This is a genomic window from Stenotrophomonas sp. PS02300 (assembly GCF_029959395.1).
GTDB lineage: Bacteria > Pseudomonadota > Gammaproteobacteria > Xanthomonadales > Xanthomonadaceae > Stenotrophomonas > Stenotrophomonas maltophilia_AD.
Window position 1 is genome coordinate 1 of record NZ_JASCOP010000012.1, and the last position, 55,751, is coordinate 55,751.

At 68.1% G+C, this 55,751-nt stretch carries 45 protein-coding genes and 2 pseudogenes; 29 read left to right on the forward strand and 18 right to left on the reverse strand.

Translation table 11 applies throughout. From position 1 onward, the window contains the following. A partial coding sequence (locus QMX79_RS04160; protein ID WP_282244689.1) for an SIS domain-containing protein occupies nucleotides 1-301 on the forward strand: 301 nt, incomplete at its 5' end. A 33-nt stretch (nucleotides 302-334) separates the two neighbouring features. On the opposite strand, the gene QMX79_RS04165 is transcribed toward QMX79_RS04160, so the two are convergent. Together QMX79_RS04165 and QMX79_RS04170 are read right to left on the reverse strand one after the other, a co-directional pair. Next, complete coding sequence (locus tag QMX79_RS04165; RefSeq protein WP_282244691.1) at nucleotides 335-1,738, reverse strand: mannose-1-phosphate guanylyltransferase/mannose-6-phosphate isomerase; 1,404 nt, start codon at nucleotides 1,736-1,738, stop codon at nucleotides 335-337. A gap of 11 nt (nucleotides 1,739-1,749) precedes the next feature. Further along, nucleotides 1,750-3,099, reverse strand: a complete 1,350-nt coding sequence (locus QMX79_RS04170; RefSeq protein ID WP_282244693.1) for a phosphomannomutase — start codon at nucleotides 3,097-3,099, stop codon at nucleotides 1,750-1,752. A 142-nt stretch (nucleotides 3,100-3,241) separates the two neighbouring features. Here QMX79_RS04170 and QMX79_RS04175 point away from each other — a divergent pair, with 142 nt between their 5' ends. From QMX79_RS04175 to QMX79_RS04185, 3 genes are all read left to right on the forward strand, one after another. Next, entirely contained in the window at nucleotides 3,242-3,976 is a 735-nt protein-coding gene (locus QMX79_RS04175; RefSeq protein ID WP_282244695.1) for a CoA transferase subunit A, read from the forward strand. Between the two features lies 1 nt (nucleotide 3,977). After that, nucleotides 3,978-4,604 (forward strand): CoA transferase subunit B, encoded by a 627-nt coding sequence (locus QMX79_RS04180; RefSeq protein WP_282244697.1) that lies wholly within the window; start codon nucleotides 3,978-3,980, stop codon nucleotides 4,602-4,604. Between the two features lie 101 nt (nucleotides 4,605-4,705). After that, the gene (locus QMX79_RS04185) at nucleotides 4,706-5,266 is read left to right on the forward strand and encodes a hypothetical protein (protein ID WP_282244699.1); all 561 of its coding nucleotides are present in this window, start codon (nucleotides 4,706-4,708) and stop codon (nucleotides 5,264-5,266) included. Here the strand turns inward: QMX79_RS04185 and QMX79_RS04190 are convergent. Continuing rightward, nucleotides 5,251-5,595, reverse strand: a complete 345-nt coding sequence (locus QMX79_RS04190; protein WP_282244701.1) for a hypothetical protein — start codon at nucleotides 5,593-5,595, stop codon at nucleotides 5,251-5,253. The two genes, QMX79_RS04185 and QMX79_RS04190, sit on opposite strands and share 16 nt — an antisense overlap. Before the next feature lie 557 nt (nucleotides 5,596-6,152). Here QMX79_RS04190 and QMX79_RS04195 point away from each other — a divergent pair. From QMX79_RS04195 to QMX79_RS04215, 5 genes are read left to right on the forward strand one after another with little or no spacing between them, the layout of a single operon-like run. Then, nucleotides 6,153-6,536, forward strand: coding sequence for a hypothetical protein (locus QMX79_RS04195; protein WP_282244703.1), 384 nt, complete (start codon nucleotides 6,153-6,155; stop codon nucleotides 6,534-6,536). After that, on the forward strand, nucleotides 6,514-7,728 hold the full coding sequence (locus tag QMX79_RS04200; protein ID WP_282244704.1) for a hypothetical protein: 1,215 nt from the start codon (nucleotides 6,514-6,516) through the stop codon (nucleotides 7,726-7,728). The genes QMX79_RS04195 and QMX79_RS04200 overlap by 23 nt, the downstream gene beginning before the upstream one ends. Continuing rightward, nucleotides 7,721-8,683 carry a glycosyltransferase gene (locus QMX79_RS04205; RefSeq protein WP_282244705.1) on the forward strand — a complete coding sequence of 321 codons (963 nt, stop codon included), beginning with the start codon at nucleotides 7,721-7,723 and terminating at the stop codon, nucleotides 8,681-8,683. Before QMX79_RS04200 ends, QMX79_RS04205 begins: the two co-directional genes overlap by 8 nt. Then, the gene (locus tag QMX79_RS04210) at nucleotides 8,667-9,059 is read left to right on the forward strand and encodes a GtrA family protein (protein WP_282244707.1); all 393 of its coding nucleotides are present in this window, start codon (nucleotides 8,667-8,669) and stop codon (nucleotides 9,057-9,059) included. Before QMX79_RS04205 ends, QMX79_RS04210 begins: the two co-directional genes overlap by 17 nt. Continuing rightward, nucleotides 9,056-9,652, forward strand: a complete 597-nt coding sequence (locus QMX79_RS04215) for a hypothetical protein (protein ID WP_282244709.1) — start codon at nucleotides 9,056-9,058, stop codon at nucleotides 9,650-9,652. Before QMX79_RS04210 ends, QMX79_RS04215 begins: the two co-directional genes overlap by 4 nt. Nucleotides 9,653-9,669: 17 nt before the next feature. Here QMX79_RS04215 and QMX79_RS04220 read toward each other — a convergent pair whose 3' ends face one another. Then, nucleotides 9,670-10,629, reverse strand: a complete 960-nt coding sequence (locus tag QMX79_RS04220) for a UDP-glucuronic acid decarboxylase family protein (protein WP_282244711.1) — start codon at nucleotides 10,627-10,629, stop codon at nucleotides 9,670-9,672. Between the two features lie 104 nt (nucleotides 10,630-10,733). On the opposite strand from QMX79_RS04220, the gene QMX79_RS04225 reads away from it, so the two are divergent. Further along, complete coding sequence (locus QMX79_RS04225) at nucleotides 10,734-11,312, forward strand: alpha-ketoglutarate-dependent dioxygenase AlkB (RefSeq protein ID WP_282244713.1); 579 nt, start codon at nucleotides 10,734-10,736, stop codon at nucleotides 11,310-11,312. 71 nt (nucleotides 11,313-11,383) lie between these two features. Here the strand turns inward: QMX79_RS04225 and QMX79_RS04230 are convergent, their stop codons facing one another. Genes QMX79_RS04230 through QMX79_RS04245 form a run of 4 tightly spaced genes read right to left on the reverse strand, consistent with a single transcriptional unit; the run spans nucleotide 11,384 to nucleotide 14,927 of the window. Then, a complete protein-coding gene (locus QMX79_RS04230; protein ID WP_282244715.1) occupies nucleotides 11,384-12,058 on the reverse strand; it encodes an ABC-type transport auxiliary lipoprotein family protein in 675 nt (224 codons plus the stop codon). Beyond that, entirely contained in the window at nucleotides 12,055-12,981 is a 927-nt protein-coding gene (locus tag QMX79_RS04235) for an MlaD family protein (protein WP_282244718.1), read from the reverse strand. Before QMX79_RS04235 ends, QMX79_RS04230 begins: the two co-directional genes overlap by 4 nt. 3 nt (nucleotides 12,982-12,984) lie before the next feature. After that, complete coding sequence (locus QMX79_RS04240) at nucleotides 12,985-13,815, reverse strand: ABC transporter ATP-binding protein (protein WP_282244719.1); 831 nt, start codon at nucleotides 13,813-13,815, stop codon at nucleotides 12,985-12,987. Then, nucleotides 13,815-14,927, reverse strand: a complete 1,113-nt coding sequence (locus QMX79_RS04245; protein ID WP_282244720.1) for an ABC transporter permease — start codon at nucleotides 14,925-14,927, stop codon at nucleotides 13,815-13,817. Before QMX79_RS04245 ends, QMX79_RS04240 begins: the two co-directional genes overlap by 1 nt. Before the next feature lie 81 nt (nucleotides 14,928-15,008). On the opposite strand from QMX79_RS04245, the gene QMX79_RS04250 reads away from it, so the two are divergent. Further along, nucleotides 15,009-16,268, forward strand: a complete 1,260-nt coding sequence (locus QMX79_RS04250) for a threonine/serine exporter family protein (protein WP_282244722.1) — start codon at nucleotides 15,009-15,011, stop codon at nucleotides 16,266-16,268. 219 nt (nucleotides 16,269-16,487) lie between these two features. On the opposite strand, the pseudogene QMX79_RS04255 reads toward QMX79_RS04250, so the two are convergent. From QMX79_RS04255 to QMX79_RS04265, 3 genes and pseudogenes are all read right to left on the reverse strand, one after another. Then, a pseudogene (locus QMX79_RS04255) lies at nucleotides 16,488-16,859 on the reverse strand (H-NS histone family protein); the annotation flags it as partial. A 154-nt stretch (nucleotides 16,860-17,013) separates the two neighbouring features. Beyond that, entirely contained in the window at nucleotides 17,014-18,705 is a 1,692-nt protein-coding gene (locus QMX79_RS04260; protein ID WP_282244724.1) for a proline--tRNA ligase, read from the reverse strand. Nucleotides 18,706-18,789: 84 nt separating this feature from the next. Then, nucleotides 18,790-19,170 (reverse strand): DUF4124 domain-containing protein, encoded by a 381-nt coding sequence (locus QMX79_RS04265; RefSeq protein ID WP_282244726.1) that lies wholly within the window; start codon nucleotides 19,168-19,170, stop codon nucleotides 18,790-18,792. Between the two features lie 101 nt (nucleotides 19,171-19,271). Here QMX79_RS04265 and pssA point away from each other — a divergent pair, with 101 nt between their 5' ends. Genes pssA through rimI form a run of 3 tightly spaced genes read left to right on the forward strand, consistent with a single transcriptional unit; the run spans nucleotide 19,272 to nucleotide 20,976 of the window. Next, nucleotides 19,272-20,051 carry a CDP-diacylglycerol--serine O-phosphatidyltransferase gene (gene pssA / locus QMX79_RS04270; RefSeq protein WP_282244728.1) on the forward strand — a complete coding sequence of 260 codons (780 nt, stop codon included), beginning with the start codon at nucleotides 19,272-19,274 and terminating at the stop codon, nucleotides 20,049-20,051. Nucleotides 20,052-20,107: 56 nt separating this feature from the next. Beyond that, nucleotides 20,108-20,482, forward strand: coding sequence for a hypothetical protein (locus tag QMX79_RS04275; protein WP_282244773.1), 375 nt, complete (start codon nucleotides 20,108-20,110; stop codon nucleotides 20,480-20,482). After that, entirely contained in the window at nucleotides 20,479-20,976 is a 498-nt protein-coding gene (gene rimI, locus QMX79_RS04280) for a ribosomal protein S18-alanine N-acetyltransferase (protein WP_282244730.1), read from the forward strand. Before QMX79_RS04275 ends, rimI begins: the two co-directional genes overlap by 4 nt. A 79-nt stretch (nucleotides 20,977-21,055) precedes the next feature. Here the strand turns inward: rimI and QMX79_RS04285 are convergent, their stop codons facing one another. The 3 genes from QMX79_RS04285 to QMX79_RS04295 form a co-directional block, all read right to left on the reverse strand. Then, nucleotides 21,056-23,824: a valine--tRNA ligase gene (locus QMX79_RS04285; RefSeq protein WP_282244732.1), complete on the reverse strand. Its 2,769-nt coding sequence runs from the start codon at nucleotides 23,822-23,824 to the stop codon at nucleotides 21,056-21,058. A 73-nt stretch (nucleotides 23,825-23,897) separates the two neighbouring features. Further along, the gene (locus QMX79_RS04290; RefSeq protein WP_282244734.1) at nucleotides 23,898-24,323 is read right to left on the reverse strand and encodes a DNA polymerase III subunit chi; all 426 of its coding nucleotides are present in this window, start codon (nucleotides 24,321-24,323) and stop codon (nucleotides 23,898-23,900) included. Next, entirely contained in the window at nucleotides 24,310-25,800 is a 1,491-nt protein-coding gene (locus tag QMX79_RS04295; RefSeq protein ID WP_282244736.1) for a leucyl aminopeptidase, read from the reverse strand. Before QMX79_RS04295 ends, QMX79_RS04290 begins: the two co-directional genes overlap by 14 nt. A gap of 104 nt (nucleotides 25,801-25,904) precedes the next feature. Between QMX79_RS04295 and lptF the strand changes: the two genes are divergently transcribed. Continuing rightward, nucleotides 25,905-26,984 carry an LPS export ABC transporter permease LptF gene (gene lptF, locus QMX79_RS04300; protein WP_282244738.1) on the forward strand — a complete coding sequence of 360 codons (1,080 nt, stop codon included), beginning with the start codon at nucleotides 25,905-25,907 and terminating at the stop codon, nucleotides 26,982-26,984. Continuing rightward, entirely contained in the window at nucleotides 26,981-28,087 is a 1,107-nt protein-coding gene (lptG, locus tag QMX79_RS04305) for an LPS export ABC transporter permease LptG (protein ID WP_282244739.1), read from the forward strand. Before lptF ends, lptG begins: the two co-directional genes overlap by 4 nt. An 80-nt stretch (nucleotides 28,088-28,167) precedes the next feature. Here lptG and QMX79_RS04310 read toward each other — a convergent pair whose 3' ends face one another. Then, entirely contained in the window at nucleotides 28,168-28,641 is a 474-nt protein-coding gene (locus tag QMX79_RS04310; RefSeq protein ID WP_282244741.1) for an RDD family protein, read from the reverse strand. A 47-nt stretch (nucleotides 28,642-28,688) separates the two neighbouring features. On the opposite strand from QMX79_RS04310, the gene xerD reads away from it, so the two are divergent. Further along, on the forward strand, nucleotides 28,689-29,666 hold the full coding sequence (gene xerD / locus QMX79_RS04315; RefSeq protein ID WP_282244748.1) for a site-specific tyrosine recombinase XerD: 978 nt from the start codon (nucleotides 28,689-28,691) through the stop codon (nucleotides 29,664-29,666). Between the two features lie 9 nt (nucleotides 29,667-29,675). Here the strand turns inward: xerD and QMX79_RS04320 are convergent, their stop codons facing one another. After that, nucleotides 29,676-30,503, reverse strand: coding sequence for a hypothetical protein (locus QMX79_RS04320; RefSeq protein WP_282244750.1), 828 nt, complete (start codon nucleotides 30,501-30,503; stop codon nucleotides 29,676-29,678). Nucleotides 30,504-30,638: 135 nt separating this feature from the next. Here QMX79_RS04320 and QMX79_RS04325 point away from each other — a divergent pair, with 135 nt between their 5' ends. After that, nucleotides 30,639-31,430, forward strand: a complete 792-nt coding sequence (locus QMX79_RS04325) for a thioredoxin fold domain-containing protein (protein WP_282244752.1) — start codon at nucleotides 30,639-30,641, stop codon at nucleotides 31,428-31,430. A gap of 45 nt (nucleotides 31,431-31,475) precedes the next feature. Here QMX79_RS04325 and QMX79_RS04330 read toward each other — a convergent pair whose 3' ends face one another. Next, nucleotides 31,476-31,808, reverse strand: coding sequence for a hypothetical protein (locus QMX79_RS04330; RefSeq protein WP_282244753.1), 333 nt, complete (start codon nucleotides 31,806-31,808; stop codon nucleotides 31,476-31,478). Between the two features lie 134 nt (nucleotides 31,809-31,942). After that, nucleotides 31,943-34,042: a glycosyl hydrolase family 18 protein gene (locus QMX79_RS20940; protein ID WP_336618851.1), complete on the reverse strand. Its 2,100-nt coding sequence runs from the start codon at nucleotides 34,040-34,042 to the stop codon at nucleotides 31,943-31,945. Between the two features lie 312 nt (nucleotides 34,043-34,354). Between QMX79_RS20940 and purL the strand changes: the two genes are divergently transcribed. The 11 genes and pseudogenes from purL to QMX79_RS04395 form a co-directional block, all read left to right on the forward strand. Further along, nucleotides 34,355-38,239 carry a phosphoribosylformylglycinamidine synthase gene (gene purL, locus QMX79_RS04345; RefSeq protein ID WP_282244755.1) on the forward strand — a complete coding sequence of 1,295 codons (3,885 nt, stop codon included), beginning with the start codon at nucleotides 34,355-34,357 and terminating at the stop codon, nucleotides 38,237-38,239. A 576-nt stretch (nucleotides 38,240-38,815) separates the two neighbouring features. Next, complete coding sequence (locus QMX79_RS04350; RefSeq protein ID WP_282244757.1) at nucleotides 38,816-47,446, forward strand: ESPR-type extended signal peptide-containing protein; 8,631 nt, start codon at nucleotides 38,816-38,818, stop codon at nucleotides 47,444-47,446. Between the two features lie 123 nt (nucleotides 47,447-47,569). Beyond that, nucleotides 47,570-49,423: a S8 family peptidase gene (locus QMX79_RS04355; protein ID WP_282244759.1), complete on the forward strand. Its 1,854-nt coding sequence runs from the start codon at nucleotides 47,570-47,572 to the stop codon at nucleotides 49,421-49,423. Between the two features lie 118 nt (nucleotides 49,424-49,541). Continuing rightward, nucleotides 49,542-51,275: a type II secretion system ATPase GspE gene (gene gspE / locus QMX79_RS04360; RefSeq protein WP_282244762.1), complete on the forward strand. Its 1,734-nt coding sequence runs from the start codon at nucleotides 49,542-49,544 to the stop codon at nucleotides 51,273-51,275. 2 nt (nucleotides 51,276-51,277) lie between these two features. Further along, nucleotides 51,278-52,498, forward strand: coding sequence for a type II secretion system F family protein (locus QMX79_RS04365; protein WP_282244764.1), 1,221 nt, complete (start codon nucleotides 51,278-51,280; stop codon nucleotides 52,496-52,498). A gap of 43 nt (nucleotides 52,499-52,541) precedes the next feature. Beyond that, nucleotides 52,542-52,976, forward strand: a complete 435-nt coding sequence (gene gspG, locus QMX79_RS04370; protein ID WP_282244766.1) for a type II secretion system major pseudopilin GspG — start codon at nucleotides 52,542-52,544, stop codon at nucleotides 52,974-52,976. A 93-nt stretch (nucleotides 52,977-53,069) separates the two neighbouring features. Beyond that, nucleotides 53,070-53,492 carry a GspH/FimT family pseudopilin gene (locus QMX79_RS04375; RefSeq protein WP_282244775.1) on the forward strand — a complete coding sequence of 141 codons (423 nt, stop codon included), beginning with the start codon at nucleotides 53,070-53,072 and terminating at the stop codon, nucleotides 53,490-53,492. Then, nucleotides 53,489-53,911 (forward strand): prepilin-type N-terminal cleavage/methylation domain-containing protein, encoded by a 423-nt coding sequence (locus QMX79_RS04380; RefSeq protein WP_282244768.1) that lies wholly within the window; start codon nucleotides 53,489-53,491, stop codon nucleotides 53,909-53,911. Before QMX79_RS04375 ends, QMX79_RS04380 begins: the two co-directional genes overlap by 4 nt. After that, complete coding sequence (locus QMX79_RS04385; protein ID WP_282244770.1) at nucleotides 53,908-54,540, forward strand: type II secretion system protein J; 633 nt, start codon at nucleotides 53,908-53,910, stop codon at nucleotides 54,538-54,540. The genes QMX79_RS04380 and QMX79_RS04385 overlap by 4 nt, the downstream gene beginning before the upstream one ends. Next, the gene (locus QMX79_RS04390; protein WP_282244772.1) at nucleotides 54,537-55,397 is read left to right on the forward strand and encodes a type II secretion system protein GspK; all 861 of its coding nucleotides are present in this window, start codon (nucleotides 54,537-54,539) and stop codon (nucleotides 55,395-55,397) included. Before QMX79_RS04385 ends, QMX79_RS04390 begins: the two co-directional genes overlap by 4 nt. Continuing rightward, a pseudogene (locus QMX79_RS04395) lies at nucleotides 55,394-55,751 on the forward strand (hypothetical protein); the annotation flags it as partial. The gene QMX79_RS04390 and the pseudogene QMX79_RS04395, both read left to right, overlap by 4 nt.

Consider the following 55,751-nt stretch of genomic DNA (forward strand, 5'->3'; position numbering starts at 1 on the left):
GGTGGATGAAGACATGCCGGTGGTGGTGATCGCGCCCAACGACAGCCTGCTGGAGAAGGTCAAATCCAACATGCAGGAAGTGCGCGCCCGCGGCGGCGAGCTGTTCGTGTTCGCCGACCAGGACAGCCATTTTGTCGAGACCGACGGCGTACATGTCATCCGCACGCCCAGGCATGTGGGTGCACTGAGCGCAGTGGTGCACACCATTCCTGTGCAGCTGCTGGCGTACCACACAGCATTGGCGCGCGGCACCGACGTGGACAAGCCACGAAACCTGGCAAAGAGCGTTACGGTGGAATGAAAGAAGGGCCGGTCAATGACCGGCCCTTTCTCTTCAGCTTCGCCCGTACGTATCCTCGAAGCGCACGATGTCATCCTCACCGAGGTAGCTGCCGGACTGCACTTCGATCAGTTCCAGCGGCAGCTTGCCCGGGTTGCGCAGCCGGTGGGTCACGCCCAGCGGAATGTAGGTGCTCTGGTTTTCGCCCAGCAGGATCACCTCGTCACCACGGGTAACCTCGGCGGTGCCGCTGACCACCACCCAGTGTTCGGCGCGGTGGTGGTGCATCTGCAGGCTCAGCGTGCCGCCGGGCTTTACGGTGATCCGCTTGACCTGGAAACGCTCGCCGTTGTCGATCGAATCGTAGGCGCCCCACGGGCGGTACACCTTGCGGTGCCAGGTGGCCTCGGGCCGTTGGTTGGCCTTGAGCCGGGCCACCACCTGCTTGATCTCCTGCATGCGGTCGCTGCGGCCCACCATCACCGCATCATCGGTCTCCACCACGATCACGTCATCCAGCCCGACCAGCGCGATCAGGCGCTCGCCATAGGCGTAGGTGTTGCGGCAGTCGATGGCGATGACATCGCCGTGATGGGCGTTGCCATCGGCATCCTGCGCCGATACGTCGCGCAGCGCGGTCCACGAGCCGACATCGTTCCAGCCCGCGTCCAATGGCACCACCACCGCGTCGGCGGTCTTTTCCATCACCGCGTAGTCGATGGAATCGGCCGGCACGGCCGCGAAGGCCTCCTTGTCCAGGCGGGTGAAATCGGTATCGCGCCGCGCCAGCTGCCAGGCGTTGCGGCTGGCCGCCAGCATGGCCGGCTGCAGGCGTTCCAGTTCGGCCAGGTAGCGCGAGGCCTTGAACAGGAACATGCCGCTGTTCCAGAAATACTCGCCCGACTGCACGTACTGCAGGGCGGTTTCGGCATCGGGTTTTTCGACGAACCGGTCCACCGCGCGCACCGCATCGCCGGATGCGGCCTTGATGTAGCCGTAGCCGGTTTCCGGCCCGGTCGGCACGATGCCGAAGGTGACCAGCTTGCCATCACGTGCGGCCGGCAGCGCACGCAGCACGGCGGCGCGGAAGGCTTCCTCATCGGCAATCACATGATCCGACGGCAGCACCAGCAGCACCGGGTCGCCCTCTTCCAGGGTGGCTTCCAGCGCGGCTACCGCGATGGCCGGGGCGGTATTGCGCCCCACCGGCTCCAGCAGGATGGCCTGCGGCTGCACGTCCAGCTGCTGCAGCTGTTCGGCGGCGACGAACCGATGCTCCTCGTTGGCCACCACCAGCGGCGCGCGCCCGGCGATGGGCGCCACGCGCTGCCAGGTGGCCTGCAGCATGGTCTGTTCGCCGGCCAGCGCCAGGAACTGCTTGGGGTAGGCCTCGCGCGAGAGCGGCCACAGCCGCGTGCCGGAGCCGCCGGACAGGATCACCGGAAGGATGTCGTTCATCGGGCTGGGCCTCAGGATGCCTTGAGCAACTGGGAGATTTCATCGGTGCGCTGCTGCAGCAGGGCCGCATCGCCACGCGCTTCCACGTTCAGCCGCAGCAGCGGCTCGGTGTTGGAGCTGCGCAGGTTGAAGCGCCACTGGCCGAAGTCGGCGCTGATGCCGTCGGTGTGGTCCAGCACCGGCGCCTGCGCCGCGTAATGCTCCATCACCCGGGCCACGGCGGCCTTGGCATCGGCGACCTTGAAGTTGATTTCGCCGCTGCACGGGAACTTCTGCATGCGCGCTTCCACCAGGTCGGCCAGCGAGCGGCCCGATTCGGACACCAGCGCGGCAATCAGCAGCCACGGGATCATGCCCGAGTCGGCGTAGGCGAACTCGCGGAAGTAATGGTGCGCGCTCATCTCGCCACCGTAAACGGCGTCTTCGTTGCGCATCTTTTCCTTGATGAAGGCGTGCCCGCTCTTGCACAGCACGGCCTGGCCGCCGGCTTCTTCCACCATCTCAACGGTGTTCCACAGCAGCCGCGGGTCGTGCACGACCTTGCCGCCCGGCTGGCGCGCGAGGATGGCCTGGGCCAGCAGGCCCACCAGGTAATAGCCTTCGATGAAGCGGCCGGTGTGGTCGAAGAAGAAGCAGCGGTCGAAATCGCCATCCCATGCGATACCGAAGTCCGCGCCGTGCTCGCGCACGGCCTGCGCGGTCATCTCGCGGTTCTCGATCAGCAGCGGGTTCGGAATGCCGTTGGGGAAGCTGCCATCGGGCTCGTGCGCGATGCGGACGAATTCGAACGGCAGGTGCGGGGCCAGCAGGTCCACGATGGTGCCCGCGCCGCCATTGCCGGCGTTGACCACCAGCTTCAGCGGCTTGAGCGCGGGGCGGTCCACGTAGCTGAGCAGGTGCTCGATGTAGGCGCTCTTGTCGGTGTGCGACTGGATGCCCGCCGTGGGTGCCGCGTCGGGCGCGGTGTCTGCCTCGACCGCATCGGAAATCGCGAACAGGCCGGTGTCCGAGCTGATCGGCCGGGCCTGCTGCTTGACCAGCTTCATCCCGTTGTAATCCATCGGGTTGTGGCTGGCGGTGACCATGACCCCGCCGGCGGCGTTGAGGTGGTCGACCTGGAAATAGACCTCTTCGGTGCCGCACAGGCCGATGTCCAGTACCTCGCGGCCGGCACCGCGCAGGCCGGCGGCCAGCGCGTCCTGCAGGCCGGGGCTGGTCAGCCGCACGTCATGACCCACCACCACCGTGCCCGGCTCCAGCTGGGCCGCCAGCGCCACGCCGATCCGGCGCGCCAGCGTCTCGTTCAGCTCGTCCGGCACGCGGCCGCGGATGTCGTATGCCTTGAATGCGGGGAGGGTCATCGAAAGTCCTATCCATAAGTCAGTAGGCGAGTTTAGCCGCTGTCATGTATGGGAATCGTTTTCAGCCGGAATGTCGGTTTAGCCGGGGCTGTGCCCGGCAATGGCTACAATGGCCGCTTACATCAACGAGGTGAGGGCGTAGATGAGCAAGTCCCCAGACAACGGCGGCCGGCGCGGCAAGCGCTACGCCAGCGCCGCCGACGCGCTGCAGGGCGTGGTGGCCGATGGCCAGACCCTGGCGGTCGGTGGCTTCGGCCTGTGCGGCATTCCCGAAGCGCTGATCGCGGCGCTGCGCGACACCGGGGTGAAGGGCCTGACGGTGATTTCCAACAACGCCGGCGTGGACGGCTTCGGCCTGGGCCAGCTGCTGGAAACCCGGCAGATCAGCAAGATGATCTCGTCCTACGTGGGCGAGAACAAGGAATTCGAACGCCAGTACCTGGCCGGCGAGCTGGAACTGGAATTCAACCCGCAGGGCACCCTGGCCGAGCGCCTGCGCGCCGGCGGTGCGGGCATTCCCGCCTTCTTCACCGCCACCGGCTACGGCACCGTGGTGGCCGAGGGCAAGGAAACCCGCGAGTTCGACGGCAAGCACTACGTGATGGAAACCGCGCTGCGCGCCGACGTGGCGCTGGTCAAGGCGTGGAAGGCCGACGAGGCCGGCAACCTGGTGTTCCGCAAGACCGCGCGCAACTTCAACCCGGCCTGTGCGATGGCCGGCCGGCTGTGCGTGGTGGAAGTGGAAGAGGTGGTGCCGGTGGGCAGCATCGACCCGGACCAGGTGCACCTGCCGGGCATCTACGTGCACCGCATCGTGCACAACCCCACCCCTGAAAAACGCATCGAACAGCGCACCGTGCGTGCGGAGGGCAACTGACATGGCATGGACCCGCGATGAAATGGCGCAGCGCGCCGCCCGCGAGCTGACCGACGGTGCGTACGTGAACCTGGGCATCGGCCTGCCGACGCTGGTGGCCAACCACATTCCCGACGGCGTGGACGTGTGGCTGCAATCGGAGAACGGCCTGCTCGGCATCGGCCCGTTCCCGACCGAAGCGGAAGTGGATGCGGACCTGATCAATGCCGGCAAGCAGACGGTCACCGCGCGTGCGGGTGCCAGCTACTTCGGCAGCCACGACAGCTTCGCGATGATCCGCGGCGGCCACGTCAACCTGGCCATCCTGGGCGCCATGCAGGTCACCGACAAGGGTGACCTGGCCAACTGGATGGTGCCGGGCAAGATGGTCAAGGGCATGGGCGGCGCCATGGACCTGGTGGCCGGCGTGCAGCGCGTGGTAGTGCTGATGGAGCACACCGCCAAGAATGGCGAGCACAAGATCCTGCCCGAGTGCACCCTGCCGCTGACCGGCGTGGGCGTGGTCGACCGGATCATCACCGACCTGGCCGTGTTCGATGTCACCGAAGCAGGCTTGACCCTGGTCGAAGCCGCGCCGGGCGTAAGCAGGGAAGAGCTCCAGGAAAGGACAGGGGTCAGAATTATCTGAACCTCTCGGGAAGCCGACGTGGGTCACGGCGATCCGAGGCAGACCTCCTTAGGCTCGACCTGCGCAATAAGCGCTTGGTTGACCAACAGGAGTGATACTGCATGAAGGCAATTTCTATTCTCGGATCGCTGGCCGTTGCAATGTCGTTCGCAGGAAGCGCTCTGGCGCAGGATTCAGATTACCTGGGCCAGAGCGCGGCCGGCGTTGCCGAGGCAAGAGCCCAGCCCGCGTCCCTCCCCGCAGATGTCCAGCTGGTAGAACTTGAGCGCTGGCATTTCCGCGGGGATACCTTCTCGGCGCGGCCTTTTGCGCCGTCGTCTCCCTGGCAGCACCCGGGTACGCGTCAGGGCGTGCTGGGATTCATTTCGTATTTCCCCTTTGAAGGCAGCATGACGTTGTACAACTGCCTTACGAACGACTATCGCAATCGCTTTACCTCGCACGACGCAAATTGCGAAGGTCACATGCTGATGACCAACGCGTCTCCGATCACTGGCTATATCGCATCCACCCAGCTTCCGGGTACGGTACCGCTGTACCGCTGCCAGCGCGGTGGACTGAGCCCGGGCAACTGGGCTGATCACTTCGATTCGGTGGACGTCAACTGTGAGGGCGTAAAGCACCCAGCCAACGACGGCATCATCGGCTACATTTGGCAGTAGCCGTGCCCGAACGTCAGCCGGGTTGGTTTCAGCCCGGTTGGCCAGAAGGAACTCGACGCGCCGAGCGTGGTGGCGAAGGAACGATGACTTATTACGTGAAGCGCCACTTTGATTTGCGCGTTGTCGGGAGACATCCTGGTTCGTACCAAAGTGAGTACTGCCTTCTCATTAACACGCAATGCAATCGCCCCCGGCCGCACCTCTACTTGAAGCTGCGTTCCGGCTTCGATCCCTGCCGCACACATGCACATGCCGTGCAGTTTCAGATAGGGAATCTTCCGGTCGCCGGGCTGCCGGTCAAGGACCTTGTGGTACAGGGTGCAGACCATCACGCTGTTGGTTGGTGCCAGCTGACGTTCATCTTTCGGGCTTCGCGTGGGCGATGTCGAGCCGATGGGTATTCATGCGAGACCGGCGTTGGAAGTCGCCCTCGCGGGGATGGCGAGGTACTCGGGAAGTTGAAAGCCGCTTGCACATACGCGGTGCGACGTAATCCCGAGAAGGTGTTGTACTCCGCCACCTTGGCGGTACCGCGTTGTCCTCTGACCAGATTCCTCACGGCGCTCATGGCATCGGTTGCGCTGTTTCGCGCGTAACCGGTGAGTTGACGACTGGAGGTCATGCGTTATCCGACGTGGCCCAGGTGCTGGCGGTCGTTTGGTAGTCGACCCTGCCGCTGAGCGATGCAATCTCCTCAGTAGGATCGCATCTCTATCCACCGACGTTGAACTGTCCGCGTCCGGTAATGGCATGGACATCGGCGGGGAAGGCCTTTCCCGGATGCGCATCCATGTAACGATCAACCGCAGAGGCCGAATGCTAGACTTTCCGGCTTGGCTGAACCTGGAATGCTGCCGTGATCAAACCCGGGAAGGGGAACCCCTCCATGCTGCAACGCTGGCTGGTCGGTCTGCTGATCGGGGCGGCGCTGCTGGTGGGCCTGCGCGGCATTGCCAAGGATGTCGATTTCAACGGTTCCATGCTGCGCCAGGCCTTCGTGGCCGACGCCGGCTGGACCGAGTCGGTTCCCCCCGAGGTTGTCGAAGCCCGCGAGCTGCTCCGCCACGAACAGAGCGGCGCGCCAATTGCCCTGGCACCGGGCCTCTGGGAAGACCCGCTGGTGCGCGAGCGCCTGTGGGACGGGCTGTACCCCCGCCGTATCCACTGGGCCGACAAGGGCCTGATGCTCTGGCGCACCCCCGGCCCGCAGCAGCCGAACTGCACTGAAATCTCAAGGAGTGAGCGCATTGTTCTCGTTGACTGCCACTGACGGTGGCGCGCGCGCCGCGCTGGGCATGCTGGCCGGCGTGCTGCTCTGCTATGCCTTCGCTGCGTTTGGCTGGGTAGGGCTGTCGGCCCAGGTCGCCTTCATTGCCGTGCTGGCCTGTGCCGCGTGGTCGCTGCTCGCCCTGCGCGACGGGCGTTCGGCGTGGATGGTGGGCATTGTCGCGGTGCTGCTGGTGCTCGCGCTGGGCAGCCCCACCGACGAATGGGACCCGCGCTCGATCTGGATGCTGCATGCCAAGCGGATCTACCTGGAGAATTCGCTGTACGCCCAGCTGGACGGCTATGCGAACTTCAGCCACAACGACTACCCGTCACTGATGCCGCTGTGGTCGGCCACGGCCGCCAGGGGGGTGGGGCACTGGAACGAGATCTTCCCCAAGGCCGCCGCGACGCTCCTGCTGCTGCCGCCGCTGCTGTTGATCGCGCGCAGCTTGCGCACGTGGTGGGCCGCCGGGCTGTTGGCGGTAGCGGTGCTGGAGGTGGGTGGGCGCTATCTGGTCGACGGCTACATGGATGCGTTCCTGGCGGTCTACGCGGTCGCGGCGCTTGCCGTGGCGATCCAGCCGCGCAGGGACGCGGCCGAGGCGGCCTGGGTCAACCTCGCCGCCTATGCAGCGCTGTCGGCGGTGCTGACCCTGATCAAGAACGAAGGTGCGGTGCTGGCCATCCTGGTCGGCGTGGTCGCGGTGGGTACCGTCCTGCTGCGCGACCGCCGCATGCCCTGGGGCCTGCTGGCCGCGTTCGCCGTATCAATGGTGCCGCTGGTGGCGTGGAAACTGGCCGTGGCCGGCGCCGACCTGGGCAATGACCTGGCCCAGAGCGACCTGAAGGGGCAGCTGCTGGCGCGCCTGCCCGAGCTGGCACCCAGCGTGCTGATCCTGAAGGCCCTGCTGCGCAGTGCCGTGTGGGTGCCGCTGGTGCTGCTGCTGGTACTGTGGGCGCGCACCTGGCGCGTATCTGCGGCCCGGGCCGGGCTGGCCGTCGCCGCGGCCTATTTTGGCGTGCTGTTCGCGGTGTATCTGAGCACCCCGCACGATCTGGCCTGGCACCTGGCCACCAGTGCCAAACGCGTCGCGCTGCCGGTACAGTTGCTGTTGATGTACGCGGTGCTGGTGCTGCTGGACCAGTGGAGACAGACTGGCCCGCGCCAGAATGCAGGAGAACCCAATGCTTGAGCCCAACGCGTCGTTCGTGGTGGTCACCCCGGTCTACGAGGACCACGTGGCCTCCACCCGGTTGTTCACCGAACTGGCGCGCCTGTACGGCGACCGCGTGTTCGTGGTGGCGGTGGATGACGGCTCGATCCGCGAACCGGTGCAGCCGTTCCAGCTGTCCAGCGCCGGGGTCAGCGGGGTGGTGCTGAGGCTGCGCCGCAACGTCGGCCACCAGAAGGCGATCGCGATCGGGCTGGGCTATGTCGAAGAGAACCTGCCGGACGCCCAGCGGGTGGTCGTGATGGATTCCGATGGCGAAGACCTGCCCGAGACCATCGCTACCCTGCTCGAGGCGGTGCGCGACGAAAACGTGGACGTAGCCGTGGCGCGGCGCAGGAGCCGGGTGGAAACGCTGCGCTTCCGCGCGTTCTACGTGGTCTACAAGTTCATCTTCCAGCTGCTGACCGGGCGCACCATCAGCTTCGGCAACTTCATGGCGATCAAGGTCAGTGCGCTGCACCGGCTCAACGCGATGCACGAGGTCTGGACCCATGTGGCCGCAGGGTTGATCGCCAGCAAGCTGCGCCTGGCGGTGTGCCCGATCGACCGTGGGCCGCGCTACGCCGGGCAGAGCAAGATGAACTTCGTGGGCCTGACCCTGCATGGGTTCCGCGCGCTGATGGTGTTCGCCGAAGACGTGCTGGTCCGCGTGGGCCTGATGTGCGTGCTGGTCTCTTCGGCGTCGATCGTGCTGGCCGTGGTGGCCACCCTGCTCAAGCTGGCCGGCTACGCTACGCCGGGCTGGTTCTCGATGGCGCTGGGCGTGCTGTTCCTGGTGTTCCTGCAGACCGGCACGCTCACCCTGATGACGCTGATGCTCAGTGGCATCGTGCGCGGCACCATCCAGAAACCGGGGGCGTACCGCGAGTACCTGGCCGGTGTCGCCGAAGTGTCGGCCGATGTCGCGCCGCGCTGAGTTCCGCCAGCTGCTGCGTTACGTCATCAATGGACTGGTGGCGACCGGCGTGCACTTCGCGGTGCTGACCTTGCTGGTGGAGGTGGTGCATGTGCCTTCCAAAGGCGTGGCCAACCTGCTGGCGGCGGCGGTGGCCATCGTGTCGTCGTTCCTGGGCAACCGCTACTTCGTGTTCGCTGCTACCCAGGCCCGCGCCGGTGGCCAGCTGTGGCGGTTCGTACTGCTGTATGCCGCCATTGCATTGCTCAACGGCGGGCTGATGGCGCTGTGGTCGGACCTGTTGAAGTTCGATTACCGCGTGGGCTTCGTGCTGATCAGCATCCTCCAGTTCATCCTTTCGTTCCTGGGCAACCGCCTGCTGGTGTTCAAGCCATGAAAACCCTGCGCAACGCACTGCTGCTGACCGTCGTCTACGTGGTGCTGCTGCTGGGCATCCATTTCCTGCACGTACGCTTCTTCAGCGTGGACGTGGTGTTCTATGCGGCGATCGGCGATGCGCTGCTGGCGGCAGTGCTGACCGGCCTGTTGCTGCTGCTGCCCGCGCTGCGGCGCTTCACCGTGACCGAGAAAGTACTGCTGGTGGCGGTGTGGCTGCTGGGCGGCTATTCGTTCGCGATTTCCGTGCCGACCGTGATCGACCGTTCGCTGTCGTTCTACATCCTGGAGAAGCTGGACCAGCGCGGCGGCGGCATCCGCCAGGATGCCTTCCAGGACGTGTTCACCAAGGAATACATGGTGGAACACCGGCTGGTGGACGTACGGCTGACCGAACAGGAAAGCTCGGGCACGATCCACATCGCCAACGGCTGCGTGCTGCTCACCGACAAGGGCCGCCGGGTCGCGGCCATGAGCCGCTTCTACCGCCAGCACTTCCTGCCCAAACAGCGTCTGTTGCTGGGCAGGTACTCCGACGACCTGACCGATCCGTTCCGCCACAGCCGCCAGGACGTCTCCTACCAGTGTCAGTGAGGGATGGAGCGGCCGTTTCAGCCGCTCAGCAACCCATCAAAATACGCAATCGTCCGCCGAAGCCCGTCTTCCAGCTTCACCTGCGGTTCCCAGCCGCCCAACCGGCTCTTGGCCAGCGTGATATCCGGCTGGCGCTGCATCGGGTCGTCCTGCGGCAGCGGCTTGAACACCAGCTTCGACCCTGAATTGGTCAGCGCGATCACCGCCTCGGCCAGCTCGCGGATGGTCATCTCTGCCGGGTTGCCCAGGTTGCACGGCCCGGTGAAATCCTTGTCCGTGGCCATCAGCCGGATGAACCCTTCGATCAGGTCATCCACATAGCAGAACGAGCGCGTCTGCTGGCCCTCGCCGTAAATGGTGATGTTCTCGCCGCGCAGCGCCTGCACGATGAAGTTGGACACCACGCGCCCATCATTGGGGTGCATGCGCGGGCCATAGGTGTTGAAGATGCGCGCCACCTTGATATCCAGCCCGTGCTGGCGGTGGTAATCGAAGAACAGCGTTTCCGCGCAGCGCTTGCCCTCGTCGTAACACGAGCGCGGCCCGATCGGGTTCACGTTGCCCCAGTACTCTTCGCGCTGCGGGTGCACGCTCGGATCGCCGTAGACTTCGCTGGTGGAGGCCTGGAAGATCCGGCAGTCCAGCCGCTTGGCCAGCCCCAGCAGATTGATCGCGCCATGAACCGAGGTCTTGGTGGTCTGCACCGGGTCGTGGCTGTAATGGATCGGCGAGGCCGGACAGGCCAGGTTCCAGATCTCATCCACCTCGATGTACAGCGGGAAGGTCACGTCGTGGCGGAGGAACTCGAACTGTGGGTTGCCGAGCAGGTGCGCGATGTTGCGCTTGGTTCCGGTGAACAGGTTGTCGGCGCACACTACTTCGTGGCCCTGGCCGAGCAGGCGCTCGATCAGGTGTGAGCCGAGGAATCCCGCACCGCCGGTGACCAGGATGCGCTTGGTGCTGTCATGACTTCTCATTCGGGATCTCTGGCTGTGGGCGGCGCGGTGCATGCCGCTGGTCACGCTGGGGGAACGCCGATTGTAGGCGGCTGGATGGGGCGCCGCCATGCTAGCGTTCCAGCATGGATCTCCACCTTCCCGATGCCCAGGTGCACTGGCACCGCCACTGGCTGGCCGCTGACGCCGCCGATGCGCTGCAGCGCCAGCTGCGCGGCGAGGTGCCGTGGGAGGTGCACAAGATCCGGATGTTCGGCCGGCAGGTGGATTCACCGCGGCTGAGCTGCTGGATGGGCGATCCGGCCGCGCGCTACCGCTATTCGGGTACCGACTTCGTGCCGCATGCCTGGCATCCGGCATTGCTGCCGGTGCGGGATGCGCTGGCGGAATTCTGCGGGCAGGAATTCAACAGCGTGCTGCTCAACTGCTATCGCGACAACGATGACGGGATGGGCTGGCACAGCGACAACGAGGCAGAGCTTGGGCCCACGCCGCTGATCGCATCACTCAGCCTGGGCGCGGCAAGGCGATTCCTGCTGCGCCGTCGCGATGACCATGCGCGCAAGGCGGAAGTCACGCTGGGCCATGGCGATCTATTGCTGATGGGCGGGCGTACCCAATCTTTCTACCAACATGCGCTGCCCAAGAGCGCGCGACCGTTGGCCGAGCGAATCAACCTGACGTTCCGCTGGATCGAGGCGTAGAGCCACGCCCTGCGTGGCTTCGCGGTACCCGGCCGTTCCAGCCACGCAGGGCGTGGCTCTACCGCTTTTCGTCAGCGCAATCGCGTCGGAATAGCCGCAGCCGTCTGGCTGTCGGCCTGGCCGGTGGTCAATGTCCACCCCACCAGCTCGGTGGTCACCGCCTGCAGGCTCTTTTCGAATGCCTGGGCCACATCGGCGGTGTTGGTGCTGGGTACCGGCTGCTCCTGGCGGAACGTGCGGTCGGCGACCACGCGCTGGTCGATCACGTGGATCAGCTTGGCGTTGATCTCGATGAGGGCGGTCGGCGTGGGCTGGCCGCGGTAATCGGATTCAAAGCGGCGTACATCCAGCGCCAGCTTGTAGTCGGCGCGGATGCCGGTGGTGGCGCGTGCCACGCCGGCAATGTGGCCGGAATCCTCGAAGGCGCGCACCAGCGCATCGTCCACCATGTCGGTGGCCGGCTGCGCCCAGCTCACGCCCTTGTAGACCTCCAGCTCACCCGGGTTGGGGCGCACGTTGATACGCGGGCTGTCGACCACGCGCGCGGCGGTGGGCTTGACCAGCACCAGCTGCCAGTCGACCTTCGGCCACGACGGATCCGGCTGGATGCGCACCACCGGCGAATAGATGGTGACCTGGCTGCGCTCGTTGCTGCCCAGCAGCGAGCAGGCACCGAGCGCGATCATCAGCCCGGCCGGCAGCAGCAGGCGGGGCAGGGAGGCGGGCAGGAGAGGGAAGCGGCTCATTTGGGTTCGAACTCCTTCGGCGCGTCGCGGCCCAGCAGGTAGCGGGCCGGGTTGTTGTCCAGTTTGTCGCTGACCCGGCGCAGGTCGCGGATCAACCCGCGCAGCTCGGTCAGGGTCGGTCCGAGCTGGGCCAGGCCATCGTTGGCGAAGCTGTTGATGGCCGCGCGGTTCTCGCCCAGGATCGAATCGGCACTACCAGCGGCCGAATCGAGCTTGGTCAGGGTGGTTTCCAGCTTGTCCAGGATCGGCGGCAGCTGCTGCACCAGGTTCTTGTCCAGGCGCTCGATGGTGCCGTTGGTGGTCTTGAGCGTCACATCCAGGCTGCGTGCGGCATCGCGCGCGCTGAGCAGCAGCGCCTGGGTGCCCTGGTCGCGGTCGGCCAGGCCGCCGCTGATGGTTTCCAGGTTGGCCAGGGTGGCGTTGATGCTGGCCACGTTGCGGTCGCTCAGCACCTGGTCCATGCGCTCGACGATGCGGTTGGCCACGTCGGTGATGTTCTGCAGCGCCGAGGGGGTGGTCGGGATGATCGGGGCCGGGTCGCGGTTCACTGCGGTCAGCGCCTGCGCCTGCGGCGTGCCGCCGCTGAGCTGGATGATCGACGGCCCGGTCAGGCTGGTGATGGCCAGCTTGGCGCGGGTGTCGGTCTTCACCGGCGTGTTGGAATTCAGGCGGATCCGCGCGACCACCTGGCGCGGGTCATCCGGCACCAGGTTCAGTTCGGTGATCGAGCCGACCGCGATGCCGTTGTACTGCACGGGGCTGCCCACCGACAAACCGGTGACCGCTTCGCGGAACACCACCCGGTATTCGGTCCAGGTGCGGTCGGAGGAGTACTTGGCCGCCCACAACCCGAAGGCCAGCAATGCCAGCCCCACGATCAGGGTGAACGCGCCGATCAGTACGTAATTGGCTTTGGTTTCCATGGCTTACTCGCTCTTCTGCTTGGCGGCGCGTGCAGCACGCGCACGCGGTCCGTGGAAATATTCCTGGATCCACGGATGCTCCAGTTGTTCGATTTCATGCAACGGCGCATTGGCGATCACCTTGTGGTCGGCCAGCACCGCCACCCGGTCGCAGATCGCATACAGCGTATCCAGGTCGTGGGTGATCAGCAGCACAGTCAGGCCCAGCGCTTCCTGCAGGGTCTTGATCAGGCGGTCGAAGGCGGCCGCGCCGATCGGGTCCAGCCCGGCGGTGGGCTCGTCCAGGAACAGCAGTGGCGGGTCCAGCGCCAGCGCACGGGCCAGGCCGGCGCGCTTGCGCATGCCGCCGGACAGCTGCGAGGGCAGCTTGTTGATCGCATCGGCGGGCAGGCCGGCCAGCTTCACCTTCAGCAGCGCCAGTTCGTAATGCCAGCGTTCGGGCAGCTCGCCGTGGTGTTCCTTCAGCGGCACCTGCACGTTCTCGCCCACGGTCATGGACGAGAACAGCGCGCCATCCTGGAACAGCACGCCGGTGTTGCGTTCGATGTGCAGGCGGTCGGCGCGGTTGCCCGAGCGCGCATCCACGCCCAACACTTCGATCTGGCCTTCGTCGGGCGTGCGCAGGCCCAGGATGCTGCGCATCAGCACCGATTTGCCGGTACCCGAACCACCGACCACGCCGAGGATCTCGCCGCGGCGCACGTCCAGGTCCAAGCCCTCGTGCACGGTCTGGCTACCGAAGCGGTTGGTCAGCCCGCGCACGCGGATGGCCAGCCCGGCGGCGTCGGCCAGCGCGGTGCGGGTGTCTTCTTCAGGGGCGGCTGTGGTCGTCATCACCAATCCATGTGCATGAACCACAACGCGGCGAACGCGTCGATGATGATCACCAGCGAGATGGTCTGCACCACGCTGGAGGTGGTGCGCTCACCCACCGACTGCGCGGTGCCTTCCACCTTCAGCCCTTCCAGGCAGCCGATCAGGCCGATCACGGCGGCAAACACCGGCGCCTTGGACAGGCCCACCAGCATGTGCCGCACCTCGATGGTGTCGTGCAGCCGCGCCAGGTACATCTGCGGCGGAATATCCAGGTCGAACGCGCCCACGGTGACGCCACCGGCCAGGCCGGCGATCATCGCCACGAAGGTCAGCAGCGGCAGGGTGACCAGCAGCGCGATCAGGCGCGGCAGCACCAGCAGGTCGACCGGGTCCAGGCCCAGGGTCTGGATCGCGTCGATTTCCTCGCGCGCCTTCATCGAGCCGATCTGCGCGGTGAACGCGCTGGCGGTGCGGCCGGCCAGCACGATCGCGGTGAGCAGCACGGCGAATTCGCGCAGGAAGGCGATGCTGACCAGTTCCACCACGTAGATCTCGGCGCCGAAGTCGCGCAGGATCGTCGAGCCCAGGAACGCGATCACCGCGCCCACCAGGTAGGACAGCAGCGCCACCAGCGGCACCGCATCCAGCCCGACCTGTTCCATGTGGTGCACGGTCGCGGTCAGTCGGAAACGGCGCGGCTCGCGCAGCAGGCGGCCGCCCTTGACCAGGTTCTCGCCCAGGAAGCTGGCCAGCGCCACGATGTTGTGGCCGGTGGCGTGCACGCTGCGGCCCAGGCGCTCCAGCGCGGCCAGCACGCCGAAGTCGCGCTTGGCCTTGGGGCGGTCGTCGGCCACTTCCTCGATGGTGCACACCAGCGCGCGGTGGTCCTCGCGGAAGGTCAGTGCATCCTCGGCCAGGTCGGCGCGGTGGGCCACGCGCAGCACCTGCAGCACGCCGGCCGAATCCAGCTGGGTGATGCCGCTGGCATCGATGCCGGTCACTTTCTCCGGCGCCGCGCGCAGCACTTCGGCCGCGTCCAGCGCGGTGCGCAAGGTCCACTGGCCGGACAACCGGATGAGACCGGGGTCCTGTGGATCCTGTTCGAGTTTGGGGGTCTGTTCTGGCGTCATGGGGCGTCCTCCACGCAGCATAACCTGTATGCGTGGAGGCCAAGTGTGTATGCGGCCCGACATCGGGTAATACTACGCCGCATGTCTGCCGACGCACCCGCCATTGCCACCCCTCCCGCCACCTACGCACAGCGGGTGGCCTTCGTGTCCGAGATCGCCGGACGGCTGCACAGCTACGGCACCACCGCCCAGCGGCTGGAGGCGGCGGTGGTTGCGCTGTCGCAGCGGCTGGACCTGGACTGCGAGCCGTGGTCGAACCCGACCGGGCTGATCCTGAGCTTCAGCGACCCGACCAAGGCGATCGGTTCGTCGGACATCACGCGCGTGATCCGGCTGGCACCGGGCGAAAACGACCTGCACAAGCTCAGCATCGCCGACCAGATCACCGAAGCGGTGGCCAACGGCACGATGAGCATCGCGCAGGGCCATACCGCACTGCGGCAACTGGACAAGGACCCGGGCCGGCGCGGCAAGATCCGCATGATCCTGTCCTACAGCCTGGGTGCGGCCGGCGTGGCCGGGCTGTGGAAACTGCCGTGGCTGGATATCGCCACCGCCGGGGTGATCGGGTTGCTGATCGGGCTGATGACGCTGGTGACCGACCGCCGCCCGGCCAGCCGCGAAGCCAGCGAGGCGTTGGCCGCACTGCTGGCCGGCACGGTGGCGGCGCTGGTGGCCTCGTTCGTGGGCGCGCTCAACCTCAATACGGTGATCATCGCCTCGCTGGTGGTGATGCTGCCCGGCATGTCGCTGACCAATGCGGTCAACGAGCTGGCCAGCCAGCACTGGGTATCGGGCACCGCGCGCTTCGCCGGCGCGATCACCACCATCCTCAAGCTCACCGTGGGCGCGGTGATCGCGGTGACGCTGTCGGGCATCCTCGGGCTGGACCCGGTGGTGCGCGCATCGCGGCCGCAGGCCGACTGGGTGGAATGGAGCGCGCTGCTGATCGCGGCGTTCGCGTTCGCGATGCTGTTCAAGGCCAACCGCCGCGATTACCCGTGGGTGATTGCCGCATCGGTGGCCGGCTATGCGATTTCCAAGTTCGCCGGCCAGGCGTGGGGCCTGCCGGCCGGCATCTTCATGTCGGCGATGATCATGACCGCCGCAGGCAACCTGTTCGGCCGACTGGTGCAGCGCCCGGGCGCCATCATCCGGCTGCCCGGCATCATCATGCTGGTGCCCGGCAGCACCAGCCTGCGCGGCGTGCTTACCTTGGTGCAGCAGCAGGACATGAGTGCCGGCCAGACGGTGCTGATGACCGTGCTCAACGTGGTAATGGCACTCGTGGCGGGACTATTGTTCGGCAACCTGCTGGTACCGGCGCGAAAGAATCTGTGAATCAGTGAGAGTTTCTGAGAGTTTCAGTGGGACACGCATGGCGTGTCTCTACGCGGCGGCTTCATAAACCATCAACGCCCGACCCCAAAACCCAAGCGACCAAGGGTCGTAGTGACACGCCATGCGTGTCAAAGCCATGATCCTGCGCACGTAGCTGAAAACAAAAAAACGCCGGCATTGCAGCCGGCGTTTTTGTTCGCATCGGTAACGCGATGCTTACTTCTTGATCAGGAAATCTTCCAGCTTCTTGCCCTTGGTGGTGTGGGCGGCCAGCCAGCGCGGCTGCTTGCCACGGCCGGTCCAGGTTTCCTTCGGGTTGGCCGGATTGCGGTACTTCGGGGCCACTTTGCCGAGCTTGCGCACGGCCTTGGCCGGTGCTGCCGTGGCGGCCTTGCCGGCGCGGCCGCGGGTGGGGGCTGCAACGCCTGCCACTTCTTCCAGGGTGTATCCGTTTGCCTTGGCCAACTTGGTCAGCTGTGCGCGGACCTTGGTGATGGCCGGGCGCTTGGCAACAATCGTCTGCTGCTTCTTGGCGTTCTTGATCAGGGCGCCCAGCTCTTTGGCGGACAAACCACTCAGGTCAATACTCATCAACTGCTCCGGAATCTAACAATAGAAGGACGGGGTTGAGCCAGTCCTTGGCACGCCATCAGCATACATTCTCATTTCGAGAATGCACAGCGAGAAAAAATAATCAATGGAAACGGGACAATAAAAAGCCGGGATGTTTCACCCGGCTCTGTCATTACTTTGTCAGTTTTTTCATCAGTGCATCGTGGTCCAGACTCTCCGCTTCGCTGGCAGTGCGCGCGCGGTACTCGAACGTACCGGCGGCCAGGCCGCGTTCGGATACCACCACCCGGTGCGGTACGCCGATCAGTTCCATGTCGGCGAACATCGACCCCGGGCGCAGCCCGCGGTCATCCAGTGCGGCATCCAGGCCGGCGGCCTGCAGCTCGGCCAGCAGGTCGGCAGCGGCGCTGGCCACGGCGTCGTCCTGCTTCGGGTTGATCACGCACACCACCACCTGCCACGGCGCCATTGCGTCGGGCCAGATAATGCCGGCGTCGTCGTGGTTCTGTTCGATGGCCGCAGCGACGATGCGCGAGATACCGATGCCGTAGCAGCCCATCGCCATCACCGCGGCCTTGCCGTTCTCGTCCAGCACGGTGGCATTCAAGGCCTGCGCATACTGGCGGCCCAGCTGGAACACGTGGCCCACTTCGATGCCGCGCGCCACGCGCAGTTCGCCACCATCGGCGGCACGGTCGCCTTCCTTCGCATTGCGGATGTCGGCCACTTCCGGTTCGGGCAGGTCACGGCCCCAGTTGACGCCGGCAATATGGAAACCGGCTTCGTTGGCGCCGATGACGAAATCGGCCATCGCGGCAACGTCGCGATCGGCCACGATGCGGATCGGCTTGGCCGGGTTGAGCGGGCCCAGGAAGCCCGGTTCGCTGCCCAAGTGGGTGGCGATTTCCGCCTCACCGGCCATGCGGTAGCCCTGCAGGCCCGCGACCTTGCCCAGCTTGATCTCGTTGACGTCGTGGTCGCCGCGCACCAGCGCCAGCACGAAGCCGGCTTCGGTCATGACCGCAATCGACTTGACGGTGCGCTCCAGGCCCAGGCCGAGCAGGGCGGCTACCGCCTCGCAGGTTTTCTGGGTGGGCGTTTCCACCTTGCGCAGCGCTTCGCTGGCGGCCGGGCGCGGGCCCGGTGCAGCGGCGACGGCCGCTTCCATGTTGGCCGCGTAATCGGACCCGGTGGAGAACACCAGCGCGTCTTCGCCGGATTCGGCGATGACGTGGAATTCCTGCGAGGCGTCGCCGCCGATCGCGCCGGAATCGGCCTGCACCATGCGGAAGTCCAGGCCCAGGCGGGTGAACACGCGGGCGTAGGCGGCCTTCATGTTCTCGTACTCACGCACCAGGCAGGCGTCATCCAGGTGGAAGGAATAGGCATCCTTCATCAGGAACTCGCGCGCGCGCATCACGCCGAAGCGCGGGCGGATCTCGTCGCGGAACTTGGTCTGGATCTGGAAGAAGTTCACCGGCAGCTGCTTGTAGCTGTTCAGTTCCTGGCGCGCGAAATCGGCCGCGGCCTCTTCAGCGGTGGGGCTGTAGCAGAACACCTGCTCCTTGCGGTCCTTGATCTTCAGCAGCTGCGGGCCGAACTTTTCCCAGCGCCCGGTGGCCTCCCACAGGTCCTTGGGTTGGATGGTGGGCACCTGGAACTCAATGGCGCCGGCACGCTCCATCTCCTCGCGCACGATGCGCTCGACCTTGCGCAGCACGCGCAGGCCCAGCGGCGACCAGATATACAGCCCCGAGGCCAGCTTGCGGATCATGCCCGCGCGCAGCATCAGCCGGTGGCTGGTGAGCTCGGCGTCGCCGGGGGTTTCCTTGGTGGTGTGCAGATGGAACTGGGAGAGGCGCATCGTCGGCTTCGCTGAACGGCTGGAAGGCAATATTCTGCCAGCCCGGCCGCCAACGTGCCCAATTCGGGCCGAACGGTCGTGTGGTCAGGCCGCCGGCTGGCAATACGCCTTGATGCCCGCTTCGGCCAGGGCCTTCTGGCTCTGGCGCTGGGTGTCGTCCAGCGGCGAATCGGGCTTGCCGTCGCCATCGGTGTCCTGCAGCACCGCGCCCTTGCCGTTGAGCAGGGCCAGGTTGTCGCGGGCGGTGGTGCAGTTGGCCGATTCGGCCGGGGCGGCCTTGGCCACCGGGCTGCCGCCGACCGGGTCCCGGTTCTGGATCTGGCGCTGCTCGGCGTTCTGGCCGGTGGGCGGCTTCTCCGAATACTGGGTCACGCCGTTGGCGTCCTTCCACTTGTAGACGGTTCCGGCGCTGGCCGAAGCGCTGGCAAGCAGCAGCAGGCAGCACATGAGGGGCAGGGCACGCATGGCAACTCCGGGCAACGGGGGACAGAGGCGCGATTGCAGCATTCCCGCCCCGTGCTGGCAAGCCTCCCCCCAAATGGGGCCGCAGCCACTAAACTGGCGGCATGGATCAGATGAAACCCCCGCCGCGCTCGCGCAGCATCTATTTGCTGCCCAACCTGTTCACCACCGCCGGCCTGTTCGCCGGGTTCTACGCGATCATCGCGGCGGCCAACGGCGATTTCGTCAATGCCGCCATCGCCGTGTTCGTGGCCGCGGTCATGGACGGCCTGGATGGCCGGGTGGCGCGCCTGACCGGCACCAGCAGCGAGTTCGGCGTGCAGTACGACTCGCTGGCCGACCTGGTCAGCTTCGGCATGGCCCCGGCGCTGGTGATGTACCACTGGTCGCTGTCGTGGCTGAAGTTCGACGACCCCATCCTCGGCCGGGTCGGCTGGGCGGTGGCGTTCCTGTATGCGGCCTGCGCCGCGCTGCGCCTGGCCCGCTTCAACACGCAGGTCAGCGTGGTCGACAAGCGCTGGTTCATCGGCCTGGCCAGTCCGGCCGCGGCCGGACTGATGATGTCGTTCGTGTGGGCCTTCGCCGATGGCACGCTGGGCTGGGACGGCAACGAACTGCGCTACGTGGCGCTGGGCGTGACCCTGGTGGCGGCGCTGCTGATGGTCAGCCGGATCCGCTTCTGGAGCTTCAAGGGCAGCGGCGAGAAAGGCCCGCGTGCCGATCGCGTGCCGTTCCTGGCGTTGGCGCTGGTGCCGATCGCCATTGCCATCATGGTCATCGACCTGCCGCGCGTGCTGTTCGCGGTGGGCGTGATCTATGCCCTGTCCGGCCCGGTCAGCTGGCTGTGGCAGCGCACCCGCAAGACGGCCGAGCCCGGCGCGTGAGCAGCCCGGCCGACCCGTCACTGTGGACCCCGGCGCAGCAGTCCTGGCTGCAGGCGATGGGCTACACGGTGTTCGTGGACGGCAACGTGGAAGCAGCGCCGGAACCGGTGGTCGAGTTGGTCGCAATCCCGGTAGAGCCGGGCCCTGCCCTACGACCGTCCGGTACCGCCCCGCCGCCGCGTCGCAACGCTCCGGTGGCGGAAGATCCCGCCGCACCTGCACCCGCCCGCGCCGGCACCCGCCGCGCGGCGGTGCGCATGCCCGACCGCCTGCAGATCGCGCTGCTGCGCGCGTCCGGCTGCAACCCGGCCGAACCCGACACCCAGGCGTTGATGGCCGGCTGGAACCTGGACGAACTGCGCGGCAATGCCGCCGCCAAGCGCGCGCTGTGGCCGCAGTTGAGGGCACTGCGCAAGCGGGGCCGCGGGTGAGCGCGGTCAGTTCGCCGCGTCCGATGTCGCTGCGCGCGCTGCGCGAACGCGACCTGGACGCGGTGATGGAAATCGAGCTGCGCGGCTACCCGTTCCCTTGGACACGCGGCATCTTCGTCGATTGCCTGCGGGCCGGTTACCCGGCGCTGGCGCTGGAAGATGATGGCGTGCTGGTCGGCTATGGCGTGCTCAGCATCGCCGCCGATGAGGCGCACGTGCTCAATGTCTGTGTCGATCCGTCCTGCCAGACCCGTGGCCTGGGCCGGCTGCTGTTCCGCGCGCTGGTCAAGCTGGCGCGCGAGCATGGCGCGCAGCGGGTGTTCCTGGAAGTGCGCCCGTCCAACACCCCGGCGGTGGCGCTGTACCACAGCGAAGGCTTCAACGAGATCGGCCGCCGCCCGCGCTATTACCCGGCCCGTGATGGCCGCGAAGACGCGCTGGTGATGGCGATCGAGCTGGTCGACGACGACATCCAGACGATGCCGCCGTTGTAAGGGCAGCGTAGAGCCACGCCCTGCGTGGCTGCGTGCACCGCGGTAGCAGGCGACCGTTGGTCGCCTGCCTTTCACCCGTTTAAAGCTTCGCGCGCTGCGCGACCAGGCCTTCCAGCTGCGTGGTCCAGTCGACCAGGCGCACGCGCTCCTGCTCGATCACCGCTGCCGGCACCTTGTCGGTGAACTTGGACAGCTTGGTGGCGCTCTTTTCCTTCTCCGCCTCCACCCGCGCGATTTCCTTGTCCAACCGGGCGCGCTCGGCACCCAGGTCGACCAGGCCTTCCAGCGGCACCAGCAGGGTCAGCTCGCCCACGATCGCGGTGGCCGCCGGCGGCGTTTCCGCGTCGGCGGCCAGCCACTCGATGCGCTCCAGCTTGAGCAGGAACGACAGCGACGAGGTGAAGCGCGCAACGCGGTTGCGGTCGTCCTCGCTGCCACCCTGCAGCAGCAGGCCGACCTGCTTGGCCGGCGGCACGTTCAGTTCGCTGCGCACGCGGCGCAGCGCGCTGACCATCGACTTCAGCCATTCCACGTCGGCCTCGGCGCGCACGAAATCGCCGGCGAACTCGTCCGCGGTCGGGTAGGGGCGCAGCGAGATGGTGTCGCCGTCCAGGCCCAGGCGCGGGGCCACCTGGCGCCACAGCTGCTCGGTCACGAACGGGGTGAGCGGGTGCAGCAGGCGCAGCAGCGCTTCGAGCACGTACAGCAGGGTGTGGCGGGTGCTGGCCGCGTCGTCGGCGTTGTCGCCGTTGAGCGCCGGCTTGGTCAGCTCCAGGAACCAGTCGCAGAACTCGTTCCAGGCGAACTCGTACAGCGCCTGCGCCAGCAGGTCGAAGCGGTAGTTGGCGTAGTGCGCCTGCGCCTCGGCCGACACTGCCGCCAACCGCGCCAGGATCCAGCGTTCGGCATCGGTGCGCGGCTGCGGCACGCCGTTGAACTGCGCGCCTTCGGTGTTCATCAGGGTGAAGCGGCTGGCGTTCCACAGCTTGTTGCAGAAGTTCTTGTAGCCCTCGGCGCGGCTCATGTCGAACTTGATGTCGCGGCCATGGGTGGCCAGCGCGGCGATGGTGAAGCGCAGCGCGTCGGCACCGTGGGCGATGATGCCGTCGGGGAAGTCCTTGCGGGTGGCCTTCTCGATCTTCGGCGCGTCCTTGGGCTTCATCAGCCCGGTGGTGCGCTTGGCGACCAGGTCGTCGATGGAGATGCCGTCGATGATGTCCAGCGGATCGAGCACGTTGCCCTTGGACTTGGACATCTTCTGGCCCTGCGCATCGCGGATCAGGCCGGTGATGTAGACGTCCTTGAACGGGATCTTCCCGGTGAAGCTGTCGGTGGCCATGATCATGCGGGCCACCCAGAAGAAGATGATGTCGAAGCCGGTGATCAGCACCGACGACGGCAGGTAGCGCTCGAAGCCACGCTCGGCCATGGCCTGCTCGTTCGGCCAGCCCAGGGTGGAGAACGGCCACAGCTGCGAGGAGAACCAGGTTTCCAGCACGTCGCTGTCCTGGCGCAGCACCACGTCGGCGCCCAGGTTGGCGCGCGCGCGCGCGTCGGCCTCGTCGCGGCCGACGTAGCAGGTGCCGGCGTCATCGAACCACGCCGGAATGCGGTGGCCCCACCACAGCTGGCGGCTGATGCACCAGTCCTGGATGTTTTCCATCCAGTGGCGGTAGGTGTTGATCCAGTTGGCCGGGACGAACTGGATCGAACCGTTCTCGACCAGTTCCAGGCCGCGCTTGGCCAGCACGTCCATCTTCACGAACCACTGGTCGGTCAGGTACGGCTCGATCACCTGGCCGGTCCGGTCGCCGCGCGGCACCTGCAGCTTGTGCGCCTTGGTCTCGACCAGGATGCCCAGTTCTTCCAGCTCGGCCAGCACCACCTTGCGCGCTTCGTAGCGATCCAGCCCGCGGTACTTTTCCGGGGCGTTGTCGTTGATCGCCGCCACCGGGGTGAACAGGTTGATCATCGGCAGGTCGTGGCGCAGCCCCACCTGGTAATCGTTGAAATCGTGCGCCGGGGTGACCTTGACCACGCCGGTGCCGAACTCGCGGTCGACGTAATCATCGGCGATCACCGGGATCTCGCGGTCGGTCAGTGGCAGCTTCACCATCTTGCCGATCAGGTGCGCATAGCGCTCGTCTTCCGGGTGCACCATCACGGCGGTGTCGCCGAGCATGGTTTCCGGGCGGGTGGTGGCCACGGTCAGGCTGCCGCTGCCGTCGGCCAGGGGGTAGCTGATCGACCACAGGAAGCCGTCTTCCTCCACGCTTTCCACTTCCAGGTCGGAAATGGCGGTCTTCAGCACCGGGTCCCAGTTGACCAGGCGCTGGCCACGGTAGATCAGGCCCTGCTCATGCCAGCGCAGGAACGCCTCGACCACCGCTTCGGACGGCTGCGGATCCATGGTGAAGGTGCTGCGCGACCAGTCCGCCGAGGTGCCCATGCGGCGCATCTGGCGCTCGATGATGTCGCCCGACTGCGCCTTCCACTCCCACACCTTTTCGATGAACCCGTCGCGGCCCAGCGAATCGCGGCTTTCGCCGTTGCCGGCCAGCGCCAGGTTGCGCGACACCACCATTTCGGTGGCGATGCCGGCGTGGTCGGTACCCACCTGCCACAGCGTGTCGTAGCCGCGCATGCGGTGGTAGCGCACCAGCGCATCCATCAGGGTCTGCTGGAAGGCATGGCCCATGTGCAGCGTGCCGGTCACGTTCGGCGGCGGCAGCAGGATGGTGTACGGCTCGCCCTTGCCGGACGGCTTGAAGTGCCCGGCCTTCTCCCAGGAGTCGTACAGCTCCGTTTCGAAGGTCTTGGGGTCGTAGCTGGAGGCAAGTTGGGTCATGCGGGGGCAACCAGGAGGCAATCGTTGAAGGATCAGGGCACCGGCGGCACCGATCAAGGGTGCCGGGCCGGGCTTACATGTCGTACTTGTTCAGGTCGAAATCCAGCGCCTTGTACTGGCGCCAGCGCTCGCGCAGCGGCTCGCGGGCTTCCGGGTCGGCCGGCACTACTTCCAGCACCCGGTCGCAGGCGCCCAGGTAGGGGTCGTCGCGCAGGTTGATCACCAGCGGGCGCGCGGCGGCGTCGGTACCCGGCGCGGCGATCAGCACCAGCGCCTCTTCCTCGTCCGCGTCTTCGCCGGCGATCTGGTGCGGAATGTAGGCATCGTCGTCGAACGACCACAGCAGCTCGTCCAGCTCCTCGGCCTGGGCCTGGTCACGCGCCAACACCAGGGTGGACAACCCCGCATCGTTGGCCTTGCGGGCCAGTTCGCAGACCAGGCGCAGCGGCTCCGTGAGGAACCGCGGCTTGGCAATCAGGTAGAAATCAGCCCGCGACATGGGCGCGGCCGACCTGGTCCAGCAGCCACTGGGTCAGCAGGCCGACCGGGCGGCCGGTGGCCATGCCGCGCTTGCCTTCGTCGCTGGCCACGCCGGCGATGTCCAGGTGCGCCCAGCGCTGGCCTTCGGTGAAGCGCGACAGGAAGCAGCCGGCGGTGATCGCGCCGGCCCAGCGGCCGCCGATGTTGTAGACGTCGGCGAAGCTGGAATCCAGCATCGGCTGGTACTCGTCCCACAACGGCAGGCGCCAGGCGCGGTCGAACACGTGCTCGCCGGCGGCCAGCAGTTCATTGGCCAGGTCGTCGTGCTTGGTCATCAGGCCGGCGGTCTGGTGGCCCAGGGCGACCAGGCAGGCACCGGTGAGGGTGGCCACGTCGACCAGCGCGGCCGGCTCGAAGCGCTGCGCGTAGGTCAGCGCGTCGCACAGGATCAGGCGGCCTTCGGCGTCGGTGTTGCCCACTTCGATGGTCTTGCCCGACATCGAGGTGATCACGTCGGATGGGCGGTAGGCGTTGCCGTCGATGGCGTTTTCCACCGCCGGGACCACCACCACCAGGTTCAGCGGCAGCTTGGCGGTGACGGCGGCGACGAAGGTGCCGATGACGTTGGCGCCACCGCACATGTCGTACTTCATCTCTTCGATGCCGCCCTGGGTCTTCAGGTTCACGCCGCCGGTGTCGAAGGTGATGCCCTTGCCGACCAGCACGTACGGCTTGGCGTCGCCGCCGTTGTTCCACTTCAGCACCACCAGGCGCGGGCGGTTGGCCGAGCCACGGGCCACGGCCAGCAGCGAACCCATGCCGAGCGCTTCCATCTGGGTCTCGTCCAGGATCTCCGCTTCGGCACCGGCATGGGCCTGGGCGAAGGCCACCGAGGATTCGGCCAGGTACGCCGGGGTGCACAGGTTCGGCGGCAGGTTGCCCAGCTCGCGGGCGTGCTGCACGCCGGCGGCGATGGCCTGGCCCTGGGTCAGCGCCTGGCTGTCGGTACCGGCGATGGCCAGCGTGGCCAGGCCCGGGGCCTCGGCCTTCTTGGTGCCCAGGGTGGCGGTGTAGCGGTAAGCGGCGTGGTCGGCGCTGATCACGGCCTGGCGGATGTTCCAGGCGGCATCGCGGCCCTTGACCTCGATCTCGGCCAGGGTGAACAGCGCGTGGCGGATGACCCCGCTCTTCAGCGCGCGGCTGGCATCGCCCACCGCCTTGAGGTACTGGGGCACGCTGAACTTGGCCGGCTCGCCCAGCCCGACCACCAGCACGCGCGGGGCCTTCACGCCGGGCACGTCATGCAGCAGGGTGGTGGCGCCGGTCTTGCCGCTGACATCGCCGCGGGCGACCAGGGCGGTCAAACGGCCGCCCGAAGCGGCGTCCAGGGCCTGTGCCGCCGGGCTCAGGGTCTGGTCGGCATAGGCGCCAACGATGACGCAGTCGACCTCGGCCGAGGCCGGGGCAGCGTGGTTCAGGGTGAATTCCAGGGCCATTGATCAGATTCCGTTGGCAAATACGTACAATCGCGAGCTGTTTACGTCCCGTCAGTAGACTGGGCAACCACGCGAACGAATCCGAGAGTTTAAACCACCGCCCCATGTCGAAGCTCGATCGCTATCTCCTGCGTGATTTCGTCCAGAGTTTTCTGGCCACCCTGATCGTATTGCTGGTAGTAAGCGTGGGCGGCGTGCTGGTGGACATCCTCGGCAACATCGCCGATGGCCGCCTGCCCGCCCGCCTGCTGTTCTCCCAGCTGGGCCTGCAGTTCATCGTCTACATGCCGCTGATCCTGCCGCTGGCGCTGATGCTGGGCCTGCTGCTGGCCACCGCCCGGCTGTACCGGGACTCGGAAATGGCGGTCCTGACCGCCATCGGGGTGGGGCCCAAGCGGCTGCTGCGGCCGGTGCTGATGCTGGTGCTGCCGGTGGTCGGGCTGATCGGCCTGTGCTCGCTGTGGCTGGGCCCGTGGGCCGACCGGACCAGCGAGCAGATGATCGAGGACGCCAACAAGAGCCTGGTCATGGCCGGGCTGGAGTCGGGCAAGTTCACCATGCTGTCCAATGGCGGGGTGGTCTACCTGTCTTCGGTCTCGGCCGACGGCAGCGGGCTGGGGCGGGTCTTCGTACAGCGCAGCCGGGGCGACCGCATCGAGGTGATGTCGGCCGCGAGCGGCAAGATGTTCTTCGAGGGCGACCGGCAGCGCTATCTGCGGCTGGATGACGGCCACCAGGTTGAAGGCCCGGCCAACGGCGCGCTGGATTACCGGCTGATGACCTTCGCCCGCAACGACGTTGCGCTGCCGGATGGCGCCATCACCCGCGACGAAAACGACCCCGAGCTGATGCCGACCGGCCGGCTGTTCGGCGACACCCGGCCGGAGGCCCAGGCGCAGCTGCATTCGCGCATCACGCCCCCGCTCATCGCCCTGGCGTTTGCCTTGATGACCCTGCCACTGGCGCGCAGTTCGCCGCGCCAGCAGCGGTACGGGAGGATGATGTTTGCCTTCCTTGCCTACATGGTCGGCATGAACCTGATGTTCATTGGTACCCGATGGATCGCCGACGGCAAGGTGCCGGCGTCATTGGGGTTGTGGTGGTTGAGCCTGCCGTTGCTGGCGCTGGCCATCTGGATGTACCTGCGCGACGGTAAGCTCTCGCGCCCGCGGAGGACCGCATGAAGCTTCACCCGATGCGGTTTGATTTCTACCTGGGCCGGGCGGTGTTCGGCACCGTGCTGCTGACCTGGGCCGTGCTGGTCGGCCTGGACGTGGTGATGGCGTTCTCCGGCGAGTTCAAGGACGTGGGCAAGGGCGGCTATACGCTGGGCCATGCGGCGGCCTCGGTGCTGTACACCGTGCCGCGCCGGGCCTACACGTTCTTCCCTACCGCAGCGGTGATCGGTGCGCTGATGGGCCTGGGCCAGATGGCCGCCACCTCCGAGCTCACCGCGCTGCGCGCGCTGGGGTTGTCGCGCAAGCGGCTGAGTGCCTCGGTGGCGATCGCGTTGTCGTTGATGACGGCGGTGATGGTGGTGAACGGCGAGACGCTTGCACCGTGGGCACAGAACCGCTCCGACAACATCAGGGCCAGTGCGAAATCCGGGCAGAACCTTGCTGCGTCGCGTTATGCGGGCGTCTGGGTGCGCGAAGGCGACACCTTCCTCACTGCGACCAGTGGCGATGAGCAGCTGCTGCCCGGCGGCGGCACGCGCCTGGTGCTCAGCGACGTGCGCCTGTACCAGATCGCACCGGATGGCAACATTGCGTCTGTGACCCATGCCGGCACGGTCGAGCACACCGCCGATGGCTGGACCTTGAACAAGGTGCGCCGCGATACCTTCGGCGAGCGTTCGGCCACGCGTACCACTGCGGAAACCGAAAAGTGGGATTCCAAGCTGGATGCGGGCGCGCTGGCCTCCGGGTTCTCCAAGCCGCGCAACCTGGCCGCGCGCGACCTGCGCACCAGCATCGAATACCGCAAGCGCAACGGGCTGGACGCGCGCGATTACGAGGACATCTACTGGAGCCGCTGGTTCTACCCGCTCAACGTACTGGCGCTGTGCCTGGCCGCCGTCCCGTTCGCGTTCGGTTCGCTGCGCAGCGGCGGCATGGGCAAGCGCCTGTTCCTGGGCATCCTGTTCGCGCTGGGCTTCTGGCTGCTGCAGCTGTTCTTCGGGCGCATGGCCGGTGCGTTGAAGTTCGACTACCGCATCGCCTATGCGCTGCCACCGATCGTGATGCTGGTGGTATCGGGCATGCTGTTCCGGCGCAAGTCGGGCTGACCCGGGAGCCGGGTCAACCCGACGATAGGCAACGACCGTTGGTCGTTGCGCGTTGATGCGTACCGACCAACGGTGGGTACCTACCGTTTTGGCAGCCGCTGCATACGCGTATCGGACATCCGGTCATGCCACGCCAGGCGCTGCCGGTCGATCAACGCCCACCACAGCCCCAGCCCACCCAGCAGCACCGACACCGTACCCACCGCATAACGCAGCCACAGCTGCTTCCGGGTGGGCGCGGTGCCATCGGCGCCCACCACCTGCAACCGCCACGGCCGCATGCCCAGGGTCTGGCCACCGCGCCGCCAGCTTTCCACGGCGTAGACACCGGTCACCACCCAGCAGCACAGCCACAGCACCCACTGCAGCGCACTGAACGGCGCGATGTTGTCGCGCGCGGCGTGGCCCGTGGCGTAGCCGGCGGTGAACAGCGCGCCGACCAGCATCCACAGCGCCAGCGCCGGGAAGAAGTCGTACAGCAGCGCCAGCAGCCGCCACAGCAACAGTGATGCAGGGCGGGCGGTGTCGGTTGCCACGGCAGTGGGTGTGCTCATGCGCCGAGCATACCTGCGCCGGCTGTCCGTTTCCGTATCCTGTGCGCATGGCCGACACCACCACCCCCGCCGCGCGCCGCCAACTGGTGCAGCACCTGCCCGAGCTGCGCGACGACGACAACGCGCTGATCCAACGCTTCCTCGATGCGGTCTGGGCCGAACAGGGCCTGGCCCGGGCCAGCCTGGACAGCTACCGGCGTGACCTGGAGGGGCTGGCACGCTGGCGCGACGGCACTGGCGGCGGACTGGCCGGGATCGACCGCGCCGGCCTGTTCGATTACCTGGCCTGGCGCGCACGCCACGGCTGGTCGCCGCGCAGCAACGCGCGCCTGCTCTCGGCGCTGCGCGCGTTCTTCGCCGATGCGGTGCGGCGCGGGCAACGCAGCGAAGACCCCAGCGCGCTGCTGGATCCGCCGCGGCTGCCGCGTCTGCTGCCCAAGGCGCTGGCCGAAAGCCAGATCGACGCGCTGCTGGCCGCCCCCGACGTGGCGCAGCCGTTGGGCCTGCGCGACCGCGCCATGCTGGAACTGATGTATGCCGCCGGGCTGCGCGTGAGCGAGCTGGTGGAACTGCCGGCTAATGCGGTGAACCTGCGCCAGGGCGTGCTGCGGGTCACCGGCAAGGGCAGCAAGGAACGGCTGGTGCCGTTGGGCGAGGAATCCCAGCACTGGCTGGAGCGCTACCTGCGCGAAGCACGCCCGCAACTGGCCGGCACGCGTGCCGTGCCCGCCGCGCGCGACGGCGCGGTGCCGCTGTTTCTGGAGCCGTCATTGCACCCGCTGAGCCGCCAGCAGTTCTGGGGCCTGGTGAAGAAGTACGCAGTGCTCGCCGGGATCGACCCGGTGCGGATCAGCCCGCACGGGCTGCGCCACAGTTTCGCCACCCACCTGCTCAACCGCGGCGCCGACCTGCGCGCGCTGCAGATGCTGCTCGGCCACAGCTCGCTGTCCACCACCCAGATCTACACGCTGGTGGCGCGCGAACACCTGCAGAAGCTGCACGCCAAGCATCACCCGCGCGGCTAGCGCCGCCGTTCAGGCGCTGGATTCACCCGGTTGCCAGTCGCGCGGTACGCTCACGGCGCGCGGTTGGCCCAAGCGGGGCGGTTTCGGCGGAGCGTCGCCGGTGGGCAGCGGTCGCGCGAGCAGCGCCGCATGGCGGTCGAGCGTCTCCGGGTCGATCAGCCGGTCGGTTGCCACGCGCCCGTAAGGGCCATCGCTGTTGGTCAGCATTTCCCGCCGCAGGTAGCGCACCACGCTCCATTCCGCGCCCAGGCTCGCACCCACGGGAGCACGGGCCCGCAGCGCGTCGAAGACATCCGCAATGACATCTGACTGCAGTCGGCAGGGATCGGCGTCGCCGATCAGTTCCGCCGTTGCCAGGACTTTGGCGCGGAGTTGCTTGAGTGAATTCAGCTGGCCGCTCCAGACGGCTTGGGCCAGCACATCCAGGGCGCTACCGTGGGACTGTTCGGTCGATGCCATCGAGGTCCGGGAGTTCACCGAGGTACGTGACGCAAGCGACTCCAGTGATCCCGACAAACTGTGCGGGACGGGCACCGACGAAAGATTGCCGATGCGGGTCAGCAGGTTCTGCATGGATCGGCCGTGGGCGAGGGGTGATGCATTGTGATACAGCGCTTGGCGCAGGTCGGTCAGGTGCCGGCTGCGGTCCACCAGCTGCGTCTCGGACAGCTGGTCACGCCGCCAGGCCTGGGTCAAACGCGCCTCCCGATTCTGGATCGCAACGACGGCGGAAATGAAGCGGTTGCCGTTGCAGGGAGAGCGGACACTCAGCTCGACCTTGGCCGAGGTGCTGCCAAGCTGTGCCTTGAACCAGAGCAGTGGGGACGGAATGCGCATGCGGCCGGGGATCGATTCGGGGGATGGGATCATCCCCGCTGCGGGTGCCGCGCACTTCCAGAATTCACTCGGCCTCACAGGCTTCGCCGGGGCGGCTGTGCGAGAATCCGCCCACTCTCACCCGTGGATGTACAGATGCGTCGAGTTCTTACCGTGGCCCTGTTCGGTGCGCTCAGCCTGACCGCCTGCGCCCAGCCGGCCGCCCCCGGTGGCACGCCGGCCCCCAAGCCGGGCAGCAGCGCGGCCACCCCCGCGGCGCCTGCCGCCAACGGCAACGCCGACCAGACCGTGCGCAGCGCGCTGGCCAGCCTGGATCCGAAGTTCAAGCCGGATTACATCGGGGCCGCCCCGTTCCCGGGCTTCCGCGAAGTGCTGGTGGGCGGGCAGGTGCTGTACGTCTCCGACGACGGCCGCTACCTGATGCAGTCCCAGCCGTACGACATCCAGAACCGCACCCCGGCCAGCAGCGCCGGCCTGCTGGCCTTCCGCAAGAAGCTGCTGGATGGCGTGCCGCGCGGTGAGCGCATCGTGTTCGCCGCGCCGAACCCGAAGCACACGCTCACGGTGTTCACCGACATCGAGTGCGGCTACTGCCGCAAGATGCACCAGGACATCCCGGAGTTGAACCGGCAGGGCATCACGGTGGAATACCTGGCCTTCCCGCGCATGGGCCTGGGCAGCCAGGACTACACCGACATGATCTCGGTATGGTGCGCAGCCGATCGCCGCCAGGCCCTGACCAGCGCCAAGCAGGGCCAGCCGGTGAAGCCGAAGAACTGCACCAACCCGGTCGCCATGCAGTACACGCTGGGCCAGCAGGTGGGCGTCAGCGGCACCCCGGCAGTGTTCGCCGCCGATGGCACCCAGCTGGGCGGCTACCTGCCCCCGGCGCAGCTGGTCAAGGCGCTGGAGCGCCAGGCCCGCTGATGCACGCACGCCCCGGTGCGAACGCGCCGGGGCGTTGACCAGGCCTCAGCTGGCGCCGTGGTGCAACCAGCTGCGTTGCGCGCACAGCAGGCTTGCCCGCGGCAGGATCACCGCAGGCATTGCATCATCCAATCCGCGCCAGTGCGTCACCGCCGTCTGCACGTAGACAGGCGCGCGCCCCGTCGTGAAGCGAGGCAGCGGCACCTCCAGCGGATTGCGGAAGCCCTCACGCCGACGCGACTGTTTCCATTCCCGGTTGATGTTGGCGATGTTGGTGATGAATGGCGTCTTGAGCGCGCGCCGGTGTTCAAGGGCGCGGCTCGCATCCTTGCTGCCAAACACAGCGCCGATGCCCAGGAAGACGGTAGAGATACGCATCGGGTTCAAGGTGCGGTAAGAAGAAGGACCGCCATTATTGAAAGGCGTCGCCGGGCGGCTTCCAGAAAGTGCTCACGCGCGCAAAGAAAAAGCGCCCGGGACCGCAAGGGTCCCGGGCGCGTCGTTGCAGTCGGTTACTTCAACCCGTTGCTGATGGTGTTCACCAGCGTGCCCTGGGTGTCATCGCCGCTGAACTCCCAGAAGAACGCGCCGCCCAGTCCCTGGGTTTTCACGTAGCCCATCTTCTCGGTCACCAGCGCCGGCGTGTCGAAGCTCCAGAACGTGGTGCCGTTGTAACTCCAGGTGGCCCGTGCATTCGCATCGGTGTAGATCGGATGGTTGAGGTTCTTCAGCACCTTCCAGTCTTCGATGCCGGCCTCGTAGGTACCGGCTGCGGCGGTGCCGCTCTGGTACAGGCCGTTGTTGACGTTGGGCACGTTGGTCCAGCCGCGGCCGTAGAAGCCGATGCCCAGGTTGAGCTTGCTGGCCGGCACGCCACGGGCGAGGAAGGCTTCCATCGCATCGTTGCTGTTGTACAGCTTGGTATCACCGGTGGACGGGTCCGCCGGCGAATTGAACAGCGCCGAATGGTGGCCGGTGATCGGATCGAACGCGCCGTGGAAGTCGTACGTCATCACGTTGATGTAATCCAGGTACCCGTGATACGTCGCCGGATCGGTCACCCGGATCTTGTCGATGCCCGCGCCTACCGCCACGGTCAGCAACAGGCCCGGGCGCACCGCGTCGAGCTGGCGGCGGAACTCGGCCAGCAGCGCGGTGAAGTTGGCGTTGTCGGCCGGGGTGCCGCAGGCCAGGCCACATGCCACCGGGTATTCCCAGTCGATGTCGATGCCGTCGAACACGCCCGCCGCCGCGCCCACGCCACCGGCACCATCGGTCACCGGCAGGTTGCCCTTGATGTAGGCGTCGATGCACGAGGCCACGAAGGCCTGGCGGTTGGCCGGCTGCGCCGCGCTGGAGAAGCCGCGCGACCAGGTCCAGCCACCCAGCGAGATCAGCACCTTCACGTTCGGGTGCTTGGCCTTGAGCTGCTTGAGCTGGTTCCAGTTGCCGCGCAGCGGCTGGTCCCAGGTATCGGCGCCGCCGCTGACGCTTTCACCGGCCTGGAAGGCCTTGGTGTAATCGGCGAACGCATCCCCGCCTGCTCCCGTGTTCGGGTCCGATGGCTGGGTGATGCCCACTTCGCAGCGATTGTTGCGCACGTTGCCGAACGCGTAGTTGATGTGGGTGAGCTTGCTGGCCGACCCGCTGGTGTCGATGTTCTTGACCCGGTAGTTGCGCCCGTAGATGCCCCATTGGGTGAAGTAGCCGATGACGCGCTTGTTGCCGCCGCTGCCGCCGCCGGCCGCGGTGGTCACGCTGATCGACGCACTGCGTGCCGAGGCGTTGCCGGCGTTGTCGCGGGCGCGCACGGTGTAGGTATAGCTGGTGCTGGCGGTGAGCCCGCCGTCGGTGTACTGGGTGGCGCTGGGCGAACCGACCAGGGTGCCGTTGCGGTACACGTCATAGCCGGCCACGCCGCTGCCGCCGCTGTTGTCGGTGGCCGCGTTCCAGGCCAGGTTGACCGTGGTGGCGGTCTTCGAGGGCGAGGCCAGGCCGCCGGGCACGCTGGGCGGGGTGGTGTCGTTGCTGGCCGCATTGACCGTCACGCTGACCGTCGCCGACGAGGTCACCGCGTTGTTGTTGTCGGTGGCGACCGCCTTGAAGGTGTGGGTGCCCGCCGACGCGTTGCTCCAGCTGACGCTGTAGGGGGCGCTGGTGTCGATGCCCAGCGAGGTGCCGCCGCGGAAGAACTCGACCTTGCTGACGCTGCCATCGGCATCGCTGGCGTTGGCGCTGACCGTGATGGTGCTGCCGGCGCTGAAGCTGGCGCCGTTGGCCGGCGAGGTCAGGCTGACGCTGGGCGGCTGGTTGCTGCCGCCGCTGTCGCAGGCGCCCAGGTTGGTGTAGTACGGCGCGCCGGCCGGGTGGTCGGGCGGGGCGTTCCAGATGTCCTGGTTGGCCCGGTACAGCACGCCGCCCTTCTGCAGGGTGCTGCCGGCCAGGTAGATCACGTTGCCGTTCCATTCCGGTACGCCACTACAGCTGGCGGCCTGGGCCAGCCCCGGGGCGAGTGTCGCCGAGGCCAGGGCTGCGGCCAGCAGCCAGCGCCGGTGGCGGGAGGCGCGGGGGGATAACGATGTCACCGTACTGCGCGCAATCGGGTCAGCCATGTCGTACTCCGATCAGGTGGTGGGCGCTGGGCGGCAGGGTGTCGGCCAGCGTTGCAGCAGGTCCGGGGCCGGTGAGAGAGGCCGGCAACAGCAGAGGGGGCGGACGCGGGCCTGCCGGGCGGGAGGCTTGGCAGGTGGTGGCAACGTTGTCATGGTTTGCCCGGCCAATCCGTGCGCCAGCGCAAGGTTCGGGCGGCCGGTGCATTCGCCCTGACCGGCGGCGGCCGGCCCGGAACCGACCCGGCGACTGACCACCGGCGGGCACGGACCGGTACAATAGTGGGCCCCGTCTCCAACCACGGTTCCCCGGACATGATGGTCCTCGAGGGCGCATCCGCCCTTTCGCCGTTCCGCCGCGAACGTCTTGAATCCCGCCTGCAGTCCCTGGCCGCCGACCTGCGCATCACCGGTGCCTGGCACGTGTACTTCATCCAGACCGAGGGCGATGCGACCCCGGACCCGGCGATCCTGAGCCGGATCCTGGAAGCCCAGCCCGCGCTGGCGCCGCAGGAGGCCGGGGCCATCTCCCGCTTCGTGGTGCCGCGCCTGGGCACGCTGTCGCCGTGGTCGAGCAAGGCCACCGAGCTGGTGCGTGGCGCCGGGCAGCCGATCCGCCGGGTGGAACGTGGCCTGCGCATCGACCTGGCCGGCTGGCCGGCCGACGCGGCCGCCCGCGAGGCGGTGATCCGCGCGCTGCATGACCCGATGACCCAGTCCGTGCTGGACGATGCCGCCCAGGCCCAGGCGCTGTTCACCGCGCCGGCCCGTGGCGAGCTGGAGCGGGTGGCGCTGGAAGACCTGGAGGCGGCCAACCGCCGCCTGGGCCTGGCCATGGCCCAGGACGAGATCGACTACCTGCGCCAGCGCTTCGGCGACCTGGGCCGCAAGCCGTCGGACGTGGAACTGATGATGTTCGCGCAGGCCAATTCCGAGCACTGCCGGCACAAGATCTTCAACGCCAGCTGGACCATCGATGGCGCCGACCAGGCCCATTCGCTGTTCCGCATGATCAAGAACACCCACCAGCAGACCCCGCAGCACACGCTCAGCGCGTACAGCGACAACGCGGCGGTGGTGGCCGGCTTCCCGGCCGCGCGCTATCGGCCGGACCCGGCCACGGGCGAATACCGCAGCGAAGCGGTGGTCGATTCGGCGTTCTGCATCAAGGTGGAAACCCATAACCACCCGACCGCGATCGCCCCGTTCCCGGGCGCCTCCACCGGCGCCGGCGGTGAAATCCGCGATGAAGGCGCCACCGGCCGCGGCGGCAAGCCCAAGGCCGGCCTGACCGGCTTCTCGGTCTCGCACCTGCGCATCCCGACCCTGCCGCAGCCGTGGGAGGCGCCGCGCGCGCTGAACCCGCGCATGGCCCCGGCGGTGGACATCATGCTGGAGGGCCCGCTCGGCGGCGCCGCCTTCAACAACGAGTTCGGCCGCCCGAACCTGCTGGGTTACTTCCGCAGCTTCGAGCTGCCCGAAGGCGATGGCCTGACCCGCGCCTACGACAAGCCGATCATGCTGGCCGGTGGCCTCGGCGCGATCGACCAGGTCCAGGTCGAGAAGCTGAAGCTGCAGCCCGGCGATGCGGTGATCGTGCTCGGCGGCCCGGCCATGCTGATCGGCCTGGGCGGCGGTGCCGCCAGTTCGGTGGCCTCCGGCGAAAGCGCCGAGGACCTCGATTTCGCCAGCGTGCAGCGCGACAACCCGGAAATGGAACGCCGTTGCCAGGAAGTGATCGACCGCTGCGTCGCGCTCGGCCTGGACAACCCGATCCGCTGGTTCCACGACGTCGGCGCCGGTGGTCTGTCCAACGCGATTCCGGAACTGCTGCACGACTCCGGCGTGGGCGGTGTGATCGACCTGGGCAAGGTGCCCACCGACGACCCGTCGCTGTCGCCGATGCAGCTGTGGTGCAACGAATCGCAGGAGCGCTACGTGCTCGGCGTGCCGCAGGCGCGCCTGGCCGAGTTCGCCGCGCTGTGCGCACGCGAGCGCTGCCCGTTCGCCGCCGTTGGCGTGGCCACGGCCGAGGAACGCCTGGTGGTGGCCTACGGTGCCACCGTCGGCAACATCCCGGCCGATGCCCCGATCGACCTGCCGATGGACGTGCTGTTCGGCAAGCCGCCGAAGATGCACCGCGACACCGCCCACCCGCCGGCACCGCGCTGGCCGGCGCTGAAGACCGGTGGCCTGGACCTGCACGAGGCCGGCCTGCGCGTGCTCGCGCACCCGTCGGTGGCGTCGAAGAACTTCCTGGTCACCATCGGTGACCGCAGCGTCGGCGGCCTCACCGCACGCGAACAGATGATCGGTCCTTGGCAGCTGCCGATGTCCGACGTTGCCATCACCCTGGCCGGTTTCGATACGCTGGCCGGTGAGGCGATGTCGATCGGCGAACGCACCCCGCTGGCCCTGCTCGATGCCGCCGCCTCGGCGCGCATGGCGGTGGGCGAAGCGATCACCAACCTGTGCGCGGCCCCGGTCGATGCGCTGGAAACCGTGAAGCTTTCGGCGAACTGGATGGCCGCGGCCGGCCACAACGGCGAAGACGCGCTGCTGTACGACGCGGTGCGTGCGGTGGGCATGGAACTGTGCCCGCAGCTGGACCTGAGCATCCCGGTCGGCAAGGACTCGCTGTCCATGCAGGCGCAGTGGCACGACGCCGGTGAGGCGCACAAGTCGGTGTCGCCGGTGTCGCTGGTGATCACCGCGTTCGCGCCGGTGGCCGATGCCAGCACCCAGCTGACCCCGCTGCTGGACCGCGAGACCGACAGCGAGCTGTGGCTGATCGGCCTGGGCGCCGGCAAGCAGCGCCTGGGCGGTTCGATCCTGGCCCAGGTGCACGCCGACCACAGCGCGCTGCCGGCGTTTGCCGGTGCCGTGCCGGACCTGGACGACCCGCAGCGCCTGCGTGCGTTCTTCGACCTGATCCGCGATGCACGCCAGTCCGGCCTGCTGCTGGCCTACCACGACCGCAGCGATGGCGGCGCGTTCGCCGCGCTGTGCGAAATGGCCTTCGCCTCGCGCCAGGGCCTGGACATCACCCTGGATGCGTGGGGCGATGACCCGTTCCGCAGCCTGTTCAACGAAGAGCTGGGTGCGGTGGTGCAGATCGCCCGCGAAGACCGCGCGGCCTTCGCCGACCTGGTCGAGCGCCATGCACTGACCGAATGCGCCCAGCGCATCGCCCGCCCGACCACCGCCCCGGTGGTGCGCGTCTCGCTGCAGGGCGAAAGCCTGGTGGAGTGGCGCTGGGAAGCGCTGTTCGATGCCTGGTGGTCGGTCACCCACGCCATGCAGAAGCTGCGCGACAACCCCGACAACGCCGACCAGGAGCGCGCCATCGCGCGCAGCTTCACCGCGCCGGGCCTGAAGCCGAAGCTCAGCTTCGACCTCAACGAAGACGTGGCCGCGCCGTTCATCAACACCGGCGCGCGTCCGCGCGTGGCGGTGCTGCGCGAGCAGGGCGTCAACGGCCAGATCGAGATGGCCAACATCTTCGAACGCGCCGGCTTCCGCAGCGTGGACGTGCACATGAGCGACCTGATTGCCGGCCGCGTGGATCTTGCCGACTTCACCGGCCTGGCCGCCTGTGGCGGCTTCAGCTACGGCGACGTGCTGGGTGCCGGCCGCGGCTGGGCCACCTCGGTGCTGGAGCGCAGCGCGCTGCGTGATGCCTTTGCCAGCTTCTTTGCCCGCCAGGACAGCTTTGCGCTGGGCGTGTGCAACGGCTGCCAGATGCTGAGCCAGCTCAAGGACATCATCCCCGGTGCCGAGCACTGGCCGCAGTTCCGCCGCAACCGCAGCGAGCAGTTCGAAGCGCGCACCGCGCTGCTGGAGATCGTCGAATCGCCGTCGATCCTGCTGCGTGGCATGGCCGGTTCGCGCCTGCCGGTGGCGGTGGCGCACGGTGAAGGCCAGGCGGTGTTCGCCAACGCCGTCGACCAGGCCGCCGCGCGCGTGTCGCTGCGGTACGTCGATGGCGACGGCAACGTGGCCAGCCAGTACCCGCTGAACCCGAACGGCTCGCCCGACGGCATCACCGGCCTGACCACCACCGATGGCCGCGTGACGATCATGATGCCGCACCCGGAGCGCACCCCGCGCGCGGTGAACCTGAGCTGGCGTCCGGCCGACTGGAACGGCGACTCGCCGTGGCTGCGCATGTTCCGCAACGCCCGGGTGTGGTGCAACTGACGCACCACGCTCGTTGAACGGGTAGGGCCGGCCATTTGCCGGCCCACGCAACACCTCCCATTCGCGCAAATCCGTCTTCACATCACACGTTGCCGATGTCGCAGCGCGCCATCGCGTGCGTGCGCGTTTTTCGCGACGCAGGCGTATGGAAACACGGCGCGCGCAGCGCACATCAGTGAAGGCCACGTGAAAAATACACGTGTGCAGCACGCGCGAACCAATACGCGGCAATGAGTTACATCGCGTTTCACGCGTGATGATCGTTACTCACATGCATCTAACAAATGCGCCGCATGAATGGCCGAATTTGTGACGCTTCTCGCGTTAGAACAATTTCTACTGTCAAAGTCTTGACGTTCTGAAAACCCTGCGTTAACACTGAGTTCTCAGTTTGCAATCGTTCAGTTCGGAAGTAACCGCAAGGATGGCGAGTTCTCTGTTCGTTGATCGCGCCGTGAGCGCGCCATCCGGCACAACGCAGTAAATCAAGCGGAAAACGCCCCCAGGGGACGTTGGGCCACGCGGCCCGGCGTTGGCGTCGCTTTGCCCAAAACCAGCCAACCAGGAGTCGCATCGATGAATCGGATTTATCGCAAGGTCTGGAACAAAGCACTGGGGCAGATGGTCGTTGCCTCCGAACTCGCCAGCAGCCAGACCCCGGGCGTGGTCATCGATCAGCGACGATCTTCCGACACGCGCGGTGGCGCCGTGCTCTCGGCCGCCATTGCGTTGACGCTGGGATTAGGCATGGCCGGCGCGCCCTCCGGTGCGCATGCGCAGTCGGTGGAAGTGGGTGGCAACGCCAACTGCGTGGTGCTCAACAGCAACGTGATCGACAGCTGCGTGGTGGATGGCAATGCGACCGCGTCGGGCGCGAACGCCGTGGCCATCGGCAGCAACAGCACCGCCTCGGCGGCCAACAGCGTGGCGCTCGGCGCCGGCTCACGCGCTACACGCGCCAACACCGTTTCGGTCGGCGATGCCGGCAAGGAACGCCAGGTCACCAACGTGGCCGCCGGTACCGCAGCCACCGATGCGGTGAACAAGGCGCAGCTGGATATCGTGGCGGCCACCGCCGCGAGCGCGACGCGCTACTTCAAGGCAGACGGCGAGAACAACAACAGCGATGCGGCCAGCATCGACGGTGACGGCGCGCTTGCGGCCGGCGCCGATGCCACCGCCGACGGCGATGGCGCCACCGCACTCGGCCACAACAGCCAGGCGCTGGCCAACGCCACCACGGCCGTGGGCAGCGATGCCGTTGCTGCGGGCCTGGGCGGCAGCGCATTCGGCCAGAACAGCCTGGCCATCGGCGACGCCACCGTTGCGGTGGGGCAGAGCGCGATGGCGTTCGGGCTCGGTGACGTAGCGCTCGGCGCGTCCGCGTTCGCCGCCAGTGAAAACGGCGCGGCAACGGCGATTGGCGGCCTGGCCGAAGCCAGCGCCGACGGCGCCACCGCCATCGGTGGCGGCGCACTGGCCATCGGCGCAGGCAGTACCTCGCTCGGCCGCGGTGCCGGCAGCGGTGGCGAAGCGTCGATTGCGGTGGGTGCGTTCAGCACGGCGGTCGCCGACTTCAGTGCGGCACTGGGTTCAAACTCCGCAGCGGTCGCAGTGGGCAGCGTCGCGCTCGGCGCCGGCTCCTATGCCGATCGCGTGGACACCGTGTCGGTCGGCAACAACAACGGCCTGCAGCGGCAGATCACCAACGTCGCCGCCGGCACCGAAGCCGGCGATGCGGTCAACAAGGCCCAGCTGGACGAAGTGGGCGAGGTCGCAGGCACCACGGCGAAGTACGTGCAGGTCACCGGCAGCGCCGACAGCGATGCCGGCGCCTTTGCCGACGGCGACAACGCCACGGCCGTGGGCGAAGCCACCAATGCGCTCGGCAACGGCACCACCGCGCTCGGCAGCGGCGCCACGGCGGTTGCGCAGAACGCCACGGCCGTGGGCTACAACGCGCTGGCCAGCGGCCAGAACAGCGCGGCCTTCGGCACCAACGCACAGGCCAATGGCCCGGGCAGCGTCGCCGTCGGTGGCGCCGCCGTCGATGAAGACGGCAACCCGCTGATCACCAACGGCGGCGTGCCGGTCGATACCGGTGCGACGAGCGCAGGCGTCGGTGGTACCGCCGTCGGCGCCAGCGCTGAAGCATCCGGTTTCGCGGCCTCGTCATACGGCGTAGGCGCATACGCCGCCGGTGCACAGTCCTCCGCGTTCGGCGCGGTGGCCAACGCCACCGGCGATTACGCCACCGCCGTGGGCACCCAGAGCGTGGCCGCCGGCACCAGCAGCACCGCCATCGGTGGCCCGGCCGACCTGATTCCCGGCCTGGGCTTCTTCGTGCAGACCCAGGCCAGCGGCGAAGCCGCTACCGCCGTGGGTGGCGGTGCCATCGCCAGCGGCGACTACGCCGTGGCCAATGGCACGCTCAGCGAAGCCTCGGGCACGGAAGCTACCGCCGTGGGCTACTTCGCCTACGCACCGGGCGAAGGCGCGTCCGCGCTGGGTGCGGAAAGCTGGGCCAGCGGTGAACTGAGCACGGCGGTGGGCTTCTACAGCACCGCACGCGGTGCCAACAGCGTCGCCCTGGGCGCCAACTCCACTGCCGTGCGCGACAACACGGTGTCGGTCGGCGATGTCGACAACGAACGCCAGATCACCCATGTCGCCGCCGGCAGCGAAGCCACCGATGCGGTCAACAAGGCGCAGCTCGATGCCGTCGCCGAGACCGCAGACGGCACCGCCTACCGCTTCAAAGCCAACCCCTCGCAGGACAGCGACGTCGGCGCGTTCGCCGATGGCGATGGCGCGCTCGCGGCAGGCGAGGCCAGCAATGCGATCGGCGCAGGCGCCACCTCGGTGGGCAACGGTGCATCCGCAGTGGGCGATGACACGGTGGCCGTCGGCCGCAATGTCGCCGCCACGGGCAACGGCAGCGTCGCCATTGGTGGCGTCGGCCAGGCCTACGACCAATACAACTCGCCGATCGTGGATGCCGACGGCAACGCGGTGACGGTCGGTACCACCGCCGCGCAGGATGCCGTCGCGGTCGGTGCAGGTGCACAGGCCACCGGCGCGCTCAGCAACGCCTACGGCAGCGGCGCACAGGCCACCGGCGACAACAGCCTGGCACAGGGCTACAAGTCGCGCGCCACCGGTGAATACAGCGTTGCGCAGGGCGACAACGCCTTCGCCAGCGGCAGCGAAAGCACCGCGACCGGTGCCTATGCGTGGGCCACCAGCGATGGGGCCACCGCGTTCGGTTCCAGTGCGTGGGCCACCGAGGCCAAGGCCACCGCCGTGGGCTATGCGGCGTGGGCCGATGGCAGCGGTGCCACCTCGGTCGGCTACAACAGCTGGGCGCGCGGCAACAGCTCCACCGCACTCGGCCGTGGTGCGTTCGGCTACGGCGACAACAGCGTCGCGGTGGGCTACCAGGCCTTGGGCAACAGCATCAACACCATCGCCATCGGCACCAACGTGGTGGCCGGCGGTGAAAGCGCCATCGGCATCGGTGCCGGCAGCAACGCCAGTGCCGCCAACGCGGTGGCGCTGGGCGCCGGCGCACGCGCCGATCGTGCCTATACGGTGTCGGTCGGCAACGACGACCAGCAGCGCCAGATCACCCAGGTCGCGGCCGGTACCGAAGGCACCGATGCAGTGAACGTCGACCAGCTCACTGCGGCCACCGACAAGTTCCAGGCCACGGGGGATGGCGTCGCCGTCGCTGGTGGCGAGGAAAGCGTGGCCGCCGGTTCCAACGCCGCTACCGATGGCGATTACGCCACGGCGGTGGGTTCCAGCAGCTTCGCCAGTGGCACCGGTGCCTCGGCCGTGGGTAGTGGCGCGTTCGCCCTGGCGGATGGCGCTACCGCGGTTGGCCTGAATGCACTGGCCAGCGCGGGCAGTGCCACGGCCACCGGCGCCGATGCGCAGGCCACCGCCGAATACGCCACCGCCAATGGCGCCGAAAGCCTGGCCTCGGGTGAGCAGAGCACCGCCAATGGCGCGGCCAGCATCGCCTCCGGCGCAGGCAGCCTTGCCAGCGGCGCGCTGTCCGAAGCGGCCGGTGAGGAGTCGGTGGCGCTCGGGTACTACAGCACCGCCAGCGGCTCGGGCGCCACTGCGGTCGGCGCGGAAAGCGTGGTCAGCGGCACCTTGTCGGCCGGCTACGGCTTTGCCTCGGAAGCGACCGCCGGCTACACCACCGCGATCGGTGGCTATGCCGCCGCCACGGCGTTCAACGCTACCGCGCTGGGCAGCTTCGCCCAGGCCACCGGGTCCAACAGCGTGGCGCTCGGCGGCGACGCCGAAGCCAGCGGCGCGTACAGCACCGCCACCGGCCAGGGCAGCCTGGCCAGCGGCACCAACAGCGTGGCCATCGGTGGCGCGCTGTTCGGCCTGCTGCCCACCGAAGCCTCCGGCAACTACTCCACCGCCGTCGGCGGCGGCGCATGGTCGCCGGGCCTGAACAGCACTGCGCTGGGTAATGCCGCCACCTCCGAAGGCGAAAACAGCGTCGCGCTCGGTGCCGATTCCATCGCCGACCGCGACGACAGCGTGTCGGTCGGCAGCGTTGGCAGTGAGCGCCAGGTCACCAACGTCGCCGCCGGTACCGACGGCACCGATGCGGTGAACCTCAACCAGCTCAACGCGGTGGCCGATGCGGCCGCCACCACCAGCAAGTACTTCCAGGCCAGCGGCAGCGATGCCAGCGATGCCGGTGCCTTCGTCGACGGCGATGATGCGCTGGCCGCCGGTGAAGCCAGCAACGCCATCGGCAACGGCGCCACCGCGCTGGGTGCGGGCAGCACGGTGGTTGCCAACGAGGCGACCGCAGTGGGCTTCAATGCCACGGCCACGGCCGACAACGCGGTGGCCGTGGGCAGCAATGCCGCCAGCAGCGGTGCAGGTGCGGTGGCGGTGGGTGACCTCAGCGCGGCCAGCGGCAACGCCTCGGTGGCCATCGGCGGCGGCGCGCTGTCGCAGGGCTTCGGCGCGGTCGCCATCGGTGCCGGTTCGGAAGCCACTGGCCTGGCCTCCACCGCCGTGGGTTACGGCGCGTGGGCACTGGGGCGCGAAACCACGGCCATCGGCAACTTCGCCACGGCCGACGGCTGGGCCGCCAGTGCATTCGGTGCGGGCGCCACGGCGGCCTTCTTCGGTACCGCGATCGGTACCTACAGCTATGCGGACGAAGTCGCCACCGCGGTGGGCCAGGGCACGCGTGCCAACGTGGCCGGTGCCGCGTTCGGCGTGCAGGCCAACGCCGGCGAATACGGCGTGGCGCTGGGCAACAACGCGGCCACCGCACAGAACGGCGTGGCGGTCGGCTTCAACGCCCTGGCCGGTGCCGATGCCAACAGCAGCACCCAGGGCATCCAGACCACGGCCGTCGGCAGCGAGGCGTGGGCCACCGAGGACGGCGCCACCGTGGTCGGCTACAACAGCTACGCGCAGGCGCTGAACGCGACCGTGGTGGGCAGCAATACCTGGACCACCAAGGACGCCGAAAACAGTGTCGCGCTCGGCGCCGGCACGCTGGCTGACCGTGCCAACACGGTATCGGTCGGTGCGGCCGAAGCCTGGACCGATGCGGCCGGCGTGGTGCATGACGCGATTGACCGCCAGATCACCAACGTGGGGGCCGGTACCGAAGACACCGATGCGGTGAACGTGGCGCAGCTGAAGGAAGTGGCGGCGGTGGCCGAAACCACCAGCAAGTACTTCCAGGCCAGCGGCAGCGATGACAGCGATGCCGGCGCCTATGTGGAAGGCGACAACGCACTGGCGGCGGGTGAAGCGTCCAATGCGATCGGTGATGGCGCCAGTGCACTCGGCAGTGGTGCCAACGCGCTGGCCAACAACGCCACCGCCATCGGCTTCAACGCGCTCGCCAGCGGTGACGGTGCGGCGGCGCTGGGCAGCGAGGCCCAGGCGACCGGCGAAGACAGCGTGGCCATCGGCAACGGTGCCGCCGCGAGCGAGATCGGTGCCAGCGCCGTGGGCGCCGGTGCGCAGGCCTCCGGTGCGTACAGCACGGCCGGTGGCAGCGAAGCCATCGCGTCGGGCCAGCAGGCCACCGCCAACGGCTTCCGTTCCACGGCGTCTGAAGCCGGTGCGTCGGCGTTCGGTGGCTACAGTGAAGCTACGGGCGAACTGTCGTCGGCACTGGGTTACGGCGCGGTTGCGTCCAATGCCTACGCCACCGCCGTCGGCGCAGCGGCTACCGCCTCCGGTGCCAGTGCGGTTGCGGTGGGTGAGTTCAGCGAAGCCACCGGCGACGAAAGCGTCGCCGTCGGCGGCAGCACGTTCTTCGGGTTCATTCCGGCACGTGCATCGGGCACCGGCGCATCGGCCTTCGGTGCCGGTGCCTGGGCCACCGATGACTACGCCACCGCGGTCGGCTGGAACTCGTGGGCCGATGCGGCCAGCGCCACCGCGCTGGGCGAAAGCGCAACGGCCACCGGCGTGAACAGCGTGGCCCTGGGCGCGGGCTCCAGCGCGGACCGCGACAACAGCGTCTCGGTCGGCACCGCCACCGCGCAGCGGCAGATCACCAACGTGGCCGCCGGTACCGAAGGCACCGACGCGGTCAACCTCGACCAGCTCAACGCCGTGGCCGATACCGCCGAGGAAACCAACCGCTACTTCAAGGCCTCGGGCAGCGGCAATGGCGATGACGTGGGCAGCTACGTCGATGGCACCTACGCCACCGCCGCAGGCGAAGCGTCCAACGCGTTCGGCACCGGTGCGTCGGCCTACGGCAGCGGTTCGCTGGCGTCGGGTCGCTATGCATCGGCGTCGGGCTACAACGCCTCGGCCACCGCCGATTCGGCCACCGCCATCGGTGGTTCGCTGTACTACGAAGATGCCAACGGCAACGTGCTGCTGGACAAGGCCACCAGCGCCAGCGGCACCGGCGCCACGGCACTGGGTGCCGGCGCACAGGCCACCGGTGCGTTCAGCACCGCCAGCGGTGCCGGCGCCACGTCGGCCGGGGTGCAGTCGTCGGCCTTCGGCTACAGCGCCGAAGCCGGCAGCGACTACAGCACCGCCGTCGGCGCGTTCAGTGCCGCCAGCGGGGTGCGTACCACCGCGCTGGGCTACGGCGCCGAAGCCAGTGGCGATTACGCCTCCGCGTTCGGCTGGGGCAGCACCGCCTCGGGTGCTTACGGCATCGCCATCGGCAACAGCGCGCAGGCCAGCGGGGCCAACAGCTTCGCCGGCGGCGCCAGTGCCTGGGCCACTGCGGCACAGACCACCGCCGTGGGCCAGCTGGCCTGGGCCACCTCGGCCGGCTCCACCGCGATCGGCCAGGACAGCTACGCCTACAGTGGCCTCAACGCCACTGCGCTGGGCAAGAGCGCCTGGGCCAGCGGCACGGGCAGCGTGGCCCTGGGCGCAGGCTCGCGCGCCACCGAAGCCAACGTGGTCTCGGTGGGTGGCGGCAACGGCACCACCGGTCCGGCCACGCGCCGCATCACCAACGTCGGCGCGGCAGTGAATGCCACCGATGCGGTGAACAAGGCGCAGCTGGACAGCGTGTCCGCCACCGCAGACGCGGTCGGCCAGCGCTTCAAGGCCAGCGGCAGCGGCGTCGCCACCGCCAGTGGCACCGATGCGCTGGCGGCCGGTTCCGGCGCCACCGCCAGTGGCACCCGCAGCAGCGCGCTGGGCACCGCGGCCACCGCATCGGCCACCGGCGCGACCGCCGTGGGCGCCGATGCCTCCGCACGCGGCGACAACAGCACGGTGCTCGGCCGCCTGGCCTCGACCAACGCCACCAACGGCGTGGCCATCGGCAACGGTGCGTTCGTCAGCAACGGCGCCAACGGCATCGCCATCGGTTCCAGCGCGGGTGCATCCGGGGCCAATTCGGTGGCCCTGGGCGCGGGCTCGCGTGCGGTGGAAGCCAACGTGGTCTCGGTCGGTGGCGGCAACGGCACCGATTCGCCGGCCACCCGTCGCATCGTCAATGTCGCGGCCGGTCGCATCGCCGCCGGCAGCACCGATGCGGTGACCGGCGGCCAGCTCAACACCACCAACCAGCGCGTGGGCGCAGTGGAAACCCGGGTCGGTGACATCGACGACCGCATCGGCTCGGTGGAGAACGTCACCGCCAACGCGCTGACCTACGACGACAGCACCCGCGACACGCTCACCCTGTCCGGCCTGGACGGCACCACGCTGGATAACGTCGCCACCGGTTCGATCGCCAGCGGCAGCCGCCAGGCCGTCAACGGCGGCCAGCTGTTCCAGGCCCTGACCGACACCGCCAGCTTCCTCGGCGGCGGCGCCAGCATCGGCATGCAGGGCGTGTTCGTGGCGCCCAACTACGTGATCCAGGGCACCACCTACAACAACGTGGGCGATGCGCTGGGCGCGCTGGATGCCAAGGTCACCGACCTCGACCAGCGCGTGGCCAACGGTGGCAGCAACGCGGCGCGCGCGCGCACCGCATCGGCGTCCACCGCCAGCGTGGCTGCCGCACCCGATGCTGCCGATACCGCGGCGACCACGGCCGCCAGCAGCGACACCGCCCGCGTGGCCAGTGCCGATGCGCCGGTCGTGCAGGGCACGCCGACCGCCGCCAGTGTCGGCGCCCCGCAGCCTGTGGCAGCGGTGGCACCGGTCACCTCGGTGGCGATGGGCGACGGTGCGGTGGCCAGCGGGGCCTCGGCCACCGCGATCGGGCAGGGGGCCAGCGCCACGGCCGCCAACTCGGTCGCGCTGGGCCAGGGCTCGGTCGCCGACCGCGCCGACACGGTCTCGGTGGGTGCCGTTGGTGCCGAACGCCAGGTCACCAACGTGGCCGCCGGCAGCGCCGCCACCGATGCGGTCAACAAGGGCCAGCTGGATGGTGGCGTCGCCGCCGCCAACAGCTACACCGACCAGCGCTACAGCGCGATGGCCGACACGTTCGACATCTACAAGGGTGAAATCGACGAACGCCTGCGTCATCAGGACCGTCGCATCGATCGCCAGGGGGCGATGAACGCCGCGATGCTGAACATGGCCACCAGTGCCGCCGGCATCCGCACGCAGAACCGCGTCGGCGTCGGTGTCGGCTTCCAGAGCGGCGAATCGGCGCTGTCGCTGGGTTACCAGCGTGCGCTCAGCGAGCGCGCCACCGTCACTGTCGGCGGTGCGTTCAGCAGCGATGACAGCTCGGTCGGCGTCGGTGCCGGCTTCGGCTGGTAAGCAAAGCAATGCAAGGCCTGAGGGGGCGGGTCACGGAAACCCTGGCCAGGGCCGGCCGGGGTTTCCGCATGGAGTGTTGGCCTGAACAGTCGTTTGATCCATGACCTTGAAGAGGATTACACCGTGACCAAGAAGCAGAACCTTCGCATCAACGTGCTGGCAGCCGCCGTGCTGTCGCTGTCCGTGGGCGCCAGCGCCTATGCCGCCGGTTTGCCGGTCAAGGAACCCGCGAAGCAGGCCAGCGTCGCCCAACAGGGTTCCCAACGCATCATCGTCAAGTACGCGCCCGGCAGCGCGGCCGCCTCCGACCGCTCGGCAAAGCTGTCCACGGTGACCTCGGCGGTCTCGCGCGCCAGCCTTGGCGCCACCGCCTCGCGTGCCGCGGCGGCCAGCCCGCAGGTGCTGCGCCGGCTCGGCACCGGTGCCGATGTGATCCGCCTGCAGGGCAAGCTCAGCCAGGCCGACCTGCAGAAAGTGCTGAAGGAAATCCAGGCCGACCCGTCGGTCCAGTACGCTGCGGTGGACGTCAAGCTGCAGCGCGCCGATGTGCGCGCCAAGGAAACCGCGCAGCTGGTGCCGAACGATCAGTACTACCAGCAGTACCAGTGGCACCTTCACAGCGCCACCGGCGGTGTCAACGCGCCGGCCGCGTGGGACGTGGCCCAGGGTGAAGGCGTCGTGGTGGCGGTGCTCGATACCGGCATCCTGCCGCAGCACCCGGACTTCGCCGCCGGTACCCTGCTGGAAGGCTATGACTTCATCAGCGATGCCGAAACCTCGCGCCGTCCCACCGATGAACGCGTGCCCGGTGCGCTGGATTACGGCGACTGGGTAGAGAACGACAACGAGTGCTATGCCGGCTCGCTCGCCGAAGACAGCTCCTGGCACGGTACCCACGTGTCCGGTACGGTCGCCGAGGCGACCAACAACACGGTCGGCATGGCCGGCCTCGCATACAAGGCCAAGGTGCTGCCGGTGCGCGTGCTCGGCAAGTGCGGTGGCTACCTGTCCGACATCGCCGATGCGATCACCTGGGCGTCCGGTGGCACCGTAGCCGGCGTGCCGGCCAACCCGAATCCGGCCGAAGTGATCAACATGAGCCTGGGCGGCGGTGGTGCGTGCGACCCGGCCTACCAGGATGCGATCAACGGCGCGGTCTCGCGCGGCACCACCGTGGTGGTGGCCGCCGGCAACCAGGCGTCCAATGCCTCGGGCTACCGTCCGGCCAGCTGCGCCAACGTGATCGCCGTGGGTGCCACCCGCATCACCGGCGGCATCGCGTCGTATTCCAACTTCGGCGCGGCCGTGGACCTGTCCGGTCCGGGCGGTGGCGGCGGCGTGGATGGCAACCCGGGCGGCTACGTCTGGCAGGCCGGCTACAACGGCCTGACCACCCCGACCTCCGGCGCCTACAGCTACATGGGCATGGGCGGCACTTCGATGGCCTCGCCGCACGTTGCCGCCGTGGCCGCGCTGGTGCAGGGCGCGTTGGCCTCGGCCGGCAAGGACCCGCTGACCCCGGCGCAGCTGGAGACCCTGCTCAAGCAGAGCGCCCGCAACTTCCCGGTGACCATCCCGGCGGCCACCCCGATCGGCAGCGGCATCGTCGACGCCAAGGGGGCACTGGACAAGGCCCTGGAAGAACCGTGCACGGTCGATTGCGCGCCGGATGCGACGCCGCTTACCAACCGCGTGGCGGTCAGCGGGCTGACCGGTGCCGGTGGCAGCGAAACGCTGTACAGCTTCGAAGCGACGGCGGGCAAGACGCTCAGCTTCCTCACCTACGGTGGCAGCGGCAACGTGTCGTTGTACGTCAGCGCCGGCGCCGAGCCGACCGCGACCGACTTCGATGCCAAGTCCTCGCGTCCGGGCAACAGTGAAACCGTGCGCTTCACCGCACCGGCGGCGGGCACTTACTACATCAAGCTGGTGGGTGAATCGGCTTACAGCAACGTGAGCATCCAGGCCGTCCAGTAACGGTCGGCAGCACCCTGCGGGAGCCCGTCATGTGACGGGCTCCCGTTTTTCATTGGCCACCACCGCATGTGGCATCACGGCGAACTGCTAAAGTCTGCGGGTCGCCAGGAGAGCTTTCGTGAATGCGGTAACCCACGATCTTGCTGAAGAGTCAGCCATGGATGCGGAAACCCGCATCGTGGCGCTGTTGCTGCGCAACGGGCGGCTGAAGGAGGCCGACCTGGCCCGCGCCCGTCCGCTGCAGCGTGAAGCCGGTGGCAGCCTGCTGCCGCTGCTGGTGCGGCTGGGCCTGGTGTCTGAACGCGACCACGCGCAGGCCTGTGCCGACGTGCTGGGGCTGCCGCTGCTGGAGGGCAAGGGCGTTCCCGAAGCGCCCCCCGAATCCCTGATCGATGCGCTGCCGTTGTCGCTGCGCTTCCTCAAACAATTCCATGCCTGCCCGCTGGCGCTGCACGACGGCGTGCTCGACCTGTGGCTGAGCGACCCGCAGGAGCCGTACACCGCCGATGCGGTGCAGCTGGCAATGGCGGTGCCGGTGCGCCTGCACGTGGGCCTGCGCTCGGAGATCGATGACGTCATCGAACGCTGGTTCGGCCAGGGCCGCAGCGCGATGGGCGCCATCATCGAAACCGCCGACGGCGAAGGCAGCGTGGTCGACGATATCGAGCACCTGCGCGACCTGGCCTCCGAAGCCCCGGTGATCCGCCTGGTCAACCTGGTGATCCAGCGGGCGGTGGAACTGCGCGCGTCGGACATCCACATCGAACCGTTCGAGAACCGGCTGAAGGTGCGCTATCGCGTCGATGGCGTGCTGATCGAAGGCGAAAGCCCGCCGGCCAACCTCACCGCCGCGGTGATCAGCCGCATCAAGATCATGGCGCGGCTGAACATCGCCGAGCGCCGCCTGCCGCAGGATGGTCGCATCATGCTGCGCGTGCAGGGCAAGGAACTGGACCTGCGCGTGAGCACCGTGCCCACCGCGCACGGCGAAAGCGTGGTGATGCGCCTGCTCGATCGCGACACCGTGGTGTTCGATTTCCATCGGCTCGGCTTCACCGATGCGTTCCTGCCGCAGTTCCGCAAGGTGCTCGAGCAGCCGCACGGCATCCTGCTGGTCACCGGCCCCACCGGCTCGGGCAAGACCACCACGCTGTATACGGCGCTGAGCCAGCTCAATACGGCCGATGTAAAGATCATCACCGTCGAGGACCCGGTCGAATACCAGATCGAAGGCATCAACCAGATCCAGGCCAAGCCGCAGATCGGGCTGGACTTCGCCAACGCGCTGCGCAGCATCGTGCGCCAGGACCCGGACATCATCATGATCGGCGAAATGCGCGACCTGGAAACCGCGCGCATCGCGATCCAGTCCGCGCTGACCGGCCACCTGGTGCTGTCCACCCTGCATACCAACAACGCCGCCGGCGGCATCACCCGCCTGCTCGACATGGGCGTGGAAGACTACCTGCTCACCTCCACCATCAACGGCATCCTGGCCCAGCGCCTGGTGCGCCGGCTGGAACCGCAGCACGCGCTGCGCTACCTGGCCTCGCCGGAGGAGATCGAGAAGTTCGGGCTGCGCCGCCTGCAACCGGAGGGGGACATCTACCTCTACCGCGCGCAGCCCTCGGCGATCGCGCCGACCGGCTACCTGGGGCGCACCACCATCATGGAATTCCTGGTGATGAACGACGAGCTGCGGCGCGCGGTGATGCGCCGCGCCGGCATGGGCGAAGTGGAACAGATCGCCCGCGCCGCCGGCATGCGCACCATGTATGAGGATGGCCTGGCCAAGGCGCTGATGGGCCACACCACGCTCGAAGAAGTACTGCGCGTGACCGAGGAAAGCTGAGCATGGCGCAGTACCGCTACAAGGCCCTCAACGCGCACGGCGAGCTGTTCGACGGCCAGATGGAGGCCGCCAGCGAAGCCGACGTGGCCGCGAAGCTGCAGGACCAGGGCCATCTGCCGATGGAGGCGCGCCTGGCCGCCGAGGGCGGCGCGGGCGGCACCTCGTGGGCGGCGCTGCTGCGGCGCAAGCCGTTCGACGGCGGCGCGCTGGTGCAGTTCACCCAGCAGCTGGCCACCCTGCTCGGTGCCGGCCAGCCACTGGACCGCGCGCTGACCATCCTGCTCGAACTGCCCGAAGACGAACGCAGCCGCCGGGTGATCACCGACATCCGCGACGTGGTGCGTGGCGGTGCGGCGCTGTCCACCGCGCTGGAACGCCAGCACGGGCTGTTTTCGCGGCTGTACATCAACATGGTGCGTGCCGGCGAAGCCGGTGGCAGCCTGCACGACACGTTGCAGCGGCTGTCCGATTACCTGGAACGCAGCCAGGAACTGAAGGGCAGGGTGATCAACGCGCTGATCTACCCGGCGATCCTGCTCGCGGTGGTCGGCGGGGCGCTGCTGTTCCTGCTGGGCTACGTGGTGCCGCAGTTCGCGCAGATGTACGAAAGCCTGGACGTGGCGCTGCCGTGGTTCACCCAGTGGGTGCTCAGCGCCGGGCTGGTGGTGCGCGAGGGCTGGCTGGCGATGATCGTGGTGCCGGCGCTGGCGCTGCTGGTGACCGAACGCAAGCTGCGCCAGCCCGCAGCGCGCCTGGCGCTGGATGGCTGGCTGCTGCAGCGCAAGGGCATCGGCGGGCTGGTGGCCAAGCTGGAAACCGCGCGCCTGGCGCGCACGCTGGGCACGCTGCTGCGCAACGGCGTGCCGCTGCTGGCCGGCCTGGGTATCGCCCGAAACGTGCTGGGCAACCGCGCGCTGGCCGCCGACGTGGATGCGGCCAGTGACGAGGTCAAGAACGGCAACGGCCTGTCCGCCTCGCTGGCCAAGGGCAAGCGCTTTCCACGGCTCGCGCTGCAGATGATCCAGGTCGGCGAAGAATCCGGCGCGCTGGATGTCATGCTGCTCAAGACCGCCGATACCTTTGAACAGGAAACCGCACGCGCCATCGACCGGCTGCTGTCGGCGCTGGTGCCGGTGATCACCCTGGTGCTGGCCTCGGTGGTCGGCCTGGTGATCGTGGCCGTGCTGGTGCCCCTGTACGACCTCACCAATGCCATCGGCTGACCGCCGTGGCGCATTTCGTTCCGACATGCTGCAAGGAGCTTCCATGATCCACCGTCGCAAGCTGGTCCGCTTTTCCTCGCCGCGCAACCAGTCGGGCATGAGCCTGCTGGAAATCATCATCGTCATCGTGCTGATCGGCGCGGTGCTCACCCTGGTCGGCAGCCGCGTGCTCGGTGGTGCCGATCGCGGCAAGGCCAACATCGCCAAGTCGCAGGTGCAGACCATGGCCGGCAAGATCGAGAACTACCAGCTCGATACCGGCAAGCTGCCGGCCAAGCTGGACGACCTGGTCACCCAGCCGGGCGGCAGCAACGGCTGGCTGGGCCCGTACGCCAAGGCCAGCGAGCTGAACGATCCGTGGGGCAACGCACTGGAATACCGCGCACCGGGCGAAGGCCAGCCGTTCGACCTGATCAGCCTGGGCAAGGACGGCAAAGTCGGCGGCAGCAGCTACGACGCGGACATCAAGTACGAGTAAGCGCGCTTGCGTACGTCCGCCGCGCCCTGCCGCACCCGCCGCCTTCGTGCAACGTCGCGACGGCACGCCGTGCGCGGCGTTTCACTGCTGGAGATGCTGCTCGTGGTTGCCCTGATCGCGATCATCGGGGTGATCACCGCCACCGCCATGAACGGTGGCATCGACGGCGTGCGGCTGCGCAACGCCGGCAAGGAAGTGGCCAGCCAGCTGCGCTACACGCGCACCCAGGCCATCGCCACCGGGGAGCGCCAGCGCTTCCTGATCGATCCCGAGGCGCGCACCTGGGAAGCCGCCAACGGTCGCCACGGCAGCCTGCCCGATGCACTCGAGGTCCATTTCCGGGGTGCCGGCCAGGTTGCCGGCGTGGCCAACGGCAAGGGCGGCATCGCCTTCCATCCCGACGGCGGCTCCAGTGGGGGCACCATCGAACTGGGCGTACGCGATGCGCTGTGGCGCATCGACGTGAGCTGGATCACCGGCGAAGTGCGTTCCGGCCCGGTGCGGGGCGCGCAATGAAACGCCAGCGCGGCTATTCGCTATTGGAAGTGATCGTCGCCTTCGCGCTGCTGGCGCTGGCGTTGACGCTGCTGCTGGGCAGCCTGTCCGGGGCCGCACGCCAAGTGCACAACGCCGACCTGCGCACCCGCGCGATGCTGCACGCGCAGTCGCTGCTGGCCGCGACCGGCATCGAACAACCCCTGCAGGAAGGGCGTTCTCAGGGCGACTGGGAAGACGGCCGCTACCGCTGGGAGCTGCAGGTGGAACCGTACGTGGATGCGCGCGCCAGTGCGCTGCCGCAGGCCGCCGCGAACACCGTCAGCGGGCCGACGCTGGCGCAGCTGACCCTGCAGGTGCGCTGGGGTGAAGGCAATGGCGAACGCCTGCAGTGGCGTTCGCTGCGGCTGTTGCCCAACACGCCCGAGGCGCCCCGATGAGCCGGCGCGGCGCACGCGGCTTCACCCTGATCGAAGTGCTGCTGGCCACCGTGCTGCTGGTCGGCGGGCTGGCGCTGGCCTTCGCCACCGTGCGCTCGGCGATGAACATCGCCCAGCGGGGTGAGCGCGTGGCCGCGCAGAACGAGCGCATGCGCGCGGTGGAAGGTTTCCTGCGCCGGCGCCTCAGCATGGCGCTGCCGACCGCCGCCGAGCCGCCTGATCCCACCCGCGAACCGCTGTATTTCCAGGGCGAGCCACAGCGCATGCTGTTCGTGTCCGAACTGCCGGGCTATCTCGGCCGCGGTGGGCCCTACGTGCATGAGCTGCAGGTCAATCGCAACGGCGATGCACTGCGGCTGGACGTTGCGCTGACCCTGGTGCAGAACGGCGAGCGCATCGACGAAACCCCGCCCCGCGCGCCGGAACTGCTGGCCGACGCGCTGCGCGAGGTCGCCTTCCGCTACCGCGGCATCGATCCGCGCAGCGGCCAGCTGGGCGAGTGGCAGACGCGCTGGGATGACACCCGGCGGCTGCCGCTGCTGGTGGAGATCCGCATCGTGCCGCAGCAGGGCCCGGCATGGCCGCCGATGGTGGCCGCGTTGTCGCAGTCGCGCGGGCCTCGCTCGTGAGGCGCGCGCGCGGTGCAGCGCTGGTGCTGGTGCTGTGGTTGATCGCACTGCTCACCGCCGTGGTCGGCGCGTTCGCGCTCAGCGCGCGCATCGAACACCTGCAGCAGCGGGTGATCGGTGACGATGCGATCGGCCAGGAGCATGCGCGCGCCGGGCTGGAGTACGCCCTGTTCCGCCTGCGTCCCTCCGCGCTGCAACCGCCGTGGCAGGCCGATGGCCGTCGCTATCGCTGGACCTTCGATGGCCGCCAGGTCGACCTGCGGATCATCGACGAGAACGGCAAGGTCAACCTCAACCTGGCCGATACCGCCTTGTTGACCGCGTTCCTGCGCGCGTTGGAGGTGGAACCCGGGCGCGCCCAGCAGTTGGCGGGTGCGATCGCCGATTGGCGCGATCCCGACAGCCTCAAGCAGCCCGGCGGCGGTGCGGAGACGGCGGATTACCAGGCGGCCGGCCTGCCGTATGGCGCGCGCAACGGGCGCTTCGAGACGCTCGGCGAGCTGCAGCGGGTGCTGGGCATGGACGCCGAGCTGTATGAACGGATGGAACCGATGCTGACCCTGTACAGTCGGCAGTCGCGTCCGGATCCCCGGTTCGCGGCCGGGCCGGTGTTGAACGCGCTCGGGCTGGATGCCGAACGCCTGCTGGCCGAGCGCGAGCGGGCCGAAGCGGCCGGCGACGAAAACGTGACCGGCGCGCTTGCCAGTGGCAGCGGCACCTATAGTATCGAGAGCCGCGCGCTGGATGAACGCGGACGGGTTTCGGTGTTGCGCGCGGTAGTGCGCATGGGCGCGGCAGGCACGCCGGGAACGACTTACACAGTACTTCGCTGGGAACAGGGAATGGCAGCACGATGACGGCATGGCGGGACAGTCTGGTGCAGGCACGGGGACGGTTCGCGCCCGGCGTGGGCAATGGCCTGCGCTGGTGGCGGCGTTCGCTGCTGGCCTGGCTGCCGCTACGCTGGCAATGGGCGATGGGCTGGTCGCGTTCGCGCCTGCTGCTGTCGCGGCATGCCGAACAGCTGGTGCTGCGCCGCGATACCGCCGCCCAGCTGCAGGCCGTGGCCGAACTGCCGTGGCCAACCACCCCGGCAGACCTGGAGCGGGTGCTGGATGCGCGCCTGCGCGCGCTGCCCCGGCACTGGGTGCTGCCGGCCGCCGCGGTGCTGCGCCGCCCGCTGCGCCTGCCGGCCGCCGCCGCACCGCGCC

Coding starts and splice junctions, on each gene's coding strand:
- QMX79_RS04165 (WP_282244691.1), bottom strand. CDS start 1,738: ATGAACGACATCCTTCCGGTGATCCTGTCCGGCGGCTCCGGCACGCGG.
- QMX79_RS04170 (WP_282244693.1), bottom strand. CDS start 3,099: ATGACCCTCCCCGCATTCAAGGCATACGACATCCGCGGCCGCGTGCCG.
- QMX79_RS04175 (WP_282244695.1), top strand. CDS start 3,242: ATGAGCAAGTCCCCAGACAACGGCGGCCGGCGCGGCAAGCGCTACGCC.
- QMX79_RS04180 (WP_282244697.1), top strand. CDS start 3,978: ATGGCATGGACCCGCGATGAAATGGCGCAGCGCGCCGCCCGCGAGCTG.
- QMX79_RS04185 (WP_282244699.1), top strand. CDS start 4,706: ATGAAGGCAATTTCTATTCTCGGATCGCTGGCCGTTGCAATGTCGTTC.
- QMX79_RS04190 (WP_282244701.1), bottom strand. CDS start 5,595: ATGGTCTGCACCCTGTACCACAAGGTCCTTGACCGGCAGCCCGGCGAC.
- QMX79_RS04195 (WP_282244703.1), top strand. CDS start 6,153: ATGCTGCAACGCTGGCTGGTCGGTCTGCTGATCGGGGCGGCGCTGCTG.
- QMX79_RS04205 (WP_282244705.1), top strand. CDS start 7,721: ATGCTTGAGCCCAACGCGTCGTTCGTGGTGGTCACCCCGGTCTACGAG.
- QMX79_RS04210 (WP_282244707.1), top strand. CDS start 8,667: ATGTCGCGCCGCGCTGAGTTCCGCCAGCTGCTGCGTTACGTCATCAAT.
- QMX79_RS04215 (WP_282244709.1), top strand. CDS start 9,056: ATGAAAACCCTGCGCAACGCACTGCTGCTGACCGTCGTCTACGTGGTG.
- QMX79_RS04220 (WP_282244711.1), bottom strand. CDS start 10,629: ATGAGAAGTCATGACAGCACCAAGCGCATCCTGGTCACCGGCGGTGCG.
- QMX79_RS04225 (WP_282244713.1), top strand. CDS start 10,734: ATGGATCTCCACCTTCCCGATGCCCAGGTGCACTGGCACCGCCACTGG.
- QMX79_RS04230 (WP_282244715.1), bottom strand. CDS start 12,058: ATGAGCCGCTTCCCTCTCCTGCCCGCCTCCCTGCCCCGCCTGCTGCTG.
- QMX79_RS04235 (WP_282244718.1), bottom strand. CDS start 12,981: ATGGAAACCAAAGCCAATTACGTACTGATCGGCGCGTTCACCCTGATC.
- QMX79_RS04240 (WP_282244719.1), bottom strand. CDS start 13,815: ATGACGACCACAGCCGCCCCTGAAGAAGACACCCGCACCGCGCTGGCC.
- QMX79_RS04245 (WP_282244720.1), bottom strand. CDS start 14,927: ATGACGCCAGAACAGACCCCCAAACTCGAACAGGATCCACAGGACCCC.
- QMX79_RS04250 (WP_282244722.1), top strand. CDS start 15,009: ATGTCTGCCGACGCACCCGCCATTGCCACCCCTCCCGCCACCTACGCA.
- QMX79_RS04260 (WP_282244724.1), bottom strand. CDS start 18,705: ATGCGCCTCTCCCAGTTCCATCTGCACACCACCAAGGAAACCCCCGGC.
- QMX79_RS04265 (WP_282244726.1), bottom strand. CDS start 19,170: ATGCGTGCCCTGCCCCTCATGTGCTGCCTGCTGCTGCTTGCCAGCGCT.
- pssA (WP_282244728.1), top strand. CDS start 19,272: ATGGATCAGATGAAACCCCCGCCGCGCTCGCGCAGCATCTATTTGCTG.
- QMX79_RS04275 (WP_282244773.1), top strand. CDS start 20,108: ATGGGCTACACGGTGTTCGTGGACGGCAACGTGGAAGCAGCGCCGGAA.
- QMX79_RS04285 (WP_282244732.1), bottom strand. CDS start 23,824: ATGACCCAACTTGCCTCCAGCTACGACCCCAAGACCTTCGAAACGGAG.
- QMX79_RS04290 (WP_282244734.1), bottom strand. CDS start 24,323: ATGTCGCGGGCTGATTTCTACCTGATTGCCAAGCCGCGGTTCCTCACG.
- QMX79_RS04295 (WP_282244736.1), bottom strand. CDS start 25,800: ATGGCCCTGGAATTCACCCTGAACCACGCTGCCCCGGCCTCGGCCGAG.
- lptF (WP_282244738.1), top strand. CDS start 25,905: ATGTCGAAGCTCGATCGCTATCTCCTGCGTGATTTCGTCCAGAGTTTT.
- lptG (WP_282244739.1), top strand. CDS start 26,981: ATGAAGCTTCACCCGATGCGGTTTGATTTCTACCTGGGCCGGGCGGTG.
- QMX79_RS04310 (WP_282244741.1), bottom strand. CDS start 28,641: ATGAGCACACCCACTGCCGTGGCAACCGACACCGCCCGCCCTGCATCA.
- xerD (WP_282244748.1), top strand. CDS start 28,689: ATGGCCGACACCACCACCCCCGCCGCGCGCCGCCAACTGGTGCAGCAC.
- QMX79_RS04320 (WP_282244750.1), bottom strand. CDS start 30,503: ATGCGCATTCCGTCCCCACTGCTCTGGTTCAAGGCACAGCTTGGCAGC.
- QMX79_RS04325 (WP_282244752.1), top strand. CDS start 30,639: ATGCGTCGAGTTCTTACCGTGGCCCTGTTCGGTGCGCTCAGCCTGACC.
- QMX79_RS04330 (WP_282244753.1), bottom strand. CDS start 31,808: ATGCGTATCTCTACCGTCTTCCTGGGCATCGGCGCTGTGTTTGGCAGC.
- QMX79_RS20940 (WP_336618851.1), bottom strand. CDS start 34,042: ATGGCTGACCCGATTGCGCGCAGTACGGTGACATCGTTATCCCCCCGC.
- purL (WP_282244755.1), top strand. CDS start 34,355: ATGATGGTCCTCGAGGGCGCATCCGCCCTTTCGCCGTTCCGCCGCGAA.
- QMX79_RS04350 (WP_282244757.1), top strand. CDS start 38,816: ATGAATCGGATTTATCGCAAGGTCTGGAACAAAGCACTGGGGCAGATG.
- QMX79_RS04365 (WP_282244764.1), top strand. CDS start 51,278: ATGGCGCAGTACCGCTACAAGGCCCTCAACGCGCACGGCGAGCTGTTC.
- gspG (WP_282244766.1), top strand. CDS start 52,542: ATGATCCACCGTCGCAAGCTGGTCCGCTTTTCCTCGCCGCGCAACCAG.
- QMX79_RS04375 (WP_282244775.1), top strand. CDS start 53,070: ATGCTGCTCGTGGTTGCCCTGATCGCGATCATCGGGGTGATCACCGCC.
- QMX79_RS04380 (WP_282244768.1), top strand. CDS start 53,489: ATGAAACGCCAGCGCGGCTATTCGCTATTGGAAGTGATCGTCGCCTTC.
- QMX79_RS04385 (WP_282244770.1), top strand. CDS start 53,908: ATGAGCCGGCGCGGCGCACGCGGCTTCACCCTGATCGAAGTGCTGCTG.